Raw genomic sequence first — 56794 nt, 5'->3', positions numbered from 1 at the left:
CGCGCGGTTCGAGCGTCCCGTCCGCATGCTTGATCACCAACGTGTACAGGTGATCCTGCGCGGACAGGACGTCGTACATCCGCTGGTCCTGCGGGAGTACGCCGATGCCGACGATGCCCCAGTCGAGGGCCTTCCCGTCGTTCATCAGGCGATCCAGGTACATCGCCTGATGAGCCCGGTGGAAGCCGCCGACGCCGAAGTGCACGATGCCGGGCGTGATCGCCGTACGGTCGTAACCCGGCACGGGCACGTCGTTGCTCAGGGCACCCACTGTGGACGTGGTCAGCAGCGTCACTTGACCGCCCCCAGAGACAGACCCTGGACGAGCTTGTCCTGCGCGGCGAACCCGGCGATCAGGACCGGCAGCGACACGACGATCGACGCGGCGCACACCTTGGCGAGGAACAATCCTTGGCTGGTCACGAACCCAGTCAAGAACACCGGCGCCGTTTGCGCCACAGTGCCGGTGAGCACCCGGGCGAACAGCAACTCGTTCCAGCTGAAGATGAAGCAGATCAGCGCGGCCGAGGCGATCCCCGGCGTCACCACCGGCGCGACCACCGACCGCAACGTGCGGGTCAGCGACGCGCCGTCGACCGAGGCCGCTTCGAGGATCTCGACCGGGACCTCGGACAGGAAGCTGCGCAGCATCCACACCGCGATCGGCAGGTTCATCGAGGTGTAGAGGATGATCAGCAGCCAGATGTTGTCCAGGAATCCGACCGACTGCGCGAACAGATAGATCGGCAGCAGGCCGGCCACGACCGGCAGCATCTTCGTGGACAGGAAGAAGAACAGCACGTCCGTCCACTTCTTCACCGGCCGGATCGACAGCGCGTACGCCGCCGGGAACGCGAGCAGGATGACGAGCGCGGTGGACAGGATGCTCGCGGTCAGCGAGTTCGCGATCGACGGCCACGGACCGCTGTCGAAGAACGACCGGTAGCCGTCGAGCGTCAGCGGCGCGGCCAGGTCCGGCGGGTTCTTCGCCGCGTCGGTCTCGGAGTGGAACGACGTCAGCAGCATCCACACCACCGGCAGCACGAACAGGATCCCGACGATCCACGCCACCCCGCTCAGGACGAACCCACCACCGCGATTCTTCCGCCCCGTCACGATCGTCACCTGGCCACTCATTTGCCTGTCTCCTCTCGGAACAGCGACGACACGGATCGCAGCGCGAAGGTCGCGATCAGGATGGTGCCGATCACCACGATCACACCCGCAGCCGAGGCCCGGCCGTAGTCGTGGGCGGTGTAGAAGGTCTGATAGATCGTGTACGGAAGGTTCGCCGTACCAAGGCCACCGGACGTGATCGTGAAGACCGCGTCGAAGTTCTGTACGACGTAGATCGAACCGAGCAGCGCGGACAGCTCCAAGTACTGCCGCAGGTGCGGGAGTGTCATGTAGCGGAAGATCTCCCACTGGTTCGCGCCGTCGATCCCGGCCGCCTCGATCACGTCGAGCGGGCGGCTCTGCAGGCCGGCCAGGATGATCAGCATCATGAACGGCGTCCACTGCCAGACCAGCGCGAAGATGATCGACCAGAGCGGCTGGTTGCTGATCCAGTCCGGCTGCGGCGCGTTGTCACCGAAGATCCACTTCAGCACGCCGTTGAACAGACCGTAGGTCGGGTTGTAGAGCGCGTGCTTCCACAGCAGCGCGGCCGCCACCGGTACGACGAGGAACGGCGTGATCATCATCGTCCGGACCGCACCCCGCCCGCGGAACTTCCGGTCCAGCAACAGCGCGATCAGCAGTCCCAGCACCAGGCTGATCAGGACCACACCGGCCGTGAGCAGGATCGTCACCCAGATCGCGTTCCGGGTGTTCGAGTCGGTCAGGACCCGGCGGAAGTTGTCGATCCCCGCGAACCCACGCTCATCGGGGTAGTACGCGTTCCAGTCCATGAACGACACGATGATCGTGACCACGAACGGCAACTGCGTCACGATGATCATGAAGACGAGTGCCGGGAGCAACGGTCCGCGCCGGGCCCAGTCGCCGGCCTTGCGCATCATCGTGCCTTCGGTGCCAGAGGGCGCGGTGTGGCGGCCCTTGGCTTCGGTCTCAGGTTTTGCGTCGATGCTCATCGACGTCCTCGCTTCGCTCCGGGCGCCGATAAGACACGAGGCAGACTGTGCTTGATGATGAACTCGCTTCGCTCCTTCATGCCGCTACCCCTCACTTCGCCTGTCGCGAGCGGTACCGCTCGGCGACGTCGTCGGCGAGCTCCTGCCCGCGTTTCAGTGCCTGATCGACGCTCATCCGCCCGGCGATCGCCGAGCTCACGTCCTGGCTGACCTGCGTCCCGAGGTCCGGGAACTCCGGGATGTCGACGAACTGGATCCCGATCGCCGGCCGCGGCTGCGTGCCCGGGTTCTTCGGATCCGCGTTCTCGATCGCCTGCTTGGTCGGCTCCGCGAACGCCGCGGCCTCCTTCACGTACTCCGGGATCTCGTACGTCGAGGCGCGCTTACCGGCCGGAACGTTGGACCAGCCAACCTTCTCGCCGACGAGCTTCTCGTAGTCCTTGCCGGACGCCCAGGAGATGAACTTCCAGGCATCGTCCTTCTTCTTGGACGCCTGCTGGATGCCCCAGGCCCAGGCGTAGAGCCAGCCGGCGCTGTCGGTCTTGACCACCGGTGCCGGGGCGTAGCCCATCTTGCCCTTGACCGGTGAGTTCGGCGCCTCCAACGATCCGGCTGCCGAGGTCGCGTCGTACCACATCGCGACGTTGCTCTGGATGGTGTTGTTCAGGCACTCGGTGAAGCCGGCCTGCGGTGCGCCGGCCTCGCCGTGCGCGCGGACCAGGTCGACGTAGAACTTGGTCGCCTCGGTGAACGCGGGCGCGTTCACCTGCGCCTGCCAGTCCTGGGTGAACCAGGTGCCCCCGAAGGTGTTCACGACCGTTGTCAGCGGCGCGAAGATCTGGCCCCAGCCGGGCTGGCCGCGCAGGCAGATGCCGCGCATCCCGGGCTGGGCGTTGTCGACCTTGGCCGCGATGTCCGCGACCTCCTGCCAGGTCGGCTTGGCCGGCATCGTGATGCCCTTCTGCGCAAGGATGTCCTTGCGATACATGAGGAACGACGACTCGCCGTAGAACGGTTCGCCGTAGATCTTGCCGTCGTCCGACGACATCGACAGCGTCATCGGCTTGAGGATGTCGTCCTGGTCGAACGTCGAGTCCTTGGCGATGTAGTCCGACAGCGGCGCGATCCACTTGCTCTTGGCATAGATCGGGATCTCGAAGTTGCTCACCGTCGCGACGTCGTACTGACCGGCCTGGCTGGAGAACTCCTGGCTGATCTTGTCCCGGACGTCGTTCTCCGGCAGCACGGTGAAGTTCACGTGGATGCCGGTCTGTTTGGTGAAGTTGTCCGCGGTCAGCTTCTGCAGATCGACCATCTGCGGGTTGTTCACCATCAGCACATTGATGCTGTCCGCGCCGCCACCGCCGGCGCCGCCACCCCAGCCCGCACAGCCGCTGACCGCCACCAGCACCGCCGCGACCCCGACAGCTCCGATCCGTTTGCGCCTACTCACCACGAGCCGCTCCCGTCTCCGCTCATTTGAGCATGCCTCTGCTCACAGGATGAGTGAACCGGGAAGGCCCTTGACCTGTCAAGACTCTGTGCAACACTTGTGTCCACGTGTGCTCATATGAGCGCGGCACTCGGTGACGGTGACGGGGAGGCTTCGGTGGACTCGAGTACGGTCGGGCCGGCACAGCTCGTGCTGACCGCTTCGGTCGCGCGTCGGTACTACGTCGACGGCCGGTCCAAGGTGGAGATCGCGGACGAGTTCCGGCTGAGCCGGTTCAAGGTCGCGCGGCTGCTCGACCAGGCGCGCAGCAGCGGGATCGTGCGGATCGAGATCAGCCATCCGGGGGCGATCGATCTCGACCTGTCCGCGCGGCTGCAGGAGTCGCTCGGCCTGCGGCGCGCGATCGTCGTCGACACTCCCGAGGTGGACGAGACCGCACTGCGGACCCAGCTGGGGAAGGCGGCCGCGGACCTGTTGTCCGAGATCGTCACGGCCGAGGATGTGCTCGGGCTCGCGTGGGCTCGGGCGGTGACGGCGATGACCGAGCAGTTGACGACGCTGGCTCCGGTGCCGGTCGTTCAGCTCACCGGTGCGTTGACCCGGCCGGACGTCGAGGCGAACTCGGTGGAGCTCGTCCGCCACACGGCTCGGCTGTCGGGCGGACCGGCGTACCTTTTCTATGCGCCTCTCGTCGTACCGGACGCGGCCACCGCGCGGGCACTGCGTCAGCAGCCGGAGGTGGCCGAGGCGATCAGCCACTTCGACTCGGTGTCGAAGGCCGTGGTCGGGCTCGGGTCATGGGCGTCCGGGCAGTCCACGTTGTACGACGCGATGGATGCGAAGGCCTGTGATCAGTTGGAGCGGCGAGGGGTGGTCGCGGATATCTCCGGGGTGTTCGTGGACGCGGACGGTGCGCCGGTGCAGAGCCGGGTGACCGATCGGGTGATCGCGATCAACGCCGAGCAGATGGACACGATCGACGAGGTGATCGCGATCCCGTACGGTCTGGCGAAGGTCGACGCGGTCCGCGCCGCCGTCCGCAGCGGCCTGGTCAACGCGATCGTTACGCACGCACCCCTGGCGAAGGCCCTGCTCAACGAGTCACACTGACCGGCGATGCCCTCTTCAGAGGTCGAGACCTTACTGCTCGGCGGTACTGCGAACCGTGGGTTGGTTGTGCGGGTCGGCGATACCGTCCGCAGGCCGTTGCGTGCCAGTAGTGCGGCGACGCATGCGCTGCTGGAGCATCTGGAGCGGGTCGGGTTCGACGGTGCGCCGACGTTGCTGGGGATCGACTCGCAGGGGCGCGAAGTGTTGTCGTATCTGCCCGGCGAGACCGTCAGACCGCCGTACCCGGCCTGGTCGATGACCGATGCTGCGCTCGTCAGCGTTGCTCGACTCCTGCGCTCGTACCACGAAGCGGTCGCCGACTTCCGGCCCGTCGGGCTCGAATGGGCCGAGCCGGTGCCATCGGCGTACGTCACCGGCCTGATCAGCCACAACGACCCGAACCTCGACAACGTCGTCTTCCGGGACGGCGTCGCAGTCGCCCTGATCGACTTCGACCTGGCCGCTCCCGGTTCGGCGCTGTGGGACGTCGCCACCGCCGTCCGCCTCTGGGCGCCGTTGCGTCCCGACGCCGACATCGCCGACGTACGCCGAGGTCGCAGCCTGACCCGTCTCCGCCACTTCGCCGACGCCTACGACCTGACCGAACCCGACCGCCACCGCCTCATCGACGCCGCCGCCCACAACCACATCTGGTGCATGGACTACGTCCGCCGAGGAGCCGAAACCGGCCACCCCTGGTTCCACCAACGCTGGACCACCGGAGAATCAGCCCTCACCGACCGCACCAACCAATGGTTCAACGACGAGGCGCAGGCGCTCCGCCGGGCTTTGCTGCCATGAGCTGCTGTTCAGCCTCGGCGACGCCGTCGTAATAGGCGTCCTCCAGCTTCCGGACGAAGTGCGGTAGGAACACAGCCGGCCCGGCGACCCAGGCTACTCCGGCACCAGACGGCAGCAGTGACACCAGCAGGTTGGCGGCGGTCAGCCCGACCAGCACCCTCCAGCCGTTCCGAAAGATCCACGGCCCGCCCCGAGCGACCAGACCCCGCCTGGTCACAGCCCCCGCGGCGATCAATGCTGCACTCAGCACCACGATCGCCAGCAAACACCCGACGCCCCACCCGCTGACGTCGGCGAACTGGCCGTTCCGGCGAACGATCATCACTCCCTGTACGCCGAGAACACCCACCACCAGGGCATAGGCGGCCGTGCCTGCGATGGTCAGTTTGCGTAGCACGGCAGCTCCCCCGGGACGGTGTACACCCGATATCGCCGGGATGTCCCTGGATGTTACCTAGAGGCGGGGGCCGAGGGGGTCTTCTTCTGGGGGTGTGGGGGTTCGGCGGGTGGTGTTGGTGAGGGAGCGTTCGGGGAGCCAGATGATGAAGGTGCTGCCGGTGCCGAGTTCGGAGTGGAGTACGACGATGCCGCCGTGGGACTCGGCGATTTGGCGGACGATGGCCAGGCCCAGGCCGGCCCGGCGTTGGCCGGTGGACAGGACGGTGGTGGGGGGCTGGAGTTCGCCGGCGCGGTAGAAGCGGTCGAAGACGCGGTCGGCGTCGTCGGCCGCGATGCCTGGGCCTTCGTCGCGGACGGCGATCCAGGCCCAGCCGTTGCGGCTGCCGACGGCGAGGACCAGTTCGCTGCCGCCGCGGGCCAGCCGGACCGCGTTCGAGAGCAGGTTGTCGACCGCGCGCCGCAGCGCCGACGCGTCGCCGGCGGCGATCGGTCCGCGGGAGAGTCGTCGTACCAGCCGGATCTCGCGATCGGCCGCCAGCAGTTCGTACTCCTCGGCCGCCTCGCCCGCGATCACCGCAAGGTCCACATCCGCGTCCACGAACGCGGGCGACGACCGCCGCGCCGACGCGAGCAGGTCCTCGACCAGTCGCGTCATCCGCTGGCTCGCCCGCGTCACGATCGCGGTCGCCTGGGCCCGGTCCTCCGGTGACGTGTCGTCGTGCGCGAGTACGGCGTCGACGTTCGCCTGGATCACCGCGAGCGGATTGCGCAGCTCGTGGGACGCGTCGTCGACCAGTTGCCGCTGCGCCACGAACGCGGACTCGAGCCGCCCGAGCATGTCGTCGACGGTGTCGGCCAAGGTCTTGAGCTCATCCCGCGGGCCGGTCAATGCGATCCGGCGGGACAGGTCGGTTGCCGAGATCTCCTGAGCTGTCGTCGTGATCCGTCGTACCGGCCGAAGCGCTCGGCCCGACAACCACCAGCCGGTCCCGAGGCTGAGCAGGAACAGACCGCCGATCCCGATGGCCGAGTAGTTCCGGAGGCTCTGCAGGGTCTGGTAGTTCACCGCGGACTGCAGGCCGGAGATCTCCGCGGCCTGGATCACCTGTCCTTGCTTAAGGTGCAGATCTCCATTCGAGTCCTTGTAGTACTTCTGGACCTCGATCGGATTCAGCGGCTTCGGATGGAGCACCTGCGTGAGGGCGAGGTAAACCCCGCCCAGCAGCAGCGCCGAGAGCGCGATCAGCACCGCGGAGTACGTCAAGGTCAGGCGGAACCGGATCGTCTGGGTCCAGGACGGTCGCTTCACGTGTCACCTCGAAGTCGGTAGCCCCGGCCGATCACCGTCTCCAGGACAGGCTCTTCGCCGTCCTGGGTGAGCTTGCGGCGCAGCGTACCAACGGTCACTCGGACGCTCTGGGTGAACGGATCCGCGTTCTCGTCCCAGACGTGCTCCAGCAGTTCCTCGGCCGAGACGACGTGTCCAGGACGCGACATCAGATACCGCAGTACGCCGAACTCCTTCAACGTCAGCGGGAGCTCGCGGCCGGCGCGCAATGCGAGATGGCGGGACGAGTCGAGGACCAGGTCGCCGACGTGCAGTTGCGTCGTACCGTTGGTGACGTCGCGGCGGAGCAACGCGCGGATCCGGGCCAGCAGTTCGACCAGCGCGAACGGCTTGGTCAGATAGTCGTCCGCACCCTCGTCGAGCCCGCGGACCCGATCGGCCAACGAGGCGCGGGCGGTCAGCATCAGCACCCGCAGCTCGCGGCCGGACGCCACCTCGATCTCGCCCCGGCGGACCGCGCGGCACAGGTCCAGCCCGTTCGTGTCCGGCAGGGTGATGTCCAGGATCGCCAGGTCGTACGCCGTGGTCGCCAGCTTCTCCATCGCCTCGGCCCCGGTCGTCGCCGCATCGACGGCATACCCGGCCCGGCCGAGTCCGGAGCGCAGCGCACTGACCAGGCCTTCCTCGTCCTCCACCACCAGTAGTCGCACGCAACCAAGGTAGCGGGATCAACCAGCCGCGCCGCCCCGCTCTTTCGGCGGACTTTCGCTCTCCTTTCCAGCCGTTTTCTACTCCTTTTGATCAGCTGAGGAGCAATCGATCCAAGGAGATGTCATGAACGTGAAGCGGTTGGTCTTCGGTACGGCGGTTGCCGTGGCGGCCCTCGGAGCCGGCGGGGTCGCGTATGCCGCGTCCAACGACCCGGCACCGGACCAGGGCTACGTCACCGTCGAGAACGACGCAAACACGCCCTCGCCGGCACCGTGGACCGACTGCCCGGAGAAGAACGGATCGGGGCAGAGCCAGTCCACTCAGCCGTCGCAGCCGTCCCAGCCCACCCAGCCGACGCAGCCGACGCAGCCGACGCAGCCCTCGCAGTCCGCGCCCAACCCGGCTGGGAACGCATGACCGGCGGCAGCCTCGAGCACGCGCTGTTCGAAGTCAAGAAGGTCGTCGTCGGCCAGGACCACCTGGTCGAACGGATGCTGGTCGGATTGCTTGCCCGAGGCCACTGTCTGCTGGAAGGTGTTCCCGGTGTCGCGAAGACGCTGGCCGTTCGCACCTTGGCGGAGGTGATCGGCGGCCGGTTCGCCCGCCTGCAGTTCACTCCCGATCTGGTGCCCGGCGACATCATGGGTACGCGGATCTGGCGGCCGTCCACCGAGGGTTTCGACACCGAGCTCGGCCCGATCTTCGCGAACCTGGTCCTCGCGGACGAGATCAACCGCGCGCCGGCCAAGGTGCAGTCAGCGTTGCTGGAGGCAATGGCCGAGAACCAGGTCAGCATCGGCGGCAAGAGCTACCAACTGCCCGAGCCGTTCCTGGTCCTCGCGACGCAGAACCCGATCGAGTCCGACGGCGTCTACGCGCTGCCCGAGGCACAGCGGGATCGATTCCTGCTGAAGATCACGGTCGACTACCCAACACCCTTGGAAGAACTGACGATCCTGCACCGGATGAGCTCACATCGGCCACACGCGAACGCCGTACTCAGTGCCGAGCAGGTCGTTCAGTTGCAGGAGGCAACGGATGACGTGTTCGTCCACAATGCTGTGGCGGAGTACGTCGTACGTCTGGTGCATGCGACCCGGGAGCCACGGCAGTACGGGATCGACGATCTGAGCGGCGTACTGGAGTTCGGCGCGAGCCCGCGGGCCACGCTCGGTCTGGTCGCGGCGGGACGCGCGCTCGCGTTGCTGCGTGGGCGCGACTACGTGTTGCCGGCCGATGTGTACGACGTCGCCCTCGACGTGATGTCGCACCGGCTCGTCCTGACTTTCGACGCGTTGGCGGACGGGGTTGACCCGCGGTCCGTGATCGCGCGGATCCTGCACACGATCGAACAACCGCACGTCGTTCCTGCCGATGATGCCCAGGGGTCGGCAGCATGACCGTGCCGTCGGCACAGGCAGGTCCTGATCTGCTGGCCGGCCGCGAGCGGGCCTTGCGGGCGCTCGAGTTGTCGGTCAAGCGCAAGCTGGAAGGGTTCCTGCACGGCGAGATCACCGGCCTGCGCAGCGGTCCCGGCAGCGAGCCCAACGAGGCACGGCCGTACCAGGCGGGCCAGGACGACGTACGGCGGATGGACTGGAACGTCACCGCGCGATCGCTCGAACCGCATGTCCGTTCGCCACTGGCCGAGCGGGAGTTGGAGACGTGGGCGCTGCTCGATGCGTCCGCGAGCATGGACTTCGGTACCGCGCTCAGTGAGAAGCGCGATCTCGCCATCGCCGTGGTCGGGGCGATCGGTTTGCTGGCCGACCGTCCCGGCAACCGGCTCGGCGTTCGGGTTGCGCTCGGCAACGAGTTGCGGCGGTTGCCGTCGGCGGGTGGTGCGGCGCAACTGCGACGTTCGCTGCGGACGTTGCTGTCGTTGCCGAGGGCAACACCTGGGGCGTATCCGCGCACCGATCTCGGCGCGGCGATCACCCGGCTGAACCGCGAGCATCCGCGGCCGGGGCTGCGGGTGGTCGTGTCGGACTTCCATGAGGACGGCTGGGCGAATCCGCTGCGCCGGTTGGCCGCCAGGCACGAGGTGATCGCGGTCGAGGTGCTCGATCCGCGGGAACTCGAACTACCCGAGGTCGGCCTGCTCACGCTGGTGGATCCCGAGACGGGCCGGCGGCGCGAGGTGCAGACCGCGAGCCGCAAGCTACGGCGCCGGTACGCCGAGGCGATGACCGCGCATCGTGAACAGACCACCCAGGCGATCCGGGCCGCCGGTGCCGCGCAGCTTGTCCTGCGTACCGACACCGATTGGGTCCGTGACGTCGCCGCCTTCGCCACCGCCCGCCGCCGGGCCGGTACCCGGCGGCACCCGATCGGGAGGACCGGTATCCGATGAGCACTGATCAGATGAGGTTGGGATCAGATGAGGTTTGAGCAACCGCTGTGGCTCTGGCTGCTGGTGCTGGTCGCCGTACTGGTCGCGGCGTACCTGATCGCCCAGCGGCGGCGGAGCAAGTACGCCGTACGGTTCGCGACGCTGCCGATGCTGGAGAAGGTCGCGCCGCTACGCCCTGGCTGGCGCCGGCACGCGCCGGCCGCGGCTTTCCTGGCTGCCCTGACCGTGTTGACGATCGCGATCGCTCGGCCGGTGGCGGATGTGCGAGTGCCGCGTGAGCGTGCGACCGTGCTGGTCGCTCTCGATGTGTCGCAGTCGATGGCCGCGACCGACGTGGCGCCGAACCGGTTCGAGGTCGCGAAGCAGGCGGCCACGGAGTTCGTCCGGGACCTGCCGGCGAAGTTCAACGTCGGGCTGGTCTCGTTCGCGCGGACCGCGACCGTGGTCGCCGCGCCGAGCACCAATCATCAAGCGACCGTCGATGCGATCAACGGGCTGGAACTGAACGACAGCACCGCGATCGGCGACGCCGTCCTGACCAGCCTGCAGGCGATACGGACGATCGATCCGGACGACCCGCCGCCGAGCCGGATCGTGCTGCTCTCCGACGGTGGAAACACCTCCGGGCGGTCGATCGACGAGGCAGCGCAGGCGGCGTCGTCGGCTGGGGTGCCGGTGTCGACGATCGCGTACGGAACGCCGGAGGGGACGGTGGATCTCGATGGCCGGACCATCCCGGTGCCTGCGGATGGTCAGGCGCTGCAGGGTCTGGCCGATGCAACCAAAGGCACCTATTACGCGGCCGAGAGCGACGACCAACTCCGCGACGTGTACTCCGATCTCCAGTCCTCGATCGGCTGGACGACCGAACCCCGCGAGATCACCAATCTCGTCGCCGGAATCGCGCTGGCCGCAGCCCTGCTGGCAGCCCTTGCGTCTCTCCTCTGGTTCTCCCGCCTCCCGTAACCAGGAGCCCTCATGCCTCCACACCTAGGCAACCCGTTCCGCGGCCCGGACTACGTCCCCGGCCCCTCCCCGGCGGCGGGACCGCCGGTCACCGGTCCCGCCGCCCCTCCACCCCCGCTCTCCGTCACCCCGGCCCCCGCCGCGGTACCCCCCTCTCCGCCGGCGACACCTCAACCCGGGGTGACGGACCCAACCTCCCCGACCCGACGACGATTCGGGTTGCTGATTGGAACGCTTGCTCTGTCGTTCGTGGCTGGTGGAGTTGCAGGTGCGGTGACCGGCAGAAGCAGTTCTGATCAAGCGTTGGTTCAGGCCGCGGCTCCTCCGGCGGCGGCCCAGGGATCTATTTCGGCTGCGGCGGCGAGCGTTTTGCCGGGGGTGGTGTCGGTGCGGGCCGGGCAGGCGACCGGGTCAGGGTTCGCGGTGGATCAGCAGGGGCATGTGGTTACCAACGCGCATGTCGTGGAAGGAGCGAGTGATGTATCCCTGGTCCTGTCGAACGGACGTACCGTCGACGCGGATGTCGTGGGCTCCGACGAGAACAACGACCTCGCCGTACTCCAGGTCTCGACAGCCGATGCCGAGGGGCTGCGTGCGCTCACGCTCGGCCGGTCCGCACAGTTGCGCGTCGGCGACCCGGTCCTGGCCGTCGGCTCACCACTCGGGCTGGAAGGAACGGTAACCGCGGGCATCGTCAGCGCCGTCGCCCGGCAGGCACGGTTCGGCGACAACGGCGCCCGGCAGTCCGCGATCCAGACCGACGCGGCCATCAACCCCGGCAACTCCGGCGGACCGTTGGTGAACGCCGCCGGTCAGGTCGTCGGCGTCAACACCGCGATCGCCACCCTCGGCACCTCCCGTTCCGGCAACATCGGAATAGGTTTCGCGATCCCGGTCGACCGAATGACCACCATCGTGAAGAACTTGCTGGACTGACCGCCGTTGTGAAGAAACGTGTGGGACTGAGGGGCCCTACAGTTGGTGGATGGTGTATTTCGGTGTGTTTCTGGGGCTGATCGGGCTCCTGACGCTGGTGTTCCGCGATGCCGACATCGCCGGGATGCCGGCGGTAGCGGTCGGCGCCGTGCTGCTCGTGCTGGGCGTGGCGCTGGGAGTCTTCGGTGTCGTCCGACGACGCCGAATCCGCCGGCGCAAGATCTCCCGCGGCGAACCGGTGCCGGTCGGAGACGTCTTCGAGCGAGCCCGAGCCCTGCCGGCCCTGCTCCGGGAGGTCCGCCAAGGCACGTACGCCGGCCTGCCGAAGAACCGCCCGTTCATCTGGGTGCTCGCGCTGGTCTACCTGATCTCACCGATCGACATCCTGCCCGACGTACTCCCGTTGATCGGCATCACCGACGACGCCGGGGTCGCCGTCTGGCTCCTCACCAGCGTGTCCACGGCGACCGGCCTCTACCTCAATCGCCAGCGGGAGGCCCGGAAGCTCGAGTGAGCCACTCGGCGATGTCCGCGGCCGCCTCCTCGGGATGCTCGTAGGCGAACCGCTGCAAGGGATCGCCAGGCGGCCCGGGCTCGGTCAACTGGTTGGCAGCGGCAACGAGTTGCTGCGCGGCCGCCAACACCCGCGCCGCCTGCGCCAACGCCTCGGCAGGATCGTCCAGGACGACGGCCGATCGAGCGAGGTCCGCGACCTCACACGCCTGATACGCCATCGCGACCTGAGCCGGATTCATCCGAACGCCCGCACGAAGAAGACCGCCGTCATCGCCACCGCGGTGCTGAGCACCAGCACCCGAAGGACGCGCGCAGGCAGCCGCCGCACCAAATGCGCACCCGCGTAACCACCGAACACCGCCCCCGCCAGCAACGCCACCAGCTGCACGGGCTGGGCGAGAACGTCCGCGGCGAAGACGAAGATGACGCCCGCGGTCAGATAGACAGCGGCCACCTGGATCACCCGCAGCGGATTCCCCCGCGCCGGATCCAACGACGTCGTCGCGGTCCAGAAGGCCAGCATCATCAGCCCGACCGCCCCACCGAAATACCCGCCGTAGATCGACAACACGAACTGCCCGGCGAGAATCCCTACCGGCCCAGGCGTCCCCAGCCGCAACGCCCGCGTCAACCGCCGCCCGAAGGCGAGTACGACGGTCGCGAACGCGAGCAACCACGGCACGGCCGCATCAAACGATGCCGACGGCAACAACAAGAGCAACGCCGCACCGATCGCGCCACCGAACACGCTTGCCACCGTCACCGCCGGGATCGTCGGCCGGTCGAGCCCCTCGATCTCGCGCCGATAGACCCACGCGCTCGTCGCGTTCCCCGGCAGCAGCGCGACGGTGGTCGTCGCGTTCGCGGTGACCGGCGGCATCCCAGCCGCGCCAGCGCGGACAGCGCCACGAAACTCCCGCCACCGCCGACGGCGTTCAGGGCGCCGGCGGCGACACCGGCCAGAAGGATCAGTAGCACCCTTTGAGGATCAGGGCTGCGCCGGGAGGTCCACAATGCGCGATCCCCGTACCCAGCCTAAGTTGGAGACGTAGGCTGAAACCATGCGGTACGACCTCGACGACCTCAGGCTCTTCACGTACGTCGCGGCCGAGGGCTCGATCACCGGCGGCGCGCGTGTGATGCACCTCAGTCTGCCTTCGGCCAGCGCGCGGGTCAGAGCTCTCGAAGCGCAGGCCGGCGTCCCCCTGCTCATCCGCGAGCGCCGGGGCGTCCGGCTCACCCCCGCAGGCGCCACCCTCGCAAGGCACGCCCGTGAGGTCCTCGCCGAGACCACCAGGCTGGACAGCGCGGTCGCGTCGTACGCCGTCTCGCACACGGCCCCGATCCGCCTGGTCGCCGGCGGTTCCGCGATGCATCAGCTCGTCCCGGTCGCGCTCGCCACGTTCCTGCGCGACCACCCCGAGTACGACGTGAACGTCCACGAACGCCGGACCGTCCGCAGCGTCCGCCTGCTCGCCGCGGGAGAGGCCGACCTCGGTGTCATCCTCGACGACGAGCCGACCACCCTGCGGACCGAACCCCTCGCCGACGACTCCCTCGTCGTGATCGGCCAGGCCGACGGCATCCTCGCCGGCCGCACCTCGATCTCGTACGCCGAAGTCGCCGAACATCCCCTGGTCGGCCTGGACCGCAAGTCGCCGCTCACGCAGTGGATGGACGAGCGGCTCGGCCCGCACGCCCCGGCTCCCCGCTACCGAACCGTCGTACCGACCCTGCACACGCTCATCACGCTCGCCACCGCTGGCGCCGGTCTGGCGATCGTTCCGCGCCGAGCCGTCGACGCCAACGCGGCGGTCGAGATCTGCCCACTCCAGGACGCATGGTCCACCCGCGCGCACCTACTCTGTTACGCCGCCAACGCCCCCGAGCCTGCGCACCTGCTCGCAACCCATCTGCACGCGGCGGCAGGGCACTAACGTCGGCTCTCGATGCCGTTGAGCAGGTAGCCGAGGCCGAGGTCGAACGATTCGGCGGCCGTCCGGTGCGGGCCGTCGCGCACCAACTCCTCCATCGCGGCGTAGCGACCGGTTTCGAACATCCGGAGCAGGTAGGGCACGCTCGCGTGCTGCCACTGCCGCTCGTCGAGGCCGCTCTCGCGTTCGGCCCGGCGCTCGGCGATCTCCTTGCGAACAGCGCCGAGTACGTAGGCGCTCACCGCCTCGAGAGCACCTGACGTCGTGTCGAGATCGAGACCGGTGGCCCGGAGCGCGGCCAGGGTCGCCTCGTTGTGGGCGATGGTCGCCGGACCGAAATGGGGTCGACCGCCGAGCAGGTCGGCGAACCATTCGTGCCGTAAGGCGACCTCGCGGGTCCCGGTCGCAAGGGAACGCAGCACCTCGGCCCAGGTCGACCCGGTCGGCGTGGGGATCTCGCCGTACACGGCGTCGACCATGAGGGTGAGGAGCTCGTCCTTGGTGTCGACGTACCGGTAGAGGCGCATCGGGCCGGCGTCGAGCGCGCCGGCGACCTTGCGCAGTGAGACCGCGTCCAGGCCGTCGGAGTCGGCCAGGTCGAGCGCGGCCCGGACGATGCGCTCGCGGCTGAGCGGGCTCGGCGCACGCCGTTCGGACGGCTCGGGTCGCTCCCAGATCAAGGGCCTGTCGGTCACACCGGGCACGATACACCGCCTCATGCGATACAGTGTCTCTATCAGTACACTGTATCGATAGGAGTGACCCATGATCGCGATCATCGGCGCCGGCCCCGGCGGCCTCACCCTCGCCCGGATCCTGCACCTCCATGGCATCGACGCCGTTGTATACGAACGCGACGCCGGCCCGCACGTCCGCAGCCAGGGCAGCATGCTCGACCTGCACCCGGAGACCGGCCAGGCGGCCCTTCGTGCGGCCGGCCTCGAGGCGGAGTTCCTCGAGTTCGCCCGCCGCGAAGGTCAGGACCTGCAGATGCTCGACCACACCGGCACGGTGCTGATGCGGCACGACACCCCGGACGACGCCCCGATGGAGCGACCGGAGATCGACCGCACCGACCTGCGCAACATCCTGCTGCGGTCACTGCCGGCCGACACGGTCCGCTGGGGGCAGATCTTCACCCATGCGGAGGGACAGGTCTTGCATTTTGCCGACGGCAGTACGGCGACCTGTGAGCTGCTCGTCGGGGCCGACGGCGCCAACTCCCGGGTGCGCCCGCTGCTGACCGATATCCAGCCGGAGTACACCGGCAAAGTCGCGATTATGGGGACGATCCACGACGCGGATCGCACCCAGCCCGAGCTTGCGGCGATGGTTGGTCGCGGCAACTACTGGGTCTTCGGGCCGGACCGCCTACTGAGCGCGCAACGCAACGGCAATGGCACGATCAAGGTCGCCGTTTCGATGCACGCAGCGCCCGACCTCAAGCCGGCCGACGTCGCCGAACTGTCGGACGAGTGGGCTCCACAGTTCCATCGTCTGCTCGCTGCGTGGGGTGAGCCGTTCGCCGCGGTTCCGGCGTACGTCCTGCCGGTCGATATGACCTGGCCACGCCGATCGGGTGTGACTCTGCTCGGCGACGCCGCTCACCTGATGCCATCGGTGGGAGAGGGTGCCAACTCGGCCATGCTGGACGCTGCCGAGCTGGGACAGGCCATCGCTGCGCATCCGGATGACCTGGACGCCGCGCTCGAGGCGTACGAGCCGGCCATGCAGGCTCGCGCCACCAAGACCGCCGAGATGTCGGCCATGGTCGCGGACCTGATGTTCGGACCGGATGCCGCGCAGAAAGTCCTGCGGTTCTTCGGGGCGGTCGACTAGCGTTCGGGTATGAGTGAGGCTGTTCCGCTGCAGGCGTTCGGTGCGTTGCTGCACAGTCAGAACCTCGGCATGGTGTGCCGGGCGTTGAACATGTATCAGGTGGCTGCGTCGTACACGCAGGTGAGTGGTGGGAACCCGCTCGAGCCGATGGCCGGTGAGGTACGGGCGGTCGCGCGCGAGATCTTGTCGCGGCCGCCGGTCGAGGGTGATCCCGAGATCCCGGCCGGGTTCGACCACGTGAGTGCGCTCAACGCTCTGACCACCGTTGCGCAGCCGGAGGACGCCGAACTCATCGCGCGGATCCGCGCGACCACGACCGACGCACGGATCCAGGCGGTCGCGAAGCTCGCGTCCGCCGCCGTCTCTCATTCCGCCGCACCGACCGAGGAGCCGCATGCCCGCCCTGACAGTGACTGAGGCCCGGGACCGCGCGGCCGCCCTGACGGTTCGCTCGGCCGACGTTGCGTTCGATCTGACCCACGGCGATACGACTTTCGGCGTGGTCAGCACGTTGCGGTTCGCGAGCACAGCCGAGGCGAGCTGGGTGGACGTGAAGCCCGAGCGGCTGATCGGGGTCGAGCTGAACGGGAAGCCGCTCGACGTGAATCAACTCGACGACGGCCGGTTCCCGTTGTCCGGACTGCAGCCGGAGAACGAACTGATCGTGACCGCCGAGATGACGTACTCAGCGGACGGCGAAGGGATGCAGCGATCCGTCGACGCCGCGGACGGCCGCGTGTACACGTACGGCATGTCGTCGCTGGAGTCCGCGCCGCGGTACTTCCCGTGTTTCGACCAGCCTGACCTCAAGACGCCGTACCGGATGACGGTGAAGTGTCCCGAGGACTGGGTGGTGATGGGCAACGGCGCCGCCACGCGAACCGCGGCGGGGGAGTGGACGCTCGCGGAGACCAAGCCGCTCTCGACGTACTTCGTCACCGTCGTGGCCGGCCCGTATCACCAGATTCATAGCGAGTACGACGGGATCCCGCTCGGACTCGCCTGCCGGCAGTCGCTCAAGGAGCACCTGGAGCGGGACGCCGAGGACATCTTCCGGACCACGCGGGAGGCGTTCGCCGCGTACCACGGGATGTTCCGGCAGCGGTACCCGTTCGGCGAGTACTGGCAGGCGTTCGTCCCGGACTTCAACCTCGGCGCGATGGAGAACCCGGGCTGCGTGACGTTCGCGGATCACCTGGTCCACCGCGGTCAGGCGACCGAGGCGGAGCTGGGTCTGCGCGCCCGGGTGATCGTGCACGAGATGGCGCACATGTGGTTCGGTGATCTGGTCACGATGCAGTGGTGGAACGACATGTGGCTGAACGAGTCGTTCGCCGAATACATGGCGCACCGGGTGACCGAGGAGGCGACCAGCTACGACGGCAGCTGGACCGACTTCGCCTTTGTGCGCAAGTGGTGGGGGATGCAGACGGATCAGAGCAGTTCGACGCATCCGGTCGCGCCGGACAGCCTGAAGGATGCGCGCGAATCGCTTGACGACTTCGACGGGATCTCGTACGCCAAGGGTGCGGCCGTGCTCAAGCAGCTGGCGACGTACCTCGGTGACGACGTGTTCCTGAAGGGTGTCAACGCGCACCTGGAGGCGCACGAGTACGGCAACGCCAACCTGCGCGAGTTCATCGGGAAGCTCACCGAGGCGGGTGCGCACGATCTCGACCACTGGTCCGGGCAATGGTTGCGGACCTCGGGCCTGGACACGATCACGGTCGAGCGCACGTCGACCGGAGCCGTCCTGCATCGCACCAGCCCGGACGATTCCCGACGCCTGCACAAGCTGAGCGTCGGCGGGTACGACGAATCCGGCGCCCCAACTCTTCTCGATGTGGTGGTGGATCGGGATTCCGTAGAGGTTGCTCTAGGCAATGAACTGGTGGCGATCGTTCCTGATGCCAATGACGACACCTGGGCGAAGGTTCGGCTCGACGCGACGACCCTGGACAACCTGCCGGCGGTGTTGCCGAAGATCGCTAGCAGCACGACCCGCGCGGTGATCTGGAACGCGATCCGCGACGCGACGATGAGCGCCGAGCTCGACCCCCGGCGGGCGTTCGACCTGTTCCTCGCCACCATCCAGTCCGAGGACAGCGACACCGCCGTCGCGTCGCTGCTCAAGTGGCTCGAGGTGCGGGTCCTCGGCGTCTACCTTCCGTACGACGAGACCCGCGGCGCGGTCGCCGACGCGCTCGAGAACAAGGTCGCCGCCGCCGAGCCCGGTAGCAGCCTGCAGTTGACCACAGCCCGCGGCTACATCGCGACCACCGACGACGCCGCCCTTCTGAACTCCTGGCTCGCGGGCGTCAACCTTCCGCCCGGCTTGACGGTCGACGCCGACCTTCGCTGGGCGCTGGTGCTGCGGCTGGTCCGGCTGGACGCATTCGGCGCGGCCGAGATCGACGCCGAACTCGCCCGCGACACCTCCACCGAGGGCGTCAATCACGCCGCCCGATGCCGGGCCGCGCTGCCGTCCGGCAAGGAGGCCGCGTGGACGCGGATCATGACGGACCCGGCGATCGGTGTGAAGGAACTGCTCGCCGCCGCCGAGGGGTTCTGGCATCCCGGTCAGGCCGAGGCCACCGCGCCGTACGTCCGTCGCTTCTTCACCGACATCCCGCACACGGGTGAGATCCGCGCCGGCATGGTGCTCGGGCTGACGGTGCAGCGGATCGCGCCGCGGTACGCGATCGACCCGGACCTGATTACCCCGGCCGAGGCCCTGATCGCCGACGAGACCGTCGTTCCAAGCATCCGCCGGCAGACCGCCAACTTCCTCGACGACCTCCGCAGAGCAGTGGAGGTACGCCGGATCAGCGGGTAGCCTGGTTACGCAGAGTGTCGCCCCGAGCCTGAGGAGTCACCGAATGCGTCTGATCAGGCTGCTTCTCGTGCTCGGATTCCTCACCGCGGTCGCTCCACCGGCGGTCGCGGTGGATTCTGTTGCGGCCGTCCGGGCGCGGTTGGAGACGATCGCGGGGTTGCGGATCGAGAGTGCGCAGCTGATCAATGGCAAGCCGTTCTTCGTGCTCTGGTTCCGGCAGCCTGTGGATCAGCATCAGCCGGGCGGTCCCCAGTTCGAGCAGCGGATCACCTTGTGGCACAAGGGATTCGACCATCCGACCATCCTGCACACGACCGGGTACGGCGGTGTCGCGGGACCGTTCACGGCCGAGCCGACGCAGCTCGTCGACGGCAACCAACTGGACGTCGAGGAGCGCTTCTTCGGGAAGTCGATTCCAGCCGGCAAGGACTGGTCGAAGCTCGACATCTGGCAGGCCGCGACAGACCACCACCGGATCGTCGAAGCATTCAAGGCCCTGTACGACGCCAAGTGGGTGTCGACCGGTGCGAGTAAGGGTGGGATGGCGTCGGTCTATCACCGGCGTTTCTACCCGGCCGACGTGGACGCGACCGTCGCGTACGTTGCTCCGGACGATGTGGTCAACGAGCAGGATTCGTACGTCGACTTCATCCAGCACGCCGGCACGGACCCTGCCTGCAACGAGGCCCTGAGGACCGTGCAGCGGAATGCGCTGTATCGCCGCGCGACGCTGCTACCGATGCTGGTCGAGCTCGGCCTGAAGTACGACCAGAGCTACGGATCGGCCGATCGGGCCTTCGAGGCAGCGGTGCTGGATACGCCGTTCAAGTTCTGGCAGTACCACAGTCAGCTGAGCTGCCTCCTGGTCCCAGGCCGGACCGCGTCCGACCAGCAACTGTTCGGCTTCATCGACCAGGTGGCCGACTGGTCGTCGTACTCCGACACCGGCGTTGCGCCGTACCTGGCGTACTACTACCAGGCTGCGGCACAGCTCAACTGGCCAGACGTCGCCACTGGTACGACGTGGCTCAAAGGACTGCTGCACTACCGCGAAGCCGGCGCCGCGCCCGCGTCGGTCCCGGCGGCGATCGAGCCGAAGCACGACGCGAAGGCCATGGCGGATGTCGATCACTGGGTGAAGACGTCTGCTACCCGGATGCTTTTCGTGTACGGCGAGAACGATCCGTGGAGTGCGGAGGAGTTCGCCCCGGGCCCGGGGACGCGCGACTCGCGGTGGTACACGGTCCCGGCGGGGAATCACAACGCCGACATCGCCGGTCTGCCGGTCGCAATGCGGACCGAGGCCACGAAGCTGCTGCGGGGTTGGGTCAGCGCACCGTGAGGTGTTCGGCCATGGCCTTACGGGCTTGATGGATGCGGGCCTTCACTGTGCCGAGCGGGACATCGAGCTCGTCCGCGATCTCAGCGTACGTGAGTGCTCCCAGGTCGCGGAGGACCAGCGGCTGGACGAGCTGGGGATGGCTGGACTCCAGCGCCTCGAGGGCCTCGAGCAGGTCGAGGCGGGAGCCCGCGATCACCGACGTCGTACGCGGGTCGACGGATTCCGGCAGGACCTCGGCGGACTGCTCGACCGAGCGCCGCTTCAGCGATCGGTAGGTCTGCCGGGCCTGGTTGGTGGCCACGATCGTGACCCAGCCGGCGAAGCTGCCGCTGCCCCGGAAGGTGTGGATCTTGTTGGCCACCTGCAGCAGCGTGTCCTGGACGGCCTCCTCGGCGTCCTCGCGGTGCGGCAGGAACTTGGCCACCCGGCGCTGCACCTGCGGACGGATCGCCTGCAGGATCTGCGGCATCACGGACTGGTCTCCCGACGCTGCCTGTGACGCCAGCTGCTCGAGATCCTCGTCCATGTCTCCCCGGGTCGTTGCGTTGATCGGCTTGCCCGTGACCGACAATAGCGGGGATGGATGTCATCGGACGGTACCGGCTGCGGGCCAAGATCGGCGCGGGCGCCTTCGCGACCGTGTGGCGTGGGTACGACGACGACCTCGATGTCGACGTCGCCGTCAAGGTGCTCGCGGACAACTGGGCGTCGCGGGCCGACGTCCGGGAACGCTTCCTGTCCGAGGCCCGGCTGATGCGCCGGATCGCCAGCGACCGTGTGGTCCGGGTCTTCGACCTCGGGAAGCTGCCCGACGGGCGCCCGTACTTCGTGATGGACTACGTCGGCGGCGGCACGCTCGGAGACGTCCTGCGGCACGGGCCGCTCGATCCCGCGGAAGCGTTGTGGTGGGGTGCGGACCTGGCCCGCGCGGTGGCCGCGTTGCACAACGAGGGCGTCGTTCATCGCGACGTGACTCCGGCCAACCTCCTGCTGCGGGAGAACCAGGGCAACGAGTCCGGCGGCGGTACGCACCGGATCGTGCTGGCCGACCTCGGGCTGGCCAAGCGGGCGGCAGAGGCGTCCGGGCTGACTCAGGCCGTCGGTACGCCCTCGTACATGGCACCCGAGCAGGGGCGTGGCGATGGCGGGTTCGACGAGCGGGCGGACATCTACGCGGTCGGTGCGGTGACATACGCACTGATCACCGGGCACCCGCCGTACAACGCGAGCTCGATCGGGGACGTGCTCAACCGCGATCCTGACCTGCTCCCGCCGAGCCTGCGGCCGGCGTTGCACGACTCGGTCGGCGCACTCGACGAGATCCTCGGCCGGGCCCTCGCCTATCGGGTCGTCGATCGGTGGGAGCGCGCGGACAGTCTGGCCGAGCGGCTCGAGGCCGAGGCATACCGGCTGGAGCAGGAGGCACCGCTGCGAGCCGAGGAGCGGACCAGCATCACCGACACCGAGCTGCCGACGACCGTCGCGACCGACCCGCCGGTACGACGACGTCGCCGTCGCGGGCGGGCGTGGTTCCTGGCGGCGCTGCCGGTCGCTTTCGTGCTGGCTGGCGTCGGCGGCTGGTTCCTGTTCGGCCAGTGAGACACGGGCTGATCCTGGCGAGCATGGCTGCTTAGAGTAGTCACATGGCTACTCACCGCAGTTTTGCCATCGTTGCCGTCATACCGCTCTTCATCGCAAGTACCGCTCAGGCGGCCTCGCCGAGCGCGAACTACTCCTGCCGCGCGGATACCAAGTTCGGCCGGCACACCGTGTCGTTGCGCCAGGGAGTCGACGCCCAAGCGCCGCCGACCGTGCGGCACAACACCCGCTTCACCATCGCGGTCGACCTCAAGCCCGGATCGCTCCCGAGCGAGGTGAAGGGCTTCAAGCTGCAGGAGGTCCGCGATCTGTCCCTCCGCATCCCGATCCCGGCCAACTCGTCGTACGTCAGCGCCCGTCTCATCGGCGGCTCCGGCCTCAACTCGACCCCCACGGTCTCCCTCGACGGCGCGGTCGCGGTGATCAAGGTCCCCGGTCCGATCCCCGGCGGCGCGAACTACGAACTCCCCACCCTCAGCGTCCGCCTCAAATCCGGCCGCCGCGGCACCACCATCGAAACCAAACTCAAAGGCACCAGCTACAACGACCCCGGCCTCACCCTCCAAGCCAAAATCAAATGGAAGTTCGTCACCATCACCGCCCCGGTCGCCTGCTACCCCGACCCCAACCCACCCCTTACCAAGACCACCGTCCGCTAAGCCGCACTGCGGGTTCGCCCACAATCGGACACCGCTTCGCGGCGGCTGACTCGTTGCCGCGTCCGGCGGGGCGCAGATGGTGGATCCGCGGCTCGTGGGGTTTGCGCGGGCGGAGTGTGGTTTGGTCGCGCCTGCGGAGGACCGTGGTTCGCGGGCTCCGCTGCGTGATGGTGCTGGTCGGGGCGGCGTGCGTCAAGGGCGCCTTCGGCGTCGCTGCGCGATCTTCGACCCTTGACCCACACCGCCCCGACCAGGGAAAGACGCAGCTATGCGGATCCCGCGGGGAGCTGTGAGCCGGGTCGAGGTGATTCCGGTTGGTCGGTGTGGTGCCGGGCTGGTCTGGTTCGGTGTGGTTGGCGTGCTGAAGCCCGTGCGCTGGGTGATTCGGGTCCGCTGACGGGTAGCCCGTCGGTCGCTCAGACACCTTCCGGGACCAGGGGGACAAGACGTCGCCTGTCCGCACTGCCGGGAAGTGTCCGCGTCACCCGTGAAGTTCCTGTTCCAGCCGCGCAATCCCGCCATCCGGACAGGTGCATCCACCTGCTGGTCTACCGGCCGCGCGAGCCGGGGTCGGGAGGATCTCTTCCCGTCCCGGGTAGAGGATCCTCCCCAGCCCCTTCCCCACAAGGTGAATCCCGCCTGCCTGGTCACGCTCACGAACCTGGCCCGGGTGGGGCCGGGTTCGTGGTTGGTGAGTGGCTGGGGTCCGCCTCGCGGTGCTCCAGGCCATCACGATCGTCGCGGTGCCCGGCCGTCGCGCTTGCGGCCCGGGTTGGTCGGGCGATTGTGATGGCCTGGAGCACCGGCCACACCTGGGCCGGCCCGTCAGCCTGACCACAGTCGACCACCGTGATCACGTCCTGCGTGTGACCACTCGGGTGAGCGGCTCCGGGATAGCTGCGGTCTTTCCTGGTCGGGGTGGTGTGGGTCAAGGGTCGTAGATCGCGCAGCGACGCCGAAGGCGCCCTTGACGCACGCCGCGCCGACTAGCACGATCACGCAGCCCGGAGACCGCGCCACCACATCCCCTCCGCGCAAACCAGCCGAGCGGCGTATCAGCACATCGCGCCCCGCCGGAGGCGCCAGAAGGCAGTCGCCGCGGAGCGGTGTCCGATCGGCTCGGTCGCACCAGAGTCGTTCTGCGCGCACCAGTTTGAGCGGCGGATCAGGCATCTGCGCCTCCGCCCGAGGCGGCTACAGGTCGGCCGCCGCGTAGGGGTGTCCGATGCACCGCGCACTATAGGTGGGTCCGGGCGGCGTGCGGCCCGAGAGTTGCGACACCGCAGTTCCTCCGCAAGGTTGGCGGCGCCACAGTCACTTTGCGCAGATCAGTTGAGCGGCGGATCCCACTATCCGAGCCGCCCCGCCGGAGGTGGCGACAGACAGTCGCCGCGGAGCGGTGTGCGGTTGAGTCGCCACCCATGCTGGCTGTTAATAGGTGACGGTGATTTGTTTGGTGGTTGGGGTGATGCGGACCTGGCCGCCGTACGGGAGGACGAGTTGTGGGTCTGTGTGGCCGATGTCTAGGCCCTTCACGACCACGGCGTTCGGGTTGTATTCGGCGAGGGCGCGGTCGACGGCGTTGTACTGGTCGTTGACGTAGGCAACGGACTGTTCCGGCGTCAGTTCCTGAAAGAGCGCCGACGACTTCGGGCGGCCCCAGAGGATGGCGTCGAAGCGTTCGAGTAGGCCGCGTTCGCCGAAGTTTCGAAGGATTCGGTAGACGGTCTCGGCCGACGGCATCTCCTCGCTGGTTTCGCCGAACAGGACGCCGCTGTACGACGAGGTCGGTAGCATCCAGCGGTTCGTGGAGAGTTGCCAGTCGAGGATCTCGATGCAGCCACCCCACAGCTTGCCGGTGACCTCGCGGGTGCCGCTCCACGTCCACCCCGTGCCGGGGAACAGCGGTGGCTCGGTCTCCAGATGGACCGGGTCCGCCCAGTCGCGGTCGTGGTCGGTCCAGCCGGCGGCGGGCGTCAGGTCGAAGTCGCCTGGCGTGAAGAGTGCGGCCCGGAGCGAATGCTCGGAGTCCGGGTGCATCGCGCCGCCGCGGCCGAACTGGACCATCACGCTGCCGCCGTGGAAGGCCGGCAAACCCAGCGCGTACAGGAAGTTGAGCAGGTTCGTGTTGTCGCTGTAGCCGAAGAACGGCTTGGGATCCGCACGGAAGACGACCGGGTCGAGATGCTTCAGCACCGTCAGCTGATCACTGCCGCCGATACTCGCGATCACCGCCCGGACGGTCGGATCCGACCAGGCCGCGTGCAGGTCGGCGGCCCGCTCCTGTGGCGTCGTCCCGAGCTTGCGAGTGGTCGGATACTCGACCGGCTCCAGTCCGAACGATCGCAACCGCTCGAGCCCCAGCTCGTACGGCGCGGGAAAGAGCTCGGGCAATCCACCGGACGGCGAAACAATCGCAACCCGGTCTCCGGGCTGAACCATTCAGACCCCGATCGGATGCCAGACGGTCTTGAGTTCGAGGTACTGGGTCATCCGGGACAGGCCTGGCGACTCGGTCCAGTCTTCGTCGGCGGGGCGGCGGACGCGCTTGAGGTTCTCGGCGGCGGCGGCCTCCAGCTCGCGGGCCTCGTCGGGGTCCTCGATGCCGCAGAGGTCGATTGCGTTGACGTCCATGTGCGACGCCAGCCACGGACCGATCTCGGTGGCGGATCCGGTCAGGATGTTGACGACACCACCTGGTACGTCGGAGGTCGCCATCACCTCGCCCAGGGTCACAGCCGGCAACGGCCGCTCGTACGACGAGACCGCGACGACTGTGTTGCCGGAGACGATTGCGGGCGCGATCACGCTGGTCAGGCCGAGCAGGCTCGACTCCTGCGGCGCGAGCACCGCGACCACGCCGGTTGCCTCAGGCAACGAGAAGTCGAAGTACGGGCCGGCGACGGGGTTGCTGGAGCCGACGACCTGGGCGAGCTTGTCGGCCCAGCCCGCATACCAGACCCAGCGGTCGATGGCCGCGTCGACCACTACGCGGGCCTTGCTGATCGACAGACCCTCGGAGAGCGCGACCTCGGAACTGAACTGCTCGTGCCGCCCCTCCATCACCTCGGCGATCCGGTACAGGACCTGGCCGCGGTTGTACGCCGTCCGCGCGTGCCAGCCGGCGAACGCCTTGCGGGCCGCGACCACCGCGTCCCGGGCGTCCTTGCGGGAGGCCTGTGATGCGTTCGCCAGAAACTTGCCCTTGGCATTGGTCACGACGTACGACCGGCCGGATTCGCTGCGGGGGAAGGCGCCGCCGATGTACAGCTTGTAGGTCTTGCGCACTTCCAGCCGCTGCCCGTTGGACACCTTTTCAGTGGGCAAGGTAGGCCTCCAAGCCGTGGCGGCCGCCCTCGCGGCCGTATCCCGATTCCTTGTAGCCGCCGAACGGCGAGGTCGGGTCGAAGCGGTTGAACGTGTTGGCCCAGACCACGCCGGCGCGCAGCTGGTTCGCCATCCAGAGGATCCGGGAACCCTTGTCGGTCCAGATCCCGGCGGACAGTCCGAACGGCGTGTTGTTCGCCTTCTCCACCGCCTCGGCCGGGGTGCGGAAGGTCAGCACGGACAGGACCGGCCCGAAGATCTCCTCACGGGCGATCCGGTGCGCCTGGGACACCCCGGTGAAGACGGTCGGCGGGAACCAGTATCCCTGCGGCGGCAGCTCGCACTCCGGCGACCAGCGCTCGGCGCCCTCGTCCTCGCCGACCTGCGACAGCTCCCGAATCTTGGCCAGCTGGGCCGCGGAGTTGATCGCCCCGATGTCGGTGTTCTTGTCGAGCGGGTCGCCGACGCGCAGCGTGCCCATCCGGCGCTTCAGTCGCGCCAGGACCTCGTCGTACACGCTCTCCTGGACCAGGAGCCGCGAACCGGCGCAGCAGACGTGGCCCTGGTTGAAGAAGATGCCGTTGACGATGCCCTCGATGGTCTGGTCGATCGGCGCATCCTCGAAGACGATGTTCGCCGCCTTGCCGCCGAGCTCGAGCGTGACCGCCTTGTCCGAGCCGGCGACCGACTTCGCGATCGCGCGACCGACGGCGGTCGAGCCGGTGAAGGCGACCTTGTTCACGTCCGGGTGCTCGACCAGCGCCTGACCGGTCGCGCCGGCGCCGGTGACGATGTTGACCACCCCGGGCGGCAGGTCCGCCTGCTGGCAGATCTCCGCGAACGCGAGCGCGGTCAACGGCGTCGTCTCGGCCGGCTTCAGCACGACGGTGTTCCCGGCGGCCAGGGCCGGGGCGATCTTCCACGCCAGCATCAGCATCGGGAAGTTCCACGGGATCACCTGACCCGCGACTCCCCACGGCTTTGGGTCGTCCCCGGCGCCGGCGTACTCGAGCTTGTCGGCCCAGCCCGCGTAGTAGAAGAAGTGCGCGGCCACCAGCGGGATGTCGACGTCGCGGGACTCGCGGATCGGCTTGCCGTTGTCCAGCGACTCCAGCACCGCGAGCTCACGCGCCCGCTCCTGGATCAGCCGCGCGATCCGGAACAGGTACTTCGCCCGGTCGCGACCGGCCATCGGGCCCCAGACCTTCTCGAAGGCCTTGCGGGCGGCGCGGACGGCCTTGTCGACGTCCGCGGGACCGGCCTCGCTCACCTCGGCGAGCACTTCCTCCGATGCAGGCGAGATTGTTTTGAACGGTTTTCCGTCCGTGGCGTCGGTGAACTGGCCGTTGATGAACAGCCCGTACGACGACTTGATGTCGACGATGGCCCGCGATTCGGGGGCCGGTGCGTACTCGAATCTGCTCATGCCTGTCAGTCCAAGGTGAAGTAGTCGGGGCCCGGGTAGTGCCCGGTGGCCAGCTTGGTGCGTTGCATCAGCAGGTCGTTCAGCAGGCTGGACGCCCCGAACCGGAACAGCTCCGGGTCCAGCCAGTCCGGTCCGGCCGTCTCGTTGACCGTGACCAGGTACTTGATCGCGTCCTTCGCGGTCCGGATCCCGCCGGCCGGCTTGACGCCGATGTGCAGGCCGGTGGCCTCCTGGTAGTCGCGGACCGCCTCCAGCATCACCAGCGTGACCGGCAGCGTGGCGGCGGGCGAGACCTTGCCGGTGGAGGTCTTGATGAAGTCAGCGCCCGCCAGCATGGCCAGCCAGGACGCGCGCCGGACGTTGTCGTAGGTGACCAGCTCACCGGTCTCCAGGATCACCTTCAGGTGCGCGTCGCCGGCCGCCTCGCGGATCGCGGCGATCTCGTCGAAGACCAGGCCGTACCGCCCGGACAGGAAAGCGCCGCGATCGATCACCATGTCGACTTCGTCGGCACCGGCCGCGACCGCGTCCTTGGTGTCCTGGATCTTGATCGGGAGACTGGAACGCCCGCTGGGGAAGGCGGTTGCGACACTCGCCACGTTGATCCCCGAGCCGCGCAGCTCGTGCTTGGCCGTCGCCACCAGGTCCGGGTAGACACAGACCGCGGCCACCTGCGGCGCAGTCGGATCGGCCGGGTCGGGCCGCTTCGCCTTCGCACACAGGGCCCGCACCTTGCCCGGGGTGTCCTGGCCCTCCAGCGTGGTCAGGTCGATCATGCTGATCGCCAGATCCAGCGCGTAGGCCTTGGCGGTGGTCTTGATCGAACGCGTGCTCAGCGTGGCGGCTCTGGCCTCGGCGCCGACCTGGTCGACACCCGGCAGGCCGAGCAGGAACCGGCGCAGCCGGTCCTCGGACGAGGTCACGTCGGCCAACGAGTCGACGCCGCTGTCGAGAGTGGTCACCTCAGGCAGTCTAGTGCCGTTCCAGCCTGCCGGTTACTTTGTGCTGGTGAAGTCGAAACCGTCGGACTCCGAGCAGTACCTGTCGACCTCGAACCGGATCACCGGAGGGCTGGTGGTCGCGGTCGGTGTGCTCGCACTGCTCGACATCGTGCTGGAATGGCGGACCGGCAGTGGTCTGCTGGTCGCCTGCATCGTCGGCATCCTGATGGTGCTCGCGTGGGCCGGTCTGATGCGGCCGTCGGTCACGCTCAGCCCGCAACACCTCCTGCTGCGTAACCACTTCCGCGACCGCCTGATCCCCTGGAACCAGGTGAGCGGCGTCGATGTCACCGACATCCTCCGGGTTCATGTCGGGGACAACAAGCTGCGCGCTCCTGGCGTCGTACTGGTTATGCGTGACCTTCGGAAGCAACGAGTCGGCGGTGCCAAGCTCGGCAAGGACAGTTCGGTCTCCCGCGCCGACTTCGTGGTCGACCGGATCGAGGTGCACATGAACCAGTACGGCGACCAGCCCGGCGGTGAGCTGGTCACGACCTGGGCCAAGCCCGAGCTGATCGTCATCGGGGTGCTCGCGGTCGTCGGCGTCGTGGCAGCGCTCGTTCGCTGACCGCGCCGATGCCGCTGTCTCGTCGTACCCTCCTGCGGACCGGTGCCGCGGCCGGCGTCACTGGTGTCGCGGCCATCGCCGCTCTCGAAACCGGAGTGATCCCCGGTCGCGGTCAGGTGCACGACGTGCTCGGGCTCACCGGCCCGGATGGCGTCGTACCGGACGTACCCGCCGGACCGGTGGTGTCCGGCAGCTTCGAATCTCTGGCCCGCCGTACGACGGTCGGGTACAGCGTCATCTACCCGGACGGATACGGCCCGTCGACGCCGTTGCCCGTCGTACTGGCTTTGCATGGACGGGGTGGCGACCACACGTCGGCCGTCAACGACCTCGGCATCGACCGCTACCTGACGTCTGCGGTTCGATCCGGTACGACGCCGTTCGCGGTGGCGACCGTGGACGGCGGGCAGGACAGCTACTGGCATCGGCGCGCCGACGGCAGCGATCCCGGGTACATGCTGAGTCAGGAATTCCTGCCGCTGTTGACGAATCGCGGTCTGCGTACCGATGGGTACGGCGTCTTCGGCTGGTCGATGGGCGGATACGGCGCCTTGCTCTGGGTCGCATTGCACTCGTTCGAACGACGGGTCCGGCCGGGGATGCGCGCGGTCGCGGTCGGGGCGCTCAGCCCGGCGCTGTGGCGAAAGTACGGCGAGGTCGCGGCCGGAGCCTTCGACAGCGTCGACGATTTCGAGGAAAACCAGGCGTTCGGGCGCCCCAACGGCTTCCGGGATGTTGCCGTGCGCATCGATTGTGGCCGGGACGACCCGTTCGCCAAGGCCGCGCGGGAGCTGCGGACCGAGCTGGGTGCGGCCGGCGGGCAGCAGGCGGGCGCACACACGCCGGGGTACTGGCGGCGGATGCTGCCGGATCAGCTGCGTTTTCTGGGGTCGAAACTCGCGCGCTGACGGAACTGTGGTCAAGTTGTCCGCGTCACAACCCGTGCCCAGCCCGGGGATGAACCCCTGTTCACAGCAGGATGGGCACGACAGGTCCCCCTTCATCATCGAGAGTGGAGCTCATGGTCAACCTCTCCCGTACTGCCCTGCGCGGCCTCGCCGGCGTCGCTGCCCTGGCCAGCCTCACGGTCGCGGCGCTGCCGAGTGCGCAAGCCAACCAGGCCTCGGGTGCGAACACCCCGACGGCACCTTCGGCCGACGTTCCGGCGCAGGTCGTCGGTACGCCGCCGCCTGGTGACGGCGTAACCGCCAAGTCGGTGACGTCGGACGTCCGGCGCTACAGCAAGATCTACTCGGCGGGCATCGTCACGCCGTCGAAGTGCAAGGAGGTCAACGTCTCCCTGCGCACGCTGGCGGGCGTCAAGTCCTACGCAACGCAGCTGTGGAACTGCAACTACTGGGGCTGGGCGGCTCCGCTGCGGGCAGCCGGCGCGGCCTACAAGGTCAAGCCGCAGCTGATCGTGCACACCGGCTCGAGGATCGTCACCGACTGCGGCACCCTGTCGAACCCGACCGGGTACTACTGCAGCGGCCACAACGGCGCGATCTACATCCCGGCCCAGCAGATCATCAACCAGTGGGCCAGCAACCCGACGATGGCCCGCGCCTGGCTGTCCCAGATGCTGTCGCACGAGTACGGTCACCACGTCCAGTACCTGACCGGCATCCTGAACGCGTCCTGGAACAAGCAGTACGCGCTCACCACGCAGGCCGCGAAGCTCGAGGAGAGCCGTCGCCGCGAGCTGCAGGCGTCCTGCTTCGGCGCCGCCTACCTCGGCGCGGACAAGCGGTACTACCCGATGAGCGGTGGCCTGATGGTGGCCTTCAACCAGCTGGTCAGCGGCATGGGCGACCAGCCCGGTGGCGTGCGTGACCACGGTGCGCCGAAGAACCACGCGTACTGGTCGACGCTGGGCTTCAACGCGAAGCACACCTACACCACGCCGGCCAACTGCAACACCTTCAACGCGAACTCGAAGTACGTCTCCTGATTGTCGTCTCGTAGTTCGTAACTCAGCCGCCCGGTACGCGTTGGCGTACCGGGCGGCTGTTGCGTTTTGGAGACACCTGCACGATCTGCGATCGTGTGGTTACTTGTTTCGGGGCCGCACGCCTTAGAGTTCTGAGTCGAGCGTCGAACGGCAGGAGTCAAGGACTGTGAACTACGACGAGTTCAACACCGAGTACGCCAAGGTGCTGGACAAGATCAAGAGCGGCCGGTGCAGCTGGTCCGAGCTGTCCGGCCACGTCACCCGGCTGCGCCAGGCGACCGCGGGCATCACGATGCCGGTGGAGCGGACCCAGATCGACCACGACCTGGCCGCGTTGAGCCAGATGGTCGAGATGTCCCGGCGCACCAACGACAAGGAAGACGTCTGGACGGTCACGTCCGACGCGATCCGCCGGGCCAGCAGCCAGGAGGGCTCGGTCGCGGACCGGATCGCGCGGATCGAGGCGGCGATCAACGACATCGCGAGCCTCGCCAACCGCAACCCGGACGAGCGGGACGCGCTGATGCAGTCGACCAGCACGCTCCGCATCCTGCACTCGTCGCTGCAGAGCTCGCTCCGCACCGAACAGGCCGAAGCAGCCGCAGCGGCTCGCTGATCTGGTATCGCAGCGACTCGCTGGCACTCCCGGGGAGCTACCCGCCAGCTGCTCCCCGGGCCCTGTCGACGAGCCCTGTTCGACGGCTATTCGGGCCTAGAGGCCGAGTGCCGTGGAGAGTGCCTGCTTGATCCCGGTCAGGTCCTCGCCTGCCCGCGCGCGGGCACTCGCTACATCGTCACCGGTCACCGGCACGACGACCTCGAGGTAGCACTTCAGCTTCGGCTCGGTGCCCGAGGGACGTACGACGACCCGTGCGCCGTCGGACAGCGTGTACCGCAGCCCGTCCGTGGGCGGCAGTGTCTCCGTCCCCTCGCTCAGATCGTCCACCCGCTCGACCGCGTGGCTCCCCAACTCGGTCGGGGGAGTGGCACGCAGCTGGTTCATCGCGGTCTGGATGAGCGAGAGGTCATCGACCCGGACCGCCAGCTGATCGGTGGCGTGGAGGCCGTACTTGATCGCCAGGTCGTCCAGCAGATCTTGCAGCGTGCGCCCCTCGGCCTTCGCGCCCGCGGCCAGCTGCAGCACGCGGACCAGCGTGGAGATCCCGTCCTTGTCCTTCACCGCGTCCGGGTCGACGCAGTACCCCAGCGCCTCCTCGTACCCGAAGACGAGCTCCGGCACCCGCCCGATCCACTTGAATCCGGTCAGCGTCTCGACGTACCGGACGCCGTACGACGCCGCGATCTTGCCGAGCAGAGATGACGAGACGATCGAGCAGGCGGCGACCCCATCCGGTCGGGATGACAGCAGGAACTCACCGAGCAGCCCGCCCAGCTCGTCCCCGCGCAGCATCCGCCAGCCACCATCCGCCTCCGGGGCCGGGATCGCGACCGCACACCGGTCCGCGTCCGGGTCGTTGGCGACCGCGATGTCCGCGCCGACCTCGCGGGCCAGAGCGAGCGCGGCGTCGATCGCGCCCGGCTCCTCCGGGTTCGGGAACGAGACGGTCGGGAAATCCGGGTCCGGGTCAGCCTGGGACGGGACCACCGCCGGTACGGCGAAACCGGTCCGCGCGACCGCGCCCTCGACCAGGAGGCGGCCGACCCCGTGGAGAGGGGTGTAGGCGACGTTCAGATCCCGGGGTGCGTCCGCCGGGACGAGCTCGGCGATGCGGTCCAGGTAGGCGGTGAGCAGGTCGTCGCCGGCTGTCTGCCAGTCGTCGCCGCGGGGGACCTCGGCGAGTGGGCCGACGGCCGCGATGGCGGCGGCGATCTCAGCGTCGGAGGGCGGCACGATCTGGGAGCCGTCGCCCAGGTAGACCTTGTACCCGTTGTCCTGCGGCGGGTTGTGCGACGCGGTCACGACCACACCGGCCACGGCCTTCAGATGCCTGATCCCGAAGGCGACCACCGGGGTCGGGGTCGGCCTGTCCAGGAGCACGGCGTCCAAACCCGCTCCGCGCACCACGGCGGCCGTGTCCTGCGCGAACACGTCCGACTTGTGGCGGGCGTCGTACCCGATCAGGACGGGTCCGTTGGTGAGCCCCTTCGCCTTCAGGTACGCCGCCAGCCCGGCGGCGGCTCGGATCACGACGACGCGGTTCATCCGGTTCGGTCCGGCGCCGACGGCTCCGCGGAGGCCCGCCGTACCGAACTCGAGCGTGCCGGCGAAGCGGTCGGCCAGCTCGGCTGTGTCCCCGGCGTCCAGGAGCTTCTGCAACTCGGCGCGGGTGTCAAGATCAGGATCTTCGCTCAGCCAGGCTTCGGCCGTCGTACGGAGGTCATCGGTCACCTCCGCACGATAACTAATGTCCGGCCGGTCTAGTGTCCTGACGACTGGCAGGGCCGCGCGCGGATATCGGCGACGTAGTCGTCGGGTGCGCCGGCGGCTTCGGCGGCCTCGGCGAGGATGCCGAGGTAGCGGGCCGAGGGGAGGCCGCCCTCGTAGGCGTTGAGCACGTACATCCAGGCCAGCTGCTCACCGTCCAGGGTCTGCACCCGGACCTGGATCTTGCGGTAGACGTTCTGGTCGATCCACTCCCACTCGTCCAGCCGCTCGACGTCCTTGGGATGGACGTCGTACAGCGCGACGAAGACCTGGTTGGTCGGGTCCGACGGGTCCTCGACCACGGTGGCCATCGAGCCCTCCCAGCCGAGCTCCTCGCCGCCGAAGGTGAGGCGCCAGCCGGTGATCCAGCCGGTGCCGCGCAGGGGGGAGTACGGGCACCGCTCGGACATCAGGTTCGGGTCCAGATTCGACGCAAACGCGGCGTACAGGGTCACGGAAACACAGGATACGGAACAATGGCCTCTCGTGGCGCGAGTTGTGATCATCGGTGGCGGTCCAGGCGGGTACGAAGCGGCGAGTGCGGCCGCCCAATTAGGGGCGGAGGTGACGGTCGTCGATTCCGACGGGATCGGCGGTTCCTGCGTGCTCACGGACTGTGTTCCGAGCAAGACGCTGATCGCCACCGCCGAGGTGATGACCGAGGTGGAGGAGGCCGGCGAGCTCGGCGTCCGGCTGGATGACGGCGACGACGATCCGGCCAACTCGGTCCGGGTCGATCTCTCTGTCGTCAACAAGCGCGTGATGGCGCTGGCCACGGCGCAGTCCGAGGGCATCGAACGGCGGCTGGAGTCGGACAAGGTCCGCATCCTCAAGGGCCGTGGGCGACTGGACGGGCCGGAGACCGTGGTGGTCGGGGACGAGCGGCTCGCCGCTGATGTGGTCCTGATCGCCACTGGCGCAAGGCCTCGCATCCTCAAGGGCTCTGAGCCCGATGGTGAGCGGATCCTGACCTGGGAGCAGGTCTACGCGCTCGAGGAGCTCCCCGAGCGGCTCATCGTGGTCGGATCCGGTGTCACGGGTGCGGAGTTCGCGAGTGCGTACGACGCGCTTGGGAGTGACGTCGTACTGGTGTCGTCTCGCGACCGGGTGCTGCCTGGTGAGGACGCGGACGCGGCGGCGGTGCTGGAGGACGTGTTCAAGCGGCGTGGTCTCACGGTGCTGGGGAAGTCGCGGGCCGAGTCGGTCAAGCGGCAGGGTGACGGTGTGGTGGTCACGCTGACCGACGGACGGACGGTCGAGGGCTCCCACGCGCTGCTCGCGGTGGGGTCGCTGCCGAACACCGATGACATGAATCTGGTCGAGTCGGGCGTGTCGCTGACCGATGGCGGGTTCGTCCAGGTCGACCGGGTCTCCCGGACGACGGCCCGTGGCGTGTACGCGGCCGGCGACTGCACCGGCGTACTCATGCTCGCCTCGGTCGCCGCCATGCAGGGCCGGATCGCGATGTCGCACGCCCTGGGCGATGCCGTCGCCCCGCTGGACCAGTCCACGGTCTCCTCGAACGTCTTCACCGCCCCCGAGATCGCGACCGTCGGCCTGACTCAGGCGGTCGTCGACGCCGGCGGGAGTACGGCGATGGTCGTGAAGGTCCCGCTCGCCGACAACGCCCGAGCCAAGATGCAAGGCGTCCGCGACGGCTTCGTCAAACTCTTCTGCCTGCCCAACACCGGCATCATCGTCGGCGGCGTCGTAGTAGCCCCCCGCGCCAGCGAACTCATCCATCCCATCTCGCTGGCAGTAGGCGCCCGCCTGACCGTCGACCAAATGGCCCAGTCCTTCACCGTCTACCCCTCGGTCTCCGGTTCCATCGCCGAAGCCGCCCGCCGCCTGCACCTGAGAAACTGACAAACCCAGAGACGAAGACACAAAGGAAAAGAAAAGAAACAACACGGAAAGAGAAGGTTATTCAAAGAGGGTTATTCATAAACCCAGAGAAGAAGAGCAGGAAAGAAAGAACAGGGGCAGAAAGATAGAGTGGCTGGGTGCCTGGCGGGCTTGGTGCGGGGGTGCGGCCAGTCGGTGGTCGGCGTGTGAAGAGTGCAACGACTCATCGCATGTGAGGGATCGGGGCTGACGAGTCACTGAGCGAGCGGGGCGCCAGGCCATCGCAATTCACGGCTCCGGTGGAGGGGAGCGGGAGTCTGCCGCTGGGCGACGAGTGTGATGGCGTGGCGGTCGGGGTAACAGACGCTGTGAATGCCCAGCTGACAAGCTCGGCTCGCCGGCCAGCTTGAACACGGTCTGGTCCGAGGATCGTGCCCACCATCCGACGCGGCAGCTCACACACGAACAGATACCCGGTGCTTGTGCCGTCTGCGCGGGTTCATCGCGTACGGCATCCGAACCGCCCGCACCAGGCAGGCGTTGCGACAATCCCCTGATAGCTGGTCCCGTATCCGGGTGCGGATCCTCCCCAACCGAGACGAATCCCGCCACTTTGCCAGATCCGGCCACACCTCGATATCTCACCGATCGGGCATCGAGTCGTGGATCGTGGTCAACGACACGCCCGACGTTCGCGACATAATCCACGACTCGAACATCCCGGCACGAACCAATCGCCACGACCCAACAACCCACCCCCACCAGCCCACCCCGCCCGCCCCGCCCACCCCACCCCGCCCACCCCACCCCGCCCGCCCCGCCCCGCCCGCCCCGCCCACCCCGCCCGCCCCGCCCGCCCCGCCCCGCACCGCCGGCCCGATTTCCTGGGTAGCCCACTCAAATTCGTGGGTCTGCCACTGATATCGGGGGTTCCACACCCGTATTCAGGGTCCGCATCCCCCGATTTCATGGGCCAACCCATGAAATCGCTCAGCTCACCCGCCGAAGGCGGCAACACAGCCGCCGAAGGGGGCAACACAGCCACCGCGCAGCGGTGACCGATCAGACCCACACCCGTCACAAGAGCCGGATATCCCTCGCCGTTGTGGGTTCTCCCCTGGTATTAGAGGAGATAACCCACAACCCACACGGATCACCGTTCGTGTTGGCCCTGGCTAAGCCGGGCGCTGGGCGCCGCCGGTACAGGCTCTCCCGATGGTGCTCTGGGTCGGTGCCGGGCGGCAGACGCATGGTGCACGCCGCGGCCGGCGCGAACGTACCCCAGCCACTCCTCAACCACGGACCGTGCGCTACCCCGACGGGCGCTCAAGCCTGGACACAAGCCCACACCGACCCGGTTGCTGAGTGTGCCTGGCTGGCGCCCCGGCTCACCCGGACCGCCGCCGTCCCCTGATGTTCAAGCTTCACAGGGCTTCTGAATGCCCCTCATTTATGTTGTTTCTCTGCTCTTCTTCTTTGAAGGTTCTGAGTAACCCTCAGACAGGAAAAGAAAGAAACAGAGAAAGAAAAGATAGAGTGGCGCGGTGCGTATGTGCGGCCAGTCGCGGCGTGAGCGGATCTCCGGGCCATCACAATCCACGGTCCCGGTGGAGGCCAGGCGTGAATCCCCTGCTGGACCACGATTGTGATGGCCTGGCGGTCGGGGTGCGGCTGCTTTGAATACTCTGTTGACGAGCGGTTCGTCGACTAGCCGGCTGAACATAGTCCGCTCCGCGACCCTCGACACGATCGTCCGTTCAACCACCACTGGCAGCCACCATGACACCGACTCCAGCCAGCACTCAGCTCCCTCTATCCTTTTCTTTCCTTGTCTTCTCTGTTCCCCTTTTGGGTCTTCTTGTTCTTCGAAAGGCTACGGTTGGGGTTATGAAGTTTCTGGTGTTGTGGCGGATGGAATTGAGTCTGTTGTCGCCGGAGATGGCTCGGGCGGTGGGGGCTATGCCGGAGTACGGGGAGCGGCTGGAGCGGGAGGGGAAGGTGCTGTCGCGGTATCACGTGGTGGGTTCGCATGGTGGGGCGTGGATCTATCAGGTGGATTCGCACGAGGAGTTCGAGCGGTTGCTCGGGCGGGCGCCGGTGTTCAACTTCGCTCGGTACGAGGTGCATGCACTGGCTGAGATGGAATCTCCACGGTCGGGCGATTGACGCCGTCGCGGCGTCGGTGGATCGTGACTGCAGGGGGTTGTCCATGTTCGAGGACCGCACCGACCTGGCCGTCGACCGTCATCTGGTCGTCAGCCACCGTCTGCGTGCCCGGAGACTGCAGCTCGGCCTGACCCAGAAGCAGCTCGTCAGCCGGCTGGCCCGCCGGGGGATCCGCACCACGAACAAGACGCTGTCCAGCTTCGAGCACGGTGCCGGTGTCGATGTGGTCCGGCTGCCTGAGCTGGCCGATGCCCTCGACTGCACCGTCACGTACTTGCTCGGCCTGACCGAGGACCCGGCCCGTTGGGAGCCCGACCGGTCGGGCAGCTCAGACCACCGACCGGCGATCCTGAACGCCCCGAAGACCGGCCAGCCCGACGCTCACTGGATCCTCGGCCCGGATATCCCGGCCCGCCCCCGCAGGCGCTGATTCACCAGCTCCAGGTGGTACGCCGAATAGTGGCGCAAGGCAACCAGTTGGGCCGGGGTCAATCGGTCGCACACCCAGCTCCAGTGCAGCGACACCCACTCACCCGGCGCCAATCGCCCGATCAGCTCGACCCCGTCGAGTCCACGGATCGCGGTCTCCTGCCGCTTCGGTCCGAGCGACAACCGTAGGCCGTCCCACACCAGCGGTCGCGACGCCACGACAACCTCCGAGCCGGTGTCCGCGACCACCTGCCCCCACCGAATCCGGCACTGGTCGAGCACCCGAAGGGCTTGCGCTGTACTGCGTTCCTGGTCGAGCAGATCGGCCCACGGATACAGGCAGAACACCGCGAAACTGTGATGCGGCAGCCCACCCTGTACGTCGCCGGCCTGGTCCAGCAAGCGGTTGCCGATCCAGTACGCCTCGACCACCTCGCGATCAAGGGGGTCCGCCGTACCCGAGGCTGCCGCGATCAGGCGGAGTTGGGGCCACGCGCCCTCGAACTGCTCGGCCAGCGCGCGGAATCCACGGTCCTCCCGCCCGAGAGCGCCGTACTCGAGCAGCGCGCCGGCGTCGGCGGGACCGCAGTACCCGAGCCGGTTGGGCGCGAACGCGTACCGCACGAACAGCGCCGGCCCACTCACAGCCGCGCCCGGTTCATAACTCGGCGCCGAAGAACGCGAGCGCATCGGCGGCCCGTTCCCGCGACATCCGCTCCAACGCGAACCCACTGTGGATCAGCACGTACTCACCGGGAACGAACGGCCCGTCGAGCAGGGACAGGTTGATCTCCCGGACGACCCCGGCCACCTCGACCCGGCCGAGGTCCGCGCCGTCCGGACAGTCGACCACCCGGCCCGGGATGCCGAGGCACATCGGACTACATGTCTCTCAGCCGGAGGTAACGGCGGATGTCCTCGACCCCGTAGTACCCGATCCCGAGGAGAAGCAGAAGTACAACCGCCACCAGCATCCAGCGCATTACGTCATCCCCTCTACCGCGCCGACCGGCCGCGTGGCCAGGTCGAGCACCATCTGTACGGCGGTCCCGACCGCATCCTGCACAGCCGGCGACAGCCCGATCCCTGCGTCGATCGAGGTCGGCTCGCACCCGACCACGACCACAGGTCCCACGGTGCCACCGAGTCGCGGCACAAGCGAGAGCACAGCGTCAGGTCCTAGGTCGTGGGCGTCCATGCTCACGTCCGGTCCGGGCTCGGCGCCGGGCTCGGCCTCGATCACGTACAGCGTCCCCGGCGGCCCGCCTCGCTGGACCGCATCGACCAGTACGACGAGGTTGTACGGCTCGAGCAGCTGGTAGGCGAGGTGGATCCCGCGGATCCCGAAGTCCCGCACCTCGACGCCGGGAGGTAGCTCCCGCCGCGCCAACTCCTCGACCACCGACACCCCGAACGCATCGTCGCTGCAGAACACATTGCCGAGGCCGGCCACCAACACAGTCATCCCAATGGCTCCAGTTCGTCCGGACTGAAGTACAGATAGCGGCCGTGCGACCGCTGGACCTCGCCCTCCACACCGTCGAGCGCAACCGCGACATGCGTCTCGCCATCAACGTCGGACAGTACGGCGACGACCGTTCCGAGCCGCCCGGTGAGGAACATGTCCTGCGCGTCCGCCCGCTTGATGCCCGGCTGCAGCCGGACCCGGGTGCCGTTGCCCACGGCAACCCCACTGACCAGCACCGTGTCCGTCTCGGGCGACACTGAGGCGTCGTTGCCCGGATCCCACCAGGGCGTGTCCGCCGGCTCTGGCTCGGTCACCTTGCGCAGGTAGCGGAGCGTGCCGTGCAGCCGGTCCATCAACTCCGGTGGCATCGTGTCGACCCGCTCCAGCAGCTCAGCCGCCCGCTGGTCGGTGCCGCGGACCTCTCGCTTCTCCTCCTCGGTCAGCGTCATCGTCCGCAGGCTGAGGATCTCGTCGATCTCGGTCGCGTCGAACAGGTCGCCCTGGCTCTCGGCGGCGATCTGCGGGTGGTCGTACAGGATGATCGGCGACGACAGCAGCAGGTCCCCGGCCAGCACCGGGAACACACCGAGGTTCTCGCAGCCGGCCGCGTAGGCGGTGGCCCACTCGGGTGGTTCGAGCAGCGAGAGGAAGCGGCAGCCGTCGGCGGCGACCATCAGGTGATGGGCGATCAGGGCCTGCCGCAACGCGCCGACGCGTTCGGAGCTGCCCTCCGGCGAGATGTTCGTGACCCGGATCCGCAAGCGACTGGCGCCGTACGGGCCGGGCAGGGTTTCGATGCTCAGGGCAACTGTCCCGCTGACCGGCAGCCGGGTCCGGCGGAGGAAGCCGGTCGTCCCGACGGCCTCGGTCTCGGTGCCGCCCGGGATCGTGAACGGCACCTCCTGCGGCAAGTCCGCCAGGTTCGCCTGGAGATCCACGGTCCGCACGACGGCCTCGTCCCACGGCACGTAGGTCGCATCAGTGGTCTCCAGCGACGCGACCTCGACCTCGTCACCATCGAGCACCGTACGGCGTTGTGCCTGCAAAAACCGCACCCGCACGGTGATCGCAGCCCGGTCGCCGTCGAGCAGGCACTCGGTCTGCGACCAGCCGCGTTCGGACGGATCGACCAGGCAGTAGTCCGGCGGCATCAGTACGCCGAACTGCCAGCGCACCCGGTTCTTGCCGTCCGACGCGCGATAGGGATAGAGCATGTAGCCCTCGAACAGCAGCGTGTCCGCGACCTGCTGAACCGCGTCGAACTGAGCTGCCGGCACAGTCATTCCAGCTGTTCCTTCAAGAGTCGCTCGATCGCGTCGTCCCAGCCGGGCAACGCCTCCCGGGTGCGGTAGCGATAGAGCCGGTCGAACGTGTCCTGCCGGAGCCGCATCCAGGCGGCACCCGGGAAGTGCTGGTCCATCGCCGCCCGCCACACCGCCACCGGCAGCTGGTACGTCGTCTCCTTCTGCCAGGCGACCGGTGTCACCGAGAGGGTCCCGGGGCTGCCGGTGAAGATCGTCCCGTTGAACAACAGCAACAGCGGTACGCCGCCGTCACGGACGGCATACAGGTACTTGTGGGCCGCGACGTCGAAGTCGTAGCTGCACGGCAACTGCAGGTCCACCTCGGTCGTGCCTCGGAAACCGGGAACCATCTGGGTGACAAAAGCGAGCTGCAACGGCTTCAACGTCTCGCCCCAACGAGTCCGGTCCCCGAACAGATCCGCGAGGCCTTCGGCCTCCTCGTCGCTGTAGCGGCGCCGGATCGGCTCGATCCGGATCTGGCACCGAAGCGCCAGCGCGTGCACCGGCGTTCCGGTGGTCTCCTCGATGCGCAGGTGCAGCTGGATCGACGGGGTCGCGGCGTACCGGTCCGCCTCCGCGTCGTCGCAGGTGAAGGTCAGGTCAACCACGGCCGCGCTCCCGGATGCCCGCGAAGAACTCGTCGATTCGCCGCCAGACGTCCTCGCCGCCGGCGAAGCCTTCCCAGTATTGGCGCACGATCCCGACCAGCTCGTAACAGGCGTCGATCGGGACCAGATGGCACTCGAACCCGTCGTCCAGCCGGCGCAGCAGCACGGCCTCCACATCCGGAACCAGCTCCTGCAGCAGCGGATCGCCGGCCACCACCTCGTCCCACGCGGCCAGATCGAGCAGGGACTCGGTGGGACCACCCGGGCTCGGGTAGAAGGCGACGTACCGGTCCTGATCGGACTGGAAGAAGAGGAAGGCCAGGCTGACCGGGATCCCCATCGTGTCCCATTGCGCGCTGGACATCGTGAAGTCCGCGTTGAACCGGTAGCGGTCCGGGACGACGCGGTAGTGCCCGTGCGAAGCGCCTCCGTCGCTGAACAGCAGGTAGCAAGGTCGGCACGTGCACAGCAGCCGATGGCCCTGGACGTCCGCCAGATGCGAGTGCTCCGGACCGATCGGTACGGCGCACATCTCGCACTGTTCACCCGGTGCGAGCTGCTCGCGGACTCCGCCGGTGAACTGCCGCAGCACCGCCACCGGGTCCACGACCCGCTGCTGGGGTTTGTTGCGAGCCAGCGACCGCAGCGTCGGCGATGTCCTCACGCCGGCTGCACCCCTGGGATCGCGACCTTCCAGCCGGCACCTTCAGGCAACAGCGGGAGCGCCTCGAGCGGTGGCCCGCCCTCCGGTGTCAACGCCCGCCCGGCCAGGCGTACGTCGTACTCCGCTGTGCAGCGTGGACAGATAAGTCGCTCGCCGTCCAGCCGGCCGTGGTGCAGCGCCGACGAGCACATCGGGCAGTTGTTGCGGTAGGCAAACAAAGTGTCGGCAAGGTTCGCGACCAGGACGTCGAGCCCGCCGACGGTGAGATGCTGGACCTGGCCGGGGGGTAGCGCCAGGTCCAGCTGGTGCCAGCCGTCCCGGTGGGGGCGGAACGGCTGGATGGTCAACAAGCCCTTCGGCTCCTTGACCATGCCTGCGACGTCGACCGCGATTGCCTCGGGGGCGGCGTCCAGTACGGCGTTCTCGACCGTCATCCGGACGGTCGCGGTGGAACCCGGGCAGCCCTCGCAGCTGCCCTGCAGGCGCAGATGGACCACGCCGTCGTCGTCGATCCCGAGGTAGTCGATGCCGCCGGCGTGCGAGCCCAGGTACGGGCGGACGTCGTCGAGGGCATGCTGGATCCGGGTGGCGACGTCGTCGGGATGCAGGTCGTGCAGCAGCAGGAGTCCCGCGACCAGGTCGTCCCCGGCCAACTGCCGGACCTGCGGCTCGTCCAGCAGGTTCAGCAGTTGCCCGAGGCCGGCGCCGTGCAAGGTCAGCACCGCGCGGACCAGTTCCTCGACCTGTCCGGCGACCGCCGGTTCGGCCCGGCGCTGGACCTCGTCCAGCAGCACGTCGATCCGTTCACTCAGCGCCTGGACGTCATGCCGGTCCATCTGAAGCCTTTCCAGTGTCAGTACGGCTTGACGGCGATGGTCGGCGAATGCAGGTGGGTCTTCTCCTGCCCGTTGCCGACGAACATGTGCACGCCACACGGCAGGCAGGGGTCGAAGCTCCGGACGGCCCGCATGATGTCGATGCCCTTGAACCGATCCGGCGGGTTCTCCTCGAAGATCGGTGTGTTCTGTACGGCGTCCTCGTACGGCCCAGGTGTGCCGTAGGTGTCCCGGACGCTGCCGTTCCACGGCGTCGGCGGATACGGGTGGTAGTTCGCGATCTTGCCGTCGCGAATGACCATGTGGTGCGAGAGCACACCCCGGACCGCCTCGGTGAACCCGCACGAGATGGCCTCGTCCGGCACCTTGAACGGCGTCCACGTCTCGGTGTGACCGGCACGGACCTCGGCCATCGCCTTCTCGCAGAAGTGCAGCGCGAGCGCGGCCGCGTAGGCCTGGAAGTAGGTCCGGGCCCGGTTCCGCTCGAGTGCGTTGCTCCAGCGCGGGATCTTCCACTCGTACGCCGTGGCCGGCTTGAGCGCCGTCCGCGGCAGCTGGATCTTCACACTCTCGCCGGTGGCCTGGACGTAGTCGGTGTTGACGAGACCGGACAGCGCGGTCGACCACAGCCGGGCGATCGGTCCGCCGCCGGTGTCGAGGGCGAGGTGGTCGGTGCCGTCGAACCAGCGCGGTGACATGGTCCAGCTGTAGGCGTTGGAGAAGTCGCGCTTCTGCGGCTTCGGGATGGTGTGCTGGTTCCACGGGTGCCGGACGTCGACCGGGTTGCCGAGTGGATCGATGTCGACGAACTTCTCGTGCGAGCCGTCGGCCCAGTCGTCATAGTACGAGCTGCCGAGCAGGATCCGCAGGCCGAGGTTGATGTCGACCAGGCTGTTGGTGACGAGCTTGCCGTCGACCACGACGCCCGGGGTGACGAACATCTTCCGGCCCCACGACTCCATGTTGCGGTAGGTGAAGTCGCAGTGCACCGGGTCCTGCAGACTGCCCCAGCAGCCGAGCAGGATGCGCCGCTCGCCGACGTGCTCGTAGCCGGGCAGCGCCTCGTAGAAGAAGTCGAACAGGTCGTCGTGCAACGGCACGACCTTCTTCATGAACTCGATGTAGCGCATCAACCGGGTCAGGTAGTCGGTGAAGAGCTGGATGGTCGCGACCGTGCCGACGCCGCCGGGGTAGAGCGTCGACGGGTGGACGTGCCGGCCCTCCATCAGGCAGAACATCTCCCGCGTGTAGCGGCTGACGTGCAGAGCCTCGCGGTAGAACTCGCCTTCGAGCGGGTTCAGCGAGCGCATGATGTCGCCGATGGTCCGGTAGCCGTGGTCGCCGGCGTGCGGTGCCTCGGTGCGGTTGGCGAGTTCGAGCACGCCCGGGTTGGTCTCCCTGACCATCCGCTCGCAGTAGTCCACCCCTACCAGGTTCTCCTGGAAGATGTTGTGGTCGAACATGTACTCGGCGGCCTCGCCGAGATTCACGATCCACTCACCGAGGTGTGGCGGCGCGACGCCGTACGCCATGTTCTGCGCGTAGACCGAGCAGGTGGCGTGGTTGTCACCGCAGATGCCGCAGATCCGGCTGGTGATGAAGTGCGCGTCGCGCGGATCCTTGCCCTTCATGAAGATGCTGTAGCCGCGGAAGATCGACGAGGTGCTGTGGCACTCCTCGACGACCTTGGACTTGAAGTTGACGTTGGCGTAGATACCCAGGCTGCCCACGATCCGGGTGATCGGGTCCCACGCCATCTCGACGACGTCGGAGCTCTGCGGGGTGGTGGCGATGGGTTGGACCTTGGGGTCGGTGGTGGTCATGGCCTACCAGACCTTCTCGTAGCCGGTGTTGAGTTCGGAGCCCTTGCGCCGCCACTTGGGTTCCTTGTTGCTCGCGTTCTGGGTGTACTTGCGCAGCCGCCGGATCACGGTGCCGTAGACCATGCTCGCGGTGCTGGAGATCGTGCTCCCGGGCGGTGCGTCCATGAACGGCATGAACTTGTCCGGGAAGCCGGGCATCGTGCAGGCGATGCAGATGCCGCCGACGTTCGGGCAGCCGCCGACTCCGTTGATCCAGCCGCGCTTGGGCACGTTGCAGTTGACGACCGGGCCCCAGCAACCGAGCTTCACCAGGCACTTCGGTGAGCCGTACTCCTTGGCGAAGTCGCCTTGCTCGTAGTACCCGGCCCGGTCGCAGCCTTCGTGAACGGTCCGGCCGAACAGCCACTGCGGCCGCAGCTCGGCGTCGAGCGGAATCATCGGCGCCTGCCCAGCCACTTGGTAGAGCAGGTAGACGAGGGTCTCGGACAGGTTGTCGGGGTGGATCGGGCAGCCCGGGACGCAGACGATCGGCAGCCCGGCCTTGGACTTCCAGCTCCAGCCCAAGTAGTCGGGCACGCCCATCGCACCGGTCGGATTGCCTGCCATGGCGTGGATCCCGCCGTACGTCGCACAGGTGCCGACGGCAACTACCGCGGTCGCCTTCGGGGCCAGCCGGTCGAGCCACTCCGACGTCTTCATCGGCTGCCCGGTCGCCGGGTTGTTGCCGAAGCCGGCCCAGTAGCCGTCGGTGCCGTGCACCGCCTCGTTCGGGATCGAGCCCTCGACCACCAGGACGAACGGTTCGAGCTCGCCGCGGTCGGCCTTGTGCCACCAGGCGATGAAGTTGTCCGCGCCGGTTTCCGGACCGCACTCGAAGTCGATCAGCGGCCAGTGCACCGCGATCTTCGGCAACCCCGGCAGCGCGCCCAGGACGATCTCTTCGATACTGGGTTGGGTGGCCGCGGTCAGGGCGACCGAGTCGCCGTCGCAGCTCAGCCCACCGTTCATCCAGAGGATGTGCACGACACCCTCGTCGGTCTCCTGCGCGGCTTGCTCCGGTTCCAGCGTCGTGGACACGATCCGCCTCCCTAGCCCAGTGGCTTTTCGACCGTACTTCGGTCACAGCCGGTGCGACAGACACATGTGTCAGGTATTAATGGCGGTGTCCGGATATCCTGGAATCCTGGATTCCAGGACAATCCGGAGCGGGTGGCCCAAGGCATTCCACCGGTATTCTTGGGCAATGGAGGACGAATCCGGTCGCGAGGTGTTCGTCTCGCCCGTGGTCGTGGTGACGCAGTCGTTTCCGGCCCGGCCGGGCTCGATACCCGACGCCGAGCAGTTCGTCCGCGAGGCGCTCGATCCGGTCACCCTCGAGCCGGAGGAGAACCAGGCGCTCTACCAGGCCATCACGACCGCTCTGCTGGCCGCGGCGGGGCCGCAGGACGGCGTCTTCGACGTGACCGTGCGGATCTTCCCCGACGGCGTGGAGGTCGAGGTGCTGAACGGCGCCGGCGTACGGCGGATGCAGCCCGCGGCCGAGCCGTTCGCCGACTGGTTGAACGGCGTACTGCAGGGGCAGGGACTGTCCCAGCAGGCCGCCGCGCACCGGATCGGGGTGTCGGTGCGGACCATCAGCCGGTGGCTGCGTGGCGACACCGAACCGCGGCTGCGGGATTTGCGGAAAGTGCACGAGATCTTCGGTCCCTGATCTGGTCATGATCCGCGGCCCGGGTCTAGGGTGCGAATTGTCCGCTGATCGCGGAATTCGACATTTCTTGCGCCCGGTGGGTGAGTATCACGAACGAACCGGAACGTGTGCGCGGCCGGTTTTCGGTCACCGGCGTCGTCCAGGGCGTCGGCTTCCGCCCGTTCGTCTATTCCCTCGCGCGCGAGCTCGGGTTGTCCGGCCAGGTCGGCAACACCGCGGCCGGCGTGATCGCCGAGGTCGAGGGCCCGGCCGCCGCGGTCGACGCCTTCGGCCGCCGCGTCCGCACCGACGCCCCGCCACTCGCCGCGGTCGCGACCGTCGCCTTCGACCCGCTGCCACCACAGGGTGGGACCGAGTTCGCCATCCTCGACTCCGTCGCCGGTCCCGGCCGGACGCTGGTCTCGCCGGACGTGGCGACCTGCGCGGACTGCCTGGCCGAGTTCGCCGATCCGTCCGACCGGCGCTACCGGCACCCGTTCATCAGCTGTACCAACTGCGGCCCGCGCTTCACGATCATCACCGGGCTGCCCTACGACCGCCCGGCCACCACGATGGCCGACTTCCCGCTGTGCCCCGACTGTACCCGCGAGTACGCCGACCCCGCCGACCGCAGGTTCCACGCCCAACCGATCGCCTGCCCTGCTTGCGGTCCCCGGCTGCAGCTGGTTCAGCCCGGCCTCGAGACGGCGTACGGCGAGGACGCGTTGGCGGCCGCGCACGGGCTGCTCGTCGATGGCGCGATCCTCGCGGTGAAGGGGCTCGGCGGATTCCATCTGGTCTGTGACGCCGGCGACCAGGCGGTGGTGGCGACGCTGCGGAAGCGCAAGGACCGTGGCGACAAGCCCTTCGCCGTGATGGCTGCCGACCTCGACGCGGCCCGGCGGATCGCCTGGATCGATGCGGACGAGGAAGAACTCCTCACGGGCAGCCGTCATCCGATCGTTCTGGTCCGCCGCCGGGCCGGTGCGGCGGTCGCCGATGCTGTTGCCCCCGGCAACCCTGATCTCGGCGTGATGCTGCCCTACACGCCCTTGCACCACTTGCTGTTCGACCAACCCGGTCCGTGTGTCCTGGTGATGACAAGCGGCAATCTGTCCGGTGAGCCGATCGTCACCAGCGACGAGGAGGCCGCGACCCGGCTCGCCGGTCTCGCGGACGGATGGCTCGGCCACGATCGTCCGATCCACGTGCCGTGCGACGACTCCGTCGTACGGATGGTGGATGCCGTCGAGCTGCCGGTACGGCGATCGCGCGGGTATGCGCCGTTCCCCATCGACCTGCCGGTCCCGGTGCGGCCCGCGTTGGCGGTGGGTGGGGATCTGAAGAACACCTTCTGTCTGGGCGACGGCCAGTATGCGTGGTTGTCGGCGCACGTCGGGGACATGGACGATCTCGCCACCCTGCAGGCGTTCGAGCGGGCCGAACGGCATCTCGAGGAGTTGACCGGCGTACGACCCGAGGTGTTGGTGACCGACAAGCATCCGGCCTACCGGTCGCGGCAGTGGGCTCAGTTGAAGGCGGCCGGCCGCCCGGTGGTCGGCGTACAGCATCACCACGCGCACATCGCTTCGGTACTGGCCGAGCATCGGCATCGAGGCCGCGTGATCGGGTTCGCCTTCGACGGGACCGGGTACGGCGACGACGGTGCAGTGTGGGGCGGCGAGGTGCTGCTCGCCGATTACGACGGGTTCGAGCGCGTCGCCCATCTCAAGTACGTGCCGTTGCCCGGTGGAGATGCGGGAGTTCGCAATCCCTGCCGGATGGCGTTGTCCCACTTGCGTGCGGCCGGGTTGCCCTGGCATCCAGAGCTGCCGTCGGTCCGCGCCTGCGGGCGGGCCGAGCTGGAGTTGCTCGCCGTACAGCTGGATCGGGACATCGCGTGCGCGCCGACGTCCAGCATGGGCAGGTTGTTCGACGCGGTCTCGTCGCTGGCCGGGGTGTGCCACCGGGCCGGGTACGAGGCGCAGGCCGCGATCGAGCTGGAAGGACTGGTCTCGTCCGATCGAGGGCTCGGTGCGTACGAGTTCGCGGTCACGGGGGAGGAGATCGATCCGGCGCCGATGCTGGCTGCCGTCGTCCGCGATGTGCTGGGTGGGGTGGGACCGGACGTCGTCGGCGCCCGGTTCCACCACGGCCTGGCCGAACTCATGGTGACGCTGGCCGATCGGGTCCGCGCCGACCGAGGACTGACCACTGTCGCCCTGTCCGGCGGTGTGTTCGTCAACAGAGTGTTGCTGTCGGCAACTACCAGGGCGCTGACCGGAGCCGGGTTCACCGTGCTGCGGCCGCACCGGGTGCCGCCGACCGACGCCGGACTCGCACTGGGGCAGTTGGCCGTCGCGGCCACGGCCCGCTAGGAGAGGGGATCAGTATGTGTCTCGCCGTACCGGGAAGGGTCGTGGAGATCCGGGAGGAGGACGGCACCCGGATGGGCATGGTCGACTTCGGCGGTGTCCTGAAGGACGTCTGTCTGGAATACCTGCCGGACTTGGAGGTGGGTGAGTACACCATCGTGCACGTCGGGTTCGCGTTGCAGCGGCTGGACGAGGAGTCCGCGATGCAGTCGCTCGCCCTGTTCCGCAAGCTCGGCGCGCTCGAAGAAGAGTTCGGCGACCAATGGGGCCTGGCCGCACGGCAGGCCGGGGAACGTCGTCCGCCCGGTACCGACTGGAAGCAGGAGGCGCAGGCATGAAGTATCTGGAGGAGTTCAGCGACCCCGAGCTGGCGCGCAAGCTGGTCGACCAGATCCACGCCACGACGACGAAGTCCTGGGCGATGATGGAGGTCTGCGGCGGTCAGACCCACACGATCGTCCGGCACGGCATCGACCAGTTGCTGCCCGACGGCGTGGAGATGATCCACGGCCCCGGCTGTCCGGTCTGCGTCACGCCGCTGGAGATCATCGACAAGGCGCTCGAGATCGCCTCCCAGCCCGGCGTGATCTTCTGCTCGTTCGGCGACATGCTGCGGGTGCCGGGCAGCGGCCGGGACCTGTTCCGGATCAAGAGCGAGGGCGGCGACGTCCGGGTCGTCTACTCCCCGCTGGACGCGCTGCGGCTCGCGCAACAGAACCCGGACAAGCAGGTGGTGTTCTTCGGCATCGGCTTCGAGACCACCGCGCCGCCGAATGCGATGACCGTGTACCAGGCGAAGAAGCTCGGAATCCCCAACTTCAGCCTGCTCGTCTCCCACGTCCGGGTCCCACCTGCGATCGAGGCGATCATGCAGTCGCCGACCTGCCGGGTGCAGGCGTTCCTGGCGGCCGGCCATGTCTGCAGCGTGATGGGTACGTCGGAATACCCCGAGCTGGCGGAGAAGTACGGCGTACCGATCGTCGTGACCGGGTTCGAGCCGCTCGACATCCTGGCGGGGATCCTGCGGACGGTCGGTCAGCTCGAGAAGGGCGAGCACGTGGTCGAGAACGCGTACCGGCGGGCCGTCCGCGACGAGGGCAACCCGGCCGCGAAGGCGATGCTGGCCGACGTGTTCGAGACCACCGACCGGGCCTGGCGGGGGATCGGGATGATCCCGCAGAGCGGCTGGCGGTTGTCGGAGCGGTATCGCGAGTACGACGCCGAGTACCGGTTCCAGGTCCGTGACATCGCCACCGAGGAGTCGACCGTGTGTCGTAGCGGTGAGGTGTTGCAGGGACTGATCAAGCCGCACGAGTGTTCGGCGTTCGGGACGCTCTGTACGCCGCGCAACCCGCTCGGCGCGACCATGGTGTCCAGCGAGGGTGCCTGCGCCGCGTACTACCTCTACCGGCGGTTGGAGACACCGGCCGAGGTGGTGACCACCGGTGGCTGAGCAGGTGGTCGACTTCGAGGGCTGGACCTGCCCACTGCCGTTGCGCGACCACCCCAGGGTGGTGATGGGCCACGGGGGTGGTGGGCAGTTGTCCGGCGAGCTCGTCGAGCATCTCTTCCTGCCTGCGTTCGGGAATCCGGTACTGGGCGGCCTCACGGACTCGGCCGTCTTCATGCTCGGCGATGCCCGGCTGGCGTTCTCGACGGACTCGTTCGTCGTCCAACCGTTGTTCTTCCCGGGCGGGAGTATCGGGGATCTGGCCGTCAACGGCACGGTCAACGATCTCGCGATGAGTGGCGCGCAGGCGGCGTACCTGTCCTGCGGGTTCATCCTCGAGGAAGGCGTCGAGCTGTCGGTCGTCGGCCGGATCGCGGCCGATCTCGGGGCGGCCGCGCAGCGGGCCGGGGTGACGATCGCGACCGGCGACACCAAGGTCGTCGACGCGGGGCACGGTGATGGCGTCTACATCAACACCGCGGGAGTCGGGCTGGTCCCGGCCGGCGTGGACATCCGGCCGCAGCGGGCGGTGCCGGGAGACGTCGTACTGGTCAGTGGGCAGATCGGGGTGCACGGCATCGCGATCATGAGCGTGCGGGAGGGGATCTCGTTCGGCACCGAGGTCGTCAGCGACTGCGCGCCGCTGAACGGCTTGGTGTCCGCGATGCTCGACGTGTGCCCCGATGTGCACGTGCTGCGCGACCCGACGCGTGGTGGGGTGGCGACCTCGCTGAACGAGATCGCGAAGGCGGCCGGCGTCGGCATCGAGCTGACCGAGAGCGCGCTGCCGGTGCCCGAGACGGTGGCCAACGCGTGTTCGTTCCTCGGCCTGGATCCCTTGTACGTCGCGAACGAGGGCAAGCTGCTCGCGATCGTGGCGCGTGACCACGCGGACGCCGTCCTCGCGGCGATGCGACGGGACCCGCTGGGTGCGGACGCGGCCGTCATCGGTCAGTGCGTGGAGGCGCATCCGGGCATGGTCGTGACCAGGACGACGTTCGGTGCGACGCGGGTGGTGGACACGCCTATCGGGGAGCAGTTGCCACGGATCTGCTAGCGATCCAGGAGTGCCAGGCGTCGAGGCCGTCGCCGCGGGTCGCGGAGACGGGCAGCAACTCGACGCCTGGCTTCAGTCGCTGGATGAGGTCCGAACACAGATCGACGTCGAAGTCGACGTACGGGAGCAGGTCGACCTTGTTCAGCAGGACCAGGTCGGCGGTGCGGAACATGTACGGGTACTTGGCCGGCTTGTCCGCGCCCTCGGTGACCGAGATGATCACGACCCGGGCCGACTCGCCGAGGTCGAACAAGGCCGGGCAGACGAGGTTGCCGACGTTCTCGACGAAGACCAACGAGCCGTCCGGCGGGGCGAGCTCGGTCAACCCGCGGTCGAGCATCTCCGCGTCGAGGTGACAGCCGGCGCCGGTGTTGATCTGAACCACCCGCGTGCCGGTCGAGCGGATCCGCTCGGCGTCGAGCCAGGTCTCCTGATCGCCCTCGATGACGAGGGTCTCGCGCTGGCCGGCGAGATCGCGGACGGTGCGTTCGAGCAGCGTGGTCTTGCCGGAGCCGGGGGAGCTCATCAGGTTGATCGCGGTGATCGCGTGCTCGGCCAGCCGGTGCCGGGTCGCGGCCGCGAGGACGTCGTTCTTCGCCAGGATGTCCTGCTCGAGCAGGATGGTCCTGGTCTCGTGCTCGTGCTCGTGCGGGTGGTCGTGCTCGTGCGAGTGGTCGTGGTCGTGAGGATGCTCGTGGTCGTGCGTGTGCCCGTCGACGAGGCTGACGCGGCTGGTGCCGTCCGAACAACCGCAGGTGCTGCACATGTCAACGCACCTCCACCGAGACGATCCGCAGTTCGCGGCCGGCCAGGATGTCCAGATCTGCGCTGCCGCAGCCGCACAGCAGGAGCGGATCGTCGAGAGTGAACTCCTGCCGGCACGATCGACAGTACGCCCGCCCGGACGGCTCGTCGATGTCCAAGCGAGCGCCTTCCAGCCCGGTCCCGCCGGCCACGATCTCGAAGCAGAACCGGATCGAGTCGGTCACCACCCCGGACAGCTTGCCGATCTCGAGCCGGACGGCAGCCACCGGTCCGTCGCCGATCTTCTCGACGATCGCATCGACAACGCTCTCCGTGATGGCGAGCTCGTGCACGTTCCCGACCGTAAGCCCGGCGAGTCCGGAAGTCACGGGAAAACCTGCGCCGGGACAGGTTACTGAGCGTGACCGGGGTCTTTGGCGGTCTCGCGGGGAGAATCGGTGCTGGGATTTATATCCGCCACGAATAGTTACTGTTGCGTGAAGCAACCGTTTGGCTAGGCCGAAATCGGCCGTTCCGATCGCTGTCGCAACGGCGCCGGACGGGCTTACTGTCACCGGGTTGAGCCTGCGGTCCGCGGGGGGACCGCTCCTGTCCGGAGGGGAACTCATGAGACGAAGCTCCAAGCGCACCCGTGCGCTCATTGCCTCGACCACCGCCGCAGCCACCTTGGTCCTGGTGTCGCTGTCCGCGCCGGTGCAGGCAGCTACCAAGTCGGGATCACCGCCGGGGCCTGGTGCCTTGCAGGTGAAGTCGGCGACCGATGGGGTCAAGGCGAAGCTTGACCCGGCGCTGGAGGCCAAGCTCACGAAGGGCGATACCGCGTCGGTGGCGGTGTTCGCGACGGTGCAGGGGGATACGGCCGCGGCCCAGGGGACGTTGGACAACGCGCGGGTGGCGAAGTCCGGCAACACCAGCATGGTGGTCGGTTCGATCCCGGTTCAGGCGCTGCCCAAGCTCGCCTCCGTGCCAGGGGTTGTCGCAGTTCAGCCGATCGATCTGACCAAGACCGGCCAGCCGCTGTCCGACCCGGATCCTGAGCTGCACAAGGCGCCGACCGCGGCCGAGAAGCAGACCGCGCTGGCGAAGGTGAAGGCGGACGACGTCCCGTATTCCGACGCCCCACCGCTGCGCGGATCGAACTTCGAGAAGCTCCGCAAGCAGAACCTGCTGGACGCCAAGACCCACAACTTCACCGGCGCCTGGAACCAGGGCTTCACCGGTCAGGGCATCACCGTCGGCGTCCTCGACGGCGGCACCGACTGGGGCCACCCGGATCTGCTGAACACCTGGCAGACCTGGACCGGCCAGACCGGCAACAAGGCCGGCTGGAACGGCTGGCCGAAGGCGTTCGACCCGTTCGGCACGCTGCAACTCCTGAGCGATCCCAGCCAGGTCGACCAAGGTCTGTCCTGGTACACCGAGACCACCCCGGCGACCTGCGCGACCTCCGGTACGACGTGCTCGGTGGACTTCGCCACCAAGACCGGCCCGTCGCGCAACTTCAACCTGCCGGCCGGCACCAAACAGCACACGTACACATTCCCGGCCAGCTGGAGCAAGTCCGGCAAGGTCATGCTCAGCAGCCACCCGGACGACTACCTGCTCCAGCTGTACGGCGAGCGCCCGGGCGTCCTGCTCACCGACCCGCACACCGCGGGCGTCTACGACACCGTGTACGTCGACCTGGACGACGACTTCTCGTTCGCCGACGAGAAGCCGGTGACGAAGTCCTCGCCCGCGTCGTACCGGGACATGAACGGTGACGGTTACACCGACCTGTCCGGTGGCCTGCTGTACTTCATCGCCGACGGCACCACCGCACTCCCCGGCGGAATCGACGCGTTCGGTGGCGAAGGTGCGCCGTTCCCGTCCGGTTCGCTGCTCGCCTGGACGGGTGACTTCGACCCGGCGATCGAGGGCCACGGCACGCTGACCGCGTCGAACATCGTCGGCCAGGCCGTGATCAACGGCAAGGCACCGACGTTCAAGGACATCCCCGGCGGCAAGTACGCCGGTGCCGTTCTCGGTGGCGCACCGAAGGCCAAGCTCGCGCCGTTCGGCGACATCTACATGGGCTTCGACTTCTCCACCCAGTTCGGCTACCTGTTGTCGACCCGCAAGGGCGTCGACGTCACGTCGAACTCGTACGGGACGTCGGACACCGACAACGACGGGTGGGACGCGGCCAGCCAGGAAGCCGACCTGATCCACAACGGCTTCAAGACCACAGCCCTGTTCTCCACCGGTAACGGCGCACCAGGATTCGGTACGGCGACGGCCGCGGCGCCGAGCACCGCGATCGAGGTCGGCGCGTCCACGCAGTTCGGCGGGTCCGGTTGGGACTCGCTCGTGCGGACCAGCCAGATCATGGACAACGACGTGATGGTCTGGTCCAACCGCGGCTTCGGCGCGAACGCCACCAACGGCGTGGATGTCGTTGCCGACGGCGCCTATGCACCGGGTGACTCGACCCTGAACACGATCCTCGACGGCCGGGACGCCTGGACCACCTGGGGCGGCACCAGCCGATCGACACCGGTCGCGGCCGGCGCGACAGCCCTTCTGTACCAGGCCTACGAGAAGGCGCACAGCGGCACGGTGCCGGCCGGCTTCTACTCGACCGCGCAGGACATCCTCAAGTCGACGTCGAAGGACCTGGGGTACGACGCCAACGTCCAGGGCTCCGGATCGATCGACGCAGGCAAGGCAGTTGCCGGTGCACTCGGCCGGCGCGCGGTCGTGTCACCGACCGAGTGGCGCGTCGGCGACTACCGCGGCACCGAGAACCCGGTGTTCGCGAACATCATCGCGCCGGGCGCTACCGACAGCCAGAAGTTCAAGCTCAGCGGACCCGGCGTCTGGCAGGTGAGCGACCGGCAGCTCGTCCGGACCGACACCAGCACGTTGTCGTTCAGCAGCAAGGATCTCTCCCAGGAGAGCACCGGGAACTTCAACGCTCCGGACTATCTGGTCGACCTGACCAAACAGGTGAAACAGCATCGGGACTCTGACCTGATGGTGATCAAACTCGAGTATCCACGCGAGCAGTTCGACGGCAACAACGACCTGACCGAGGACCAGGCCTGGCGGTTGCTCACCTACAACTGGACCGACGTCAACCACGACGGCAAGCTGTGGACCGACAAGAACCACAACGGCGTCGTCAACCACACCGACAAGACGACCAGCTCGAACATCGACGGCTTCCTCGACCTCGACTTCGCCAAGTCGGAGATGGAGCAGGGCGAGTACAGCCGGTTCATGTACCACCGGGCCGGCTCGAACGCACTGCAGGAGTTTGTCGCGGACCCGGCCAAGCGGATGGCCAGCGGTCTGTTCCTCGGCCTGCAGCATTCGGCGAAGAACGCGAAGATCCCGGTGACCGACTTCAAGGTTTCGATCGACTGGTACAAGAACAGCGACTGGAAGTGGGTCACCACACCGCGGTACGCGGCCGGTTCGTTCACCGCGTCGATCAAGGTCCCGACCGGCACGCCGTACGGGATGTACTCGGGCGCCGTCGTACTGAACCGTGGTTCGGACTCGATGGTGGTTCCGGTCTCCGTGGCAGTCGCGGCCAAGGTCACCCAGGACGCGAACGGCAAGATCACCGGCGCGGTCACCTTCGGCGGTGACGATGTCGCGGCGGCTCAACGCAACTACACCTACAACAACGGGTCGGTGTTCGGTGCGAACGACTGGACCTGGCGAGCCGAGTCCGGTGACTGGAGATTCTTCTATCTCGACGTACCGAAGACACCGGCCGAGGGCACGAAGTTCCTGGCCAACACGAGCTGGGAGGACTCCGGTCCTTACACCGACCTCGACACGTTGATCATGGGTCGCTCGCAGAACCAGTGTCAGCTCGAGGATCCGTGTATCTACGGAGCGCCGTACACGATCAACACGGTCGGGAAGAGTCCGAACACCAATGTCCGGGCGGGTGCGTGGCGGTTCAACACGGCCACCGGCGGTCCGGCCGACGTGGTGACCGCGCCGGCGCAGGAAGGTCTGCAGGCGCTCGCACTGCACCAGGTCAGCTGGCAGGGCGACAAGTTCAACACCAACTTCAAGGTGCAGCTGGGTAGTGCGTCGGTATCGCCGTCGTCGGTCGTCCAGACCGCGACCGGGGACACCGGTGGGTTCGACGTCACGTTCGAGTCGAGCGTGCCGCTGGACGGGCTGAAGGCGGCCGGCTACGGCCTCAGTCAGCCGAGCACGACGTCCGAGGTCGCCCATCAGGACGACCCGAACGACCCGACCACGGCGAGCGTGAAGAAGAACATCACCCTCACGCATGCGTCCAAGCTGAACGTCAGCACAGCGCTCGACAGCAACGACCTGGACCTGTACGTGGTCCGGGACGCCAACAACGACGGTGTCTTCTCGCCGTCCGAGATCGTTGCCTCGTCGGCCGGCGGTACGGCGAACGAAGCAGTCAGTCTGGTCAGCCCGCCTGATGGCAACTACCAGATCTGGGTGCACGGCTTCTCCGTCGCCGGTACGCCGACGTTCACCCTCAACGTCAACGCGATCCAGGGCAACGACCTCACCGTGACCGGCGTACCCACCGGTCCGGTCGCGGCCAACACCCCGGTCACGCTGCACGTCGACTACAACAAGGCGATGACGCCCGGTCAGAGCTACAACGGCGAGCTGCTCCTCGGCCCGTCCTCGGCCCCGTCCGCGCTCTCCGTCCCGATCAAGATCACCAGGTAAGCGCCGTACTGATGCACAGAGCCCCGGCGACCGTGTGGGCGCCGGGGCGCAGTGTGAGCACGACTCAGAAATGACCCCCGCCCAAGAGACCCCCGGCGAAG

At 67.9% G+C, this 56794-nt stretch carries 56 protein-coding genes (1 of these 56 cut by a window edge); 28 read left to right on the top strand and 28 right to left on the bottom strand.

Annotated elements, in window-relative coordinates:
- From ACWF4Z_RS33900 to ACWF4Z_RS33885, 4 genes are all read right to left on the bottom strand, one after another.
- Positions 1 to 295: the beginning of a mannitol dehydrogenase family protein gene (locus tag ACWF4Z_RS33900; protein ID WP_452247286.1), read on the bottom strand. It extends 1172 nt beyond the left edge of the window; 295 of the gene's 1467 nt are visible here — the first part of the coding sequence; it begins with the start codon at positions 293 to 295; its stop codon lies beyond the left edge, outside the window.
- Positions 292 to 1137, bottom strand: a complete 846-nt coding sequence (locus ACWF4Z_RS33895; RefSeq protein ID WP_452247285.1) for a carbohydrate ABC transporter permease — start codon at positions 1135 to 1137, stop codon at positions 292 to 294. Before ACWF4Z_RS33895 ends, ACWF4Z_RS33900 begins: the two co-directional genes overlap by 4 nt.
- Positions 1134 to 2093: a carbohydrate ABC transporter permease gene (locus ACWF4Z_RS33890; RefSeq protein ID WP_452247284.1), complete on the bottom strand. Its 960-nt coding sequence runs from the start codon at positions 2091 to 2093 to the stop codon at positions 1134 to 1136. The genes ACWF4Z_RS33895 and ACWF4Z_RS33890 overlap by 4 nt, the downstream gene beginning before the upstream one ends.
- Positions 2094 to 2184: 91 nt before the next feature.
- On the bottom strand, positions 2185 to 3546 hold the full coding sequence (locus ACWF4Z_RS33885; RefSeq protein WP_452247283.1) for an ABC transporter substrate-binding protein: 1362 nt from the start codon (positions 3544 to 3546) through the stop codon (positions 2185 to 2187).
- A 156-nt stretch (positions 3547 to 3702) separates the two neighbouring features.
- Here ACWF4Z_RS33885 and ACWF4Z_RS33880 point away from each other — a divergent pair, with 156 nt between their 5' ends.
- Both ACWF4Z_RS33880 and ACWF4Z_RS33875 read left to right on the top strand, forming a co-directional pair.
- Positions 3703 to 4656, top strand: coding sequence for a sugar-binding transcriptional regulator (locus ACWF4Z_RS33880; protein ID WP_452247282.1), 954 nt, complete (start codon positions 3703 to 3705; stop codon positions 4654 to 4656).
- Positions 4657 to 4662: 6 nt separating this feature from the next.
- Complete coding sequence (locus ACWF4Z_RS33875) at positions 4663 to 5457, top strand: phosphotransferase (protein WP_452247281.1); 795 nt, start codon at positions 4663 to 4665, stop codon at positions 5455 to 5457.
- Here ACWF4Z_RS33875 and ACWF4Z_RS33870 read toward each other — a convergent pair.
- From ACWF4Z_RS33870 to ACWF4Z_RS33860, 3 genes are read right to left on the bottom strand one after another with little or no spacing between them, the layout of a single operon-like run.
- Entirely contained in the window at positions 5414 to 5854 is a 441-nt protein-coding gene (locus ACWF4Z_RS33870; protein ID WP_452247280.1) for a hypothetical protein, read from the bottom strand. The two genes, ACWF4Z_RS33875 and ACWF4Z_RS33870, sit on opposite strands and share 44 nt — an antisense overlap.
- Positions 5855 to 5911: 57 nt before the next feature.
- On the bottom strand, positions 5912 to 7165 hold the full coding sequence (locus ACWF4Z_RS33865; protein WP_452247279.1) for a sensor histidine kinase: 1254 nt from the start codon (positions 7163 to 7165) through the stop codon (positions 5912 to 5914).
- Positions 7162 to 7854, bottom strand: a complete 693-nt coding sequence (locus tag ACWF4Z_RS33860) for a response regulator transcription factor (RefSeq protein WP_452247278.1) — start codon at positions 7852 to 7854, stop codon at positions 7162 to 7164. The genes ACWF4Z_RS33865 and ACWF4Z_RS33860 overlap by 4 nt, the downstream gene beginning before the upstream one ends.
- Positions 7855 to 7978: 124 nt before the next feature.
- Here ACWF4Z_RS33860 and ACWF4Z_RS33855 point away from each other — a divergent pair, with 124 nt between their 5' ends.
- From ACWF4Z_RS33855 to ACWF4Z_RS33830, 6 genes are read left to right on the top strand one after another with little or no spacing between them, the layout of a single operon-like run.
- The gene (locus tag ACWF4Z_RS33855; RefSeq protein ID WP_452247277.1) at positions 7979 to 8272 is read left to right on the top strand and encodes a hypothetical protein; all 294 of its coding nucleotides are present in this window, start codon (positions 7979 to 7981) and stop codon (positions 8270 to 8272) included.
- Entirely contained in the window at positions 8269 to 9255 is a 987-nt protein-coding gene (locus tag ACWF4Z_RS33850) for an AAA family ATPase (RefSeq protein WP_452247276.1), read from the top strand. The genes ACWF4Z_RS33855 and ACWF4Z_RS33850 overlap by 4 nt, the downstream gene beginning before the upstream one ends.
- On the top strand, positions 9252 to 10208 hold the full coding sequence (locus tag ACWF4Z_RS33845; RefSeq protein ID WP_452247275.1) for a DUF58 domain-containing protein: 957 nt from the start codon (positions 9252 to 9254) through the stop codon (positions 10206 to 10208). Before ACWF4Z_RS33850 ends, ACWF4Z_RS33845 begins: the two co-directional genes overlap by 4 nt.
- 27 nt (positions 10209 to 10235) lie before the next feature.
- Positions 10236 to 11174: a VWA domain-containing protein gene (locus tag ACWF4Z_RS33840; protein WP_452247274.1), complete on the top strand. Its 939-nt coding sequence runs from the start codon at positions 10236 to 10238 to the stop codon at positions 11172 to 11174.
- Positions 11175 to 11186: 12 nt separating this feature from the next.
- Positions 11187 to 12110 carry a S1C family serine protease gene (locus ACWF4Z_RS33835; RefSeq protein ID WP_452247273.1) on the top strand — a complete coding sequence of 308 codons (924 nt, stop codon included), beginning with the start codon at positions 11187 to 11189 and terminating at the stop codon, positions 12108 to 12110.
- A 49-nt stretch (positions 12111 to 12159) separates the two neighbouring features.
- On the top strand, positions 12160 to 12624 hold the full coding sequence (locus ACWF4Z_RS33830; protein ID WP_452247272.1) for a YkvA family protein: 465 nt from the start codon (positions 12160 to 12162) through the stop codon (positions 12622 to 12624).
- Here the strand turns inward: ACWF4Z_RS33830 and ACWF4Z_RS33825 are convergent.
- Entirely contained in the window at positions 12590 to 12865 is a 276-nt protein-coding gene (locus tag ACWF4Z_RS33825; RefSeq protein WP_452247271.1) for a hypothetical protein, read from the bottom strand. The genes ACWF4Z_RS33830 and ACWF4Z_RS33825 overlap by 35 nt on opposite strands.
- Positions 12862 to 13506, bottom strand: a complete 645-nt coding sequence (locus ACWF4Z_RS33820) for a sulfite exporter TauE/SafE family protein (RefSeq protein ID WP_452247270.1) — start codon at positions 13504 to 13506, stop codon at positions 12862 to 12864. The genes ACWF4Z_RS33825 and ACWF4Z_RS33820 overlap by 4 nt, the downstream gene beginning before the upstream one ends.
- A gap of 181 nt (positions 13507 to 13687) precedes the next feature.
- Here ACWF4Z_RS33820 and ACWF4Z_RS33815 point away from each other — a divergent pair, with 181 nt between their 5' ends.
- Positions 13688 to 14563, top strand: a complete 876-nt coding sequence (locus ACWF4Z_RS33815; RefSeq protein ID WP_452247269.1) for a LysR family transcriptional regulator — start codon at positions 13688 to 13690, stop codon at positions 14561 to 14563.
- Here ACWF4Z_RS33815 and ACWF4Z_RS33810 read toward each other — a convergent pair.
- Positions 14560 to 15255 carry a TetR/AcrR family transcriptional regulator C-terminal domain-containing protein gene (locus ACWF4Z_RS33810; RefSeq protein WP_452247268.1) on the bottom strand — a complete coding sequence of 232 codons (696 nt, stop codon included), beginning with the start codon at positions 15253 to 15255 and terminating at the stop codon, positions 14560 to 14562. The genes ACWF4Z_RS33815 and ACWF4Z_RS33810 overlap by 4 nt on opposite strands.
- A 70-nt stretch (positions 15256 to 15325) precedes the next feature.
- Between ACWF4Z_RS33810 and ACWF4Z_RS33805 the strand changes: the two genes are divergently transcribed.
- The 4 genes from ACWF4Z_RS33805 to ACWF4Z_RS33790 are packed head-to-tail and all read left to right on the top strand — an operon-like array spanning position 15326 to position 20577.
- The gene (locus tag ACWF4Z_RS33805; protein WP_452247267.1) at positions 15326 to 16399 is read left to right on the top strand and encodes an FAD-dependent oxidoreductase; all 1074 of its coding nucleotides are present in this window, start codon (positions 15326 to 15328) and stop codon (positions 16397 to 16399) included.
- Positions 16400 to 16408: 9 nt separating this feature from the next.
- Positions 16409 to 16816, top strand: a complete 408-nt coding sequence (locus ACWF4Z_RS33800; RefSeq protein ID WP_452247266.1) for a hypothetical protein — start codon at positions 16409 to 16411, stop codon at positions 16814 to 16816.
- Positions 16794 to 19235: an aminopeptidase N gene (gene pepN / locus ACWF4Z_RS33795; protein WP_452247265.1), complete on the top strand. Its 2442-nt coding sequence runs from the start codon at positions 16794 to 16796 to the stop codon at positions 19233 to 19235. The genes ACWF4Z_RS33800 and pepN overlap by 23 nt, the downstream gene beginning before the upstream one ends.
- A gap of 43 nt (positions 19236 to 19278) precedes the next feature.
- Entirely contained in the window at positions 19279 to 20577 is a 1299-nt protein-coding gene (locus tag ACWF4Z_RS33790; protein ID WP_452247264.1) for a S28 family serine protease, read from the top strand.
- Here ACWF4Z_RS33790 and ACWF4Z_RS33785 read toward each other — a convergent pair.
- Positions 20564 to 21103 (bottom strand): RNA polymerase sigma factor, encoded by a 540-nt coding sequence (locus ACWF4Z_RS33785; protein WP_452247263.1) that lies wholly within the window; start codon positions 21101 to 21103, stop codon positions 20564 to 20566. The genes ACWF4Z_RS33790 and ACWF4Z_RS33785 overlap by 14 nt on opposite strands.
- A 53-nt stretch (positions 21104 to 21156) precedes the next feature.
- Here ACWF4Z_RS33785 and ACWF4Z_RS33780 point away from each other — a divergent pair, with 53 nt between their 5' ends.
- Together ACWF4Z_RS33780 and ACWF4Z_RS33775 are read left to right on the top strand one after the other, a co-directional pair.
- A complete protein-coding gene (locus ACWF4Z_RS33780; RefSeq protein ID WP_452247262.1) occupies positions 21157 to 22176 on the top strand; it encodes a serine/threonine-protein kinase in 1020 nt (339 codons plus the stop codon).
- A 44-nt stretch (positions 22177 to 22220) separates the two neighbouring features.
- A complete protein-coding gene (locus tag ACWF4Z_RS33775; protein WP_452247261.1) occupies positions 22221 to 22835 on the top strand; it encodes a hypothetical protein in 615 nt (204 codons plus the stop codon).
- A 1431-nt stretch (positions 22836 to 24266) separates the two neighbouring features.
- Here the strand turns inward: ACWF4Z_RS33775 and ACWF4Z_RS33770 are convergent.
- From ACWF4Z_RS33770 to deoC, 4 genes are read right to left on the bottom strand one after another with little or no spacing between them, the layout of a single operon-like run.
- A complete protein-coding gene (locus ACWF4Z_RS33770) occupies positions 24267 to 25277 on the bottom strand; it encodes a S66 family peptidase (protein ID WP_452247260.1) in 1011 nt (336 codons plus the stop codon).
- Complete coding sequence (locus ACWF4Z_RS33765) at positions 25278 to 26162, bottom strand: aldehyde dehydrogenase family protein (protein ID WP_452247259.1); 885 nt, start codon at positions 26160 to 26162, stop codon at positions 25278 to 25280.
- Positions 26152 to 27588 carry an aldehyde dehydrogenase family protein gene (locus tag ACWF4Z_RS33760; RefSeq protein ID WP_452247258.1) on the bottom strand — a complete coding sequence of 479 codons (1437 nt, stop codon included), beginning with the start codon at positions 27586 to 27588 and terminating at the stop codon, positions 26152 to 26154. Before ACWF4Z_RS33760 ends, ACWF4Z_RS33765 begins: the two co-directional genes overlap by 11 nt.
- 5 nt (positions 27589 to 27593) lie before the next feature.
- Positions 27594 to 28550, bottom strand: a complete 957-nt coding sequence (gene deoC / locus ACWF4Z_RS33755; protein ID WP_452247257.1) for a deoxyribose-phosphate aldolase — start codon at positions 28548 to 28550, stop codon at positions 27594 to 27596.
- Between the two features lie 46 nt (positions 28551 to 28596).
- Between deoC and ACWF4Z_RS33750 the strand changes: the two genes are divergently transcribed.
- The 4 genes from ACWF4Z_RS33750 (at position 28597) to ACWF4Z_RS33735 (ending at position 31724) form a co-directional block, all read left to right on the top strand.
- Entirely contained in the window at positions 28597 to 29157 is a 561-nt protein-coding gene (locus ACWF4Z_RS33750) for a PH domain-containing protein (RefSeq protein WP_452247256.1), read from the top strand.
- Positions 29158 to 29165: 8 nt separating this feature from the next.
- Entirely contained in the window at positions 29166 to 30065 is a 900-nt protein-coding gene (locus ACWF4Z_RS33745; protein ID WP_452247255.1) for an alpha/beta hydrolase, read from the top strand.
- A gap of 113 nt (positions 30066 to 30178) precedes the next feature.
- Entirely contained in the window at positions 30179 to 31108 is a 930-nt protein-coding gene (locus ACWF4Z_RS33740; protein WP_452247254.1) for a neutral zinc metallopeptidase, read from the top strand.
- 166 nt (positions 31109 to 31274) lie between these two features.
- Entirely contained in the window at positions 31275 to 31724 is a 450-nt protein-coding gene (locus tag ACWF4Z_RS33735) for a hypothetical protein (RefSeq protein WP_452247253.1), read from the top strand.
- Between the two features lie 96 nt (positions 31725 to 31820).
- Here the strand turns inward: ACWF4Z_RS33735 and ACWF4Z_RS33730 are convergent, their stop codons facing one another.
- A complete protein-coding gene (locus ACWF4Z_RS33730; RefSeq protein WP_452247252.1) occupies positions 31821 to 33458 on the bottom strand; it encodes a phospho-sugar mutase in 1638 nt (545 codons plus the stop codon).
- 29 nt (positions 33459 to 33487) lie between these two features.
- Positions 33488 to 33949: a gamma-glutamylcyclotransferase gene (locus tag ACWF4Z_RS33725; RefSeq protein ID WP_452247251.1), complete on the bottom strand. Its 462-nt coding sequence runs from the start codon at positions 33947 to 33949 to the stop codon at positions 33488 to 33490.
- Positions 33950 to 33980: 31 nt separating this feature from the next.
- On the opposite strand from ACWF4Z_RS33725, the gene ACWF4Z_RS33720 reads away from it, so the two are divergent.
- The 3 genes from ACWF4Z_RS33720 (at position 33981) to ACWF4Z_RS33710 (ending at position 37935) form a co-directional block, all read left to right on the top strand.
- The gene (locus ACWF4Z_RS33720) at positions 33981 to 35360 is read left to right on the top strand and encodes an NAD(P)H-quinone dehydrogenase (RefSeq protein WP_452247250.1); all 1380 of its coding nucleotides are present in this window, start codon (positions 33981 to 33983) and stop codon (positions 35358 to 35360) included.
- A 1866-nt stretch (positions 35361 to 37226) separates the two neighbouring features.
- Complete coding sequence (locus ACWF4Z_RS33715) at positions 37227 to 37505, top strand: muconolactone Delta-isomerase family protein (RefSeq protein ID WP_452247249.1); 279 nt, start codon at positions 37227 to 37229, stop codon at positions 37503 to 37505.
- A 43-nt stretch (positions 37506 to 37548) separates the two neighbouring features.
- Entirely contained in the window at positions 37549 to 37935 is a 387-nt protein-coding gene (locus ACWF4Z_RS33710; protein WP_452247248.1) for a helix-turn-helix domain-containing protein, read from the top strand.
- On the opposite strand, the gene ACWF4Z_RS33705 is transcribed toward ACWF4Z_RS33710, so the two are convergent.
- From ACWF4Z_RS33705 to ACWF4Z_RS33665, 9 genes are all read right to left on the bottom strand, one after another.
- Positions 37887 to 38579 (bottom strand): DUF6390 family protein, encoded by a 693-nt coding sequence (locus ACWF4Z_RS33705; protein WP_452247247.1) that lies wholly within the window; start codon positions 38577 to 38579, stop codon positions 37887 to 37889. The genes ACWF4Z_RS33710 and ACWF4Z_RS33705 overlap by 49 nt on opposite strands.
- A 13-nt stretch (positions 38580 to 38592) precedes the next feature.
- Complete coding sequence (locus tag ACWF4Z_RS33700) at positions 38593 to 38811, bottom strand: HypC/HybG/HupF family hydrogenase formation chaperone (RefSeq protein ID WP_452247246.1); 219 nt, start codon at positions 38809 to 38811, stop codon at positions 38593 to 38595.
- A gap of 105 nt (positions 38812 to 38916) precedes the next feature.
- Positions 38917 to 39399, bottom strand: coding sequence for a hydrogenase maturation protease (locus tag ACWF4Z_RS33695; protein WP_452247245.1), 483 nt, complete (start codon positions 39397 to 39399; stop codon positions 38917 to 38919).
- Positions 39396 to 40685 carry a hypothetical protein gene (locus ACWF4Z_RS33690; protein WP_452247244.1) on the bottom strand — a complete coding sequence of 430 codons (1290 nt, stop codon included), beginning with the start codon at positions 40683 to 40685 and terminating at the stop codon, positions 39396 to 39398. The genes ACWF4Z_RS33695 and ACWF4Z_RS33690 overlap by 4 nt, the downstream gene beginning before the upstream one ends.
- Entirely contained in the window at positions 40682 to 41314 is a 633-nt protein-coding gene (locus ACWF4Z_RS33685; RefSeq protein WP_452247243.1) for a DUF6084 family protein, read from the bottom strand. The genes ACWF4Z_RS33690 and ACWF4Z_RS33685 overlap by 4 nt, the downstream gene beginning before the upstream one ends.
- The gene (locus tag ACWF4Z_RS33680) at positions 41307 to 41978 is read right to left on the bottom strand and encodes a DUF5947 family protein (protein ID WP_452247242.1); all 672 of its coding nucleotides are present in this window, start codon (positions 41976 to 41978) and stop codon (positions 41307 to 41309) included. Before ACWF4Z_RS33680 ends, ACWF4Z_RS33685 begins: the two co-directional genes overlap by 8 nt.
- Positions 41975 to 42814, bottom strand: a complete 840-nt coding sequence (locus tag ACWF4Z_RS33675) for a NifU family protein (protein ID WP_452247241.1) — start codon at positions 42812 to 42814, stop codon at positions 41975 to 41977. The genes ACWF4Z_RS33680 and ACWF4Z_RS33675 overlap by 4 nt, the downstream gene beginning before the upstream one ends.
- Before the next feature lie 17 nt (positions 42815 to 42831).
- On the bottom strand, positions 42832 to 44637 hold the full coding sequence (locus ACWF4Z_RS33670) for a nickel-dependent hydrogenase large subunit (RefSeq protein WP_452247240.1): 1806 nt from the start codon (positions 44635 to 44637) through the stop codon (positions 42832 to 42834).
- Positions 44638 to 44640: 3 nt separating this feature from the next.
- On the bottom strand, positions 44641 to 45714 hold the full coding sequence (locus tag ACWF4Z_RS33665; protein WP_452247239.1) for an NADH-quinone oxidoreductase subunit B family protein: 1074 nt from the start codon (positions 45712 to 45714) through the stop codon (positions 44641 to 44643).
- A 166-nt stretch (positions 45715 to 45880) separates the two neighbouring features.
- On the opposite strand from ACWF4Z_RS33665, the gene ACWF4Z_RS33660 reads away from it, so the two are divergent.
- The 5 genes from ACWF4Z_RS33660 (at position 45881) to hypE (ending at position 51209) form a co-directional block, all read left to right on the top strand.
- Positions 45881 to 46348, top strand: a complete 468-nt coding sequence (locus ACWF4Z_RS33660; protein WP_452247238.1) for a helix-turn-helix domain-containing protein — start codon at positions 45881 to 45883, stop codon at positions 46346 to 46348.
- 80 nt (positions 46349 to 46428) lie between these two features.
- Positions 46429 to 48705 carry a carbamoyltransferase HypF gene (gene hypF, locus ACWF4Z_RS33655; RefSeq protein WP_452247237.1) on the top strand — a complete coding sequence of 759 codons (2277 nt, stop codon included), beginning with the start codon at positions 46429 to 46431 and terminating at the stop codon, positions 48703 to 48705.
- Positions 48706 to 48719: 14 nt separating this feature from the next.
- Entirely contained in the window at positions 48720 to 49040 is a 321-nt protein-coding gene (locus ACWF4Z_RS33650; RefSeq protein ID WP_452247236.1) for a HypC/HybG/HupF family hydrogenase formation chaperone, read from the top strand.
- On the top strand, positions 49037 to 50155 hold the full coding sequence (hypD, locus tag ACWF4Z_RS33645) for a hydrogenase formation protein HypD (protein WP_452247235.1): 1119 nt from the start codon (positions 49037 to 49039) through the stop codon (positions 50153 to 50155). The genes ACWF4Z_RS33650 and hypD overlap by 4 nt, the downstream gene beginning before the upstream one ends.
- The gene (gene hypE, locus ACWF4Z_RS33640) at positions 50148 to 51209 is read left to right on the top strand and encodes a hydrogenase expression/formation protein HypE (RefSeq protein ID WP_452247234.1); all 1062 of its coding nucleotides are present in this window, start codon (positions 50148 to 50150) and stop codon (positions 51207 to 51209) included. The genes hypD and hypE overlap by 8 nt, the downstream gene beginning before the upstream one ends.
- Here the strand turns inward: hypE and hypB are convergent.
- A complete protein-coding gene (gene hypB / locus ACWF4Z_RS33635) occupies positions 51178 to 51975 on the bottom strand; it encodes a hydrogenase nickel incorporation protein HypB (protein ID WP_452247233.1) in 798 nt (265 codons plus the stop codon). The genes hypE and hypB overlap by 32 nt on opposite strands.
- Before the next feature lies 1 nt (position 51976).
- The gene (locus ACWF4Z_RS33630; RefSeq protein WP_452247232.1) at positions 51977 to 52342 is read right to left on the bottom strand and encodes a hydrogenase maturation nickel metallochaperone HypA/HybF; all 366 of its coding nucleotides are present in this window, start codon (positions 52340 to 52342) and stop codon (positions 51977 to 51979) included.
- A 238-nt stretch (positions 52343 to 52580) separates the two neighbouring features.
- Between ACWF4Z_RS33630 and ACWF4Z_RS33625 the strand changes: the two genes are divergently transcribed.
- Complete coding sequence (locus ACWF4Z_RS33625; RefSeq protein ID WP_452247231.1) at positions 52581 to 56693, top strand: S8 family serine peptidase; 4113 nt, start codon at positions 52581 to 52583, stop codon at positions 56691 to 56693.
- Positions 56694 to 56794 lie beyond the last annotated feature (101 nt).

This window comes from Kribbella sp. NPDC055071 (genome assembly GCF_053608045.1).
The sequence above is the reverse complement of the archived record's forward strand: the minus strand, read 5'-3'. Positions and strand labels throughout refer to the sequence as shown.

Coding starts and splice junctions, on each gene's coding strand:
- ACWF4Z_RS33850 (WP_452247276.1), top strand. CDS start 8,269: ATGACCGGCGGCAGCCTCGAGCACGCGCTGTTCGAAGTCAAGAAGGTC.
- ACWF4Z_RS33740 (WP_452247254.1), top strand. CDS start 30,179: ATGGTCAACCTCTCCCGTACTGCCCTGCGCGGCCTCGCCGGCGTCGCT.
- ACWF4Z_RS33775 (WP_452247261.1), top strand. CDS start 22,221: ATGGCTACTCACCGCAGTTTTGCCATCGTTGCCGTCATACCGCTCTTC.
- ACWF4Z_RS33695 (WP_452247245.1), bottom strand. CDS start 39,399: ATGACTGTGTTGGTGGCCGGCCTCGGCAATGTGTTCTGCAGCGACGAT.
- ACWF4Z_RS33700 (WP_452247246.1), bottom strand. CDS start 38,811: ATGTGCCTCGGCATCCCGGGCCGGGTGGTCGACTGTCCGGACGGCGCG.
- ACWF4Z_RS33845 (WP_452247275.1), top strand. CDS start 9,252: ATGACCGTGCCGTCGGCACAGGCAGGTCCTGATCTGCTGGCCGGCCGC.
- ACWF4Z_RS33625 (WP_452247231.1), top strand. CDS start 52,581: ATGAGACGAAGCTCCAAGCGCACCCGTGCGCTCATTGCCTCGACCACC.
- ACWF4Z_RS33840 (WP_452247274.1), top strand. CDS start 10,236: ATGAGGTTTGAGCAACCGCTGTGGCTCTGGCTGCTGGTGCTGGTCGCC.
- hypB (WP_452247233.1), bottom strand. CDS start 51,975: ATGTGCAGCACCTGCGGTTGTTCGGACGGCACCAGCCGCGTCAGCCTC.
- ACWF4Z_RS33690 (WP_452247244.1), bottom strand. CDS start 40,685: ATGACTGTGCCGGCAGCTCAGTTCGACGCGGTTCAGCAGGTCGCGGAC.
- hypD (WP_452247235.1), top strand. CDS start 49,037: ATGAAGTATCTGGAGGAGTTCAGCGACCCCGAGCTGGCGCGCAAGCTG.
- ACWF4Z_RS33760 (WP_452247258.1), bottom strand. CDS start 27,588: ATGAGCAGATTCGAGTACGCACCGGCCCCCGAATCGCGGGCCATCGTC.
- ACWF4Z_RS33770 (WP_452247260.1), bottom strand. CDS start 25,277: ATGGTTCAGCCCGGAGACCGGGTTGCGATTGTTTCGCCGTCCGGTGGA.
- ACWF4Z_RS33820 (WP_452247270.1), bottom strand. CDS start 13,506: ATGCCGCCGGTCACCGCGAACGCGACGACCACCGTCGCGCTGCTGCCG.
- ACWF4Z_RS33790 (WP_452247264.1), top strand. CDS start 19,279: ATGCGTCTGATCAGGCTGCTTCTCGTGCTCGGATTCCTCACCGCGGTC.
- ACWF4Z_RS33855 (WP_452247277.1), top strand. CDS start 7,979: ATGAACGTGAAGCGGTTGGTCTTCGGTACGGCGGTTGCCGTGGCGGCC.
- ACWF4Z_RS33785 (WP_452247263.1), bottom strand. CDS start 21,103: ATGGACGAGGATCTCGAGCAGCTGGCGTCACAGGCAGCGTCGGGAGAC.
- ACWF4Z_RS33670 (WP_452247240.1), bottom strand. CDS start 44,637: ATGACCACCACCGACCCCAAGGTCCAACCCATCGCCACCACCCCGCAG.
- pepN (WP_452247265.1), top strand. CDS start 16,794: ATGCCCGCCCTGACAGTGACTGAGGCCCGGGACCGCGCGGCCGCCCTG.
- ACWF4Z_RS33715 (WP_452247249.1), top strand. CDS start 37,227: ATGAAGTTTCTGGTGTTGTGGCGGATGGAATTGAGTCTGTTGTCGCCG.
- ACWF4Z_RS33800 (WP_452247266.1), top strand. CDS start 16,409: ATGAGTGAGGCTGTTCCGCTGCAGGCGTTCGGTGCGTTGCTGCACAGT.
- ACWF4Z_RS33825 (WP_452247271.1), bottom strand. CDS start 12,865: ATGAATCCGGCTCAGGTCGCGATGGCGTATCAGGCGTGTGAGGTCGCG.
- ACWF4Z_RS33805 (WP_452247267.1), top strand. CDS start 15,326: ATGATCGCGATCATCGGCGCCGGCCCCGGCGGCCTCACCCTCGCCCGG.
- ACWF4Z_RS33780 (WP_452247262.1), top strand. CDS start 21,157: ATGGATGTCATCGGACGGTACCGGCTGCGGGCCAAGATCGGCGCGGGC.
- ACWF4Z_RS33815 (WP_452247269.1), top strand. CDS start 13,688: ATGCGGTACGACCTCGACGACCTCAGGCTCTTCACGTACGTCGCGGCC.
- ACWF4Z_RS33830 (WP_452247272.1), top strand. CDS start 12,160: ATGGTGTATTTCGGTGTGTTTCTGGGGCTGATCGGGCTCCTGACGCTG.
- ACWF4Z_RS33675 (WP_452247241.1), bottom strand. CDS start 42,814: ATGGACCGGCATGACGTCCAGGCGCTGAGTGAACGGATCGACGTGCTG.
- ACWF4Z_RS33890 (WP_452247284.1), bottom strand. CDS start 2,093: ATGAGCATCGACGCAAAACCTGAGACCGAAGCCAAGGGCCGCCACACC.
- ACWF4Z_RS33895 (WP_452247285.1), bottom strand. CDS start 1,137: ATGAGTGGCCAGGTGACGATCGTGACGGGGCGGAAGAATCGCGGTGGT.
- ACWF4Z_RS33745 (WP_452247255.1), top strand. CDS start 29,166: ATGCCGCTGTCTCGTCGTACCCTCCTGCGGACCGGTGCCGCGGCCGGC.
- ACWF4Z_RS33875 (WP_452247281.1), top strand. CDS start 4,663: ATGCCCTCTTCAGAGGTCGAGACCTTACTGCTCGGCGGTACTGCGAAC.
- ACWF4Z_RS33835 (WP_452247273.1), top strand. CDS start 11,187: ATGCCTCCACACCTAGGCAACCCGTTCCGCGGCCCGGACTACGTCCCC.
- ACWF4Z_RS33660 (WP_452247238.1), top strand. CDS start 45,881: ATGGAGGACGAATCCGGTCGCGAGGTGTTCGTCTCGCCCGTGGTCGTG.
- ACWF4Z_RS33650 (WP_452247236.1), top strand. CDS start 48,720: ATGTGTCTCGCCGTACCGGGAAGGGTCGTGGAGATCCGGGAGGAGGAC.
- ACWF4Z_RS33710 (WP_452247248.1), top strand. CDS start 37,549: ATGTTCGAGGACCGCACCGACCTGGCCGTCGACCGTCATCTGGTCGTC.